Genomic DNA, 57,671 nt, shown 5'->3' with positions numbered 1-57,671 from the left:
TGGCCGCGATTGTAGATGTGGCCGTTGATCGAGGAGGAGCCACCGAGCGTCTTGCCGCGCGGCGCATAGATGCTGCGCCCGCCGGTGTAAGGACCGGGCTCCTGCTGGTAGGCCCAGTTGATGCTCTTCATGTGGAAGGTCTTGATGAACCCCGCCGGCAAGTGAATGTACGGATGCCAGTCGGAAGGGCCTGCCTCGAGCACGCAAATGCTGGTGTTGGGATCTTCGCTGAGCCGGCTGGCCAGGATGCAACCGGCCGAGCCCGCGCCGATGATCACATAGTCAAATCTATCCATGGTGCCTCGGCCGCCCCTAACGCGGCTTTTCGTTGAGTTGATAGTTCAGATGCGTTTTCACCGTCGGCCATTCGGCGGCGGTGATGCTGTAGACCACGGTGTCGCGCAGCGTGCCGTTCGGCGCAACCTGATGGCTGCGCAGGATGCCGTCCTGCTTGGCGCCCAGGCGCTCGATGGCGCGGCGGCTCTGGTGGTTGAAGAAATGGGTGCGGAACTCGACCGCGATGCAATTCAGCGTCTCGAAGGCATGGGTGAGCAGCAGCAGCTTGCACTGCGTGTTGAGCGGGCCGCGCTGCGCGCTCTTGCCATACCAGGTCGAGCCGATCTCGACGCGGCGGTTGGCGGCATCGATGTTCATGTAGGTGGTCTGGCCGACAATCTTGCCGGCGGCGTCGAACACGGTGAAGGGCAGCATCGAGCCCGCGGCCTGAAGGCCGAGGCGGCGGTCGATCTCCTTGGCGACGTTCTCCGGCGTCGGGATCGCGGTGTACCAGATCGTGTAGAGCTCGCCGTCCTTCACGGCCTCCATCAGCCCCTCGCGGTGCTCTTTCGACAGCGGCTCCAGACGAGCGTGCTGTCCGCGCAGGGTGATGGGATCAGGCCAGGGCATTTTATTGGTCCTCATGATTGTCATTCCGGGATGGTCCGAAGGACCAGACCCGGATCTCGAGATCCCGGGTTCGGCTCTCCGAGCCGCCCCGGGATGACGATGGCGTACTACGTCATCGTCACTTATTCAAAAAGTTCAACGGCAAACCGCCGCGCGGCCAGTCCATGGCGACCAGCTCGCCCTTGCCCGACAGCGTGATGTAGGCGGTCTTCAACTCGGGGCCGCCGAAGGCGATGTTGGTGGTGACGCGATCGCCGGTCGGGACCTGCTCGACCAGGGTGCCATCGGGTGCGATCACCGAGATGCAGCCGGAGACGAGGGTGGCGACGCAGACGTTGCCGTTGGCCTCGACCGCGAGCGAGTCGAACATCTGATAGCCGCCGAGGCCGCAGATCGGCTTGCCCCGCTCGCCGCGATAGATCACGTCCCGCGGCTTGAGCGTGCCGGGCGCGGACAGCTCATAGGCCCAGAGCCGGCCGGTCGGCGTCTCCGCGATGTAGACGGTGTTCTCGTCCGGCGACAGCCCGATGCCGTTGGCCGGCAGCACGCCGTGCACGACCTCGACAATCTCCTTCATGCCGGGCTTGAGGTAATACATGCCGCCGACATCCATCTCGCGCGCACGGCGCTTGCCGAGATCGGAGAACCACAGGCCGCCCTGCTTGTCGAAGACGAGGTCGTTCGGCCCGCGCAGATCGTGCTCGCCGCATTTGGTGACGACGGTCTCGACCTTGCCGGATTGCAGGTCGACGCGCTGGATCGAGCCGCCGAGATAATCGTCGGGCTGCGGGCCCGGCATGATCATGTTGCGGGTCGGGATCCAGGAGAAGCCGCCATTGTTGCAGATGTAGATCTTGCCGTCGGGACCGAGCGCGGCGCCGTTCGGGCCGCCCGGCACCTTGGCGACGATCTCCTTGCGGCCGTCGGGGTAGACGCGGGTCAGGCGCTGGCCGCGGATTTCCACCAGCACCACCGAGCCGTCCGGCATCACGACCGGCCCTTCGGGAAATTCGAGGTCGGTGGCGAGAACGCGGACGTCAGACATGGGCTACCCTCCCGGCTTGCTTGTTATGGCTTGCACGGGATGTCCGGCCACGGCCCCTCATGCAAGGTTTGCCTGAGGTTATGGCAAAGTAGGTCCACCTTGCCAAGCAAGCCGAATGGTATGCCAGCGTTGCGCGTTACTCTCTTACTGGCAGCCAGATCTCGAAGCCGCCATTGCCGGTTGCGGGGTCGAATTTTTCGTCATAGCGCTCGAAGTTCGGCGCATCCGCCGCCTTGAAGCCAGAGGCCGGCAGCCACTGATTCCAGATCGTGTTGACCGTGCGCCTGATCGAGGCGACGTGGTCGGTGTGCGTGAACACCGCATAGCGCTGCTCGGGGATGCGGATGCGACCGAAGCGCCGCGGCAGGTCGGAGAAATCGGCGACCTCGACGCCGGCGATATAGTCGAAATTGCCGGCATCGTCGCCGTTGCTGCAGACGCCGTAAGCAACATCGCCAAGCCGCGCGGGGATGTCGGCGACCTCCTGGTGGAAGCGCTGCCACAGACCGGGGATCATGGCGCCGTTGTCGCAAGCGATGCGCTCGGCGGGACCGGCAACGAGGAAGGCCTTTGCGGTTTCGAAACGCGGCGGGGCGAGATTATCGAGCATGGTGGAGTCCATGAGGATCGGCTCCTGTAGCTTGAGGTGGCTGACACATGTCGCGGCCCGGACGGCTTCGGGCGTGACGCCGAACTGGTCGCGGAACGCGCGGGTGAATGCTTCGTGCGAGCCGTAATCCGCCTCCAGCGCGAGGCTGAGAATGTCCGGTGCGCCGTTCGCAAGACTGCGCGCCGCCTCACTCAGCCGGCGTGCGCGCACGTAACGCATCACCGGCAAGCCGGTGGCTGCGGCAAACGCGCGCACGATGTGGAACCGCGACACGCCCGAGATCGCGGCGATCTCGTCGAGCGTCATCGGCTCGGCGAGATGGCTCTCGATGTACCAGAGTGCGCGCTGGGCTGGGTTCATGGGTTACGGCTCTCATTCGAAGCGTGGCGATCATGCGCCAATGCCTCCCATCGCGCTTGATCGGCATTGCTGTCCCCGCATGAGGATAGTCCGGGAATAGCCACTGGCAACGCCCGCGTGTTCGCGGCTACACTCCTTGAAACCGCTCACCAGAAAGGGGAACCGCGTCATGGAAATCACCGATGTGCGGGCGCACCATATCCGCATCCCCTATGACGCCGGCGTCGCGAGCTTTCGCCAGGGCGCGTCCGCCATCTCCGCGCTCGACATGGTGCTGGTCGAGGTCACGACCGATTCCGGGTTGACCGGCTGGGGCGATGCCTTCGCCTATGTCTGTCCGCGCACCACACGCAGCGCCGTCGAGGAGATGATCGCACCGCAAGCCCGCGGGCTGAACGTGCCCGATGCCGCCGGCATTCCGGCGGCGATGGAGCAGATCCAGCGCAATCTGCATCTGTTCGGCCGCTACGGCATCACCATGTTCGCGATCTCAGGGCTCGACATCGCGTTGTGGGACCTCGCTGCGAAGATCAAGGGCGTGCCGCTGCACCGGCTGCTCGGCGAGACCAGGCGTTCGTCCATCCCCGCCTATGCGAGCCTGCTGCGGATCGGCTCGCCCGAGAACATCGCCGGCGAATGCAGGAAGGCACTCGCGCTCGGCTATGGCGCCATCAAGCTGCACGAGACCACGACGCCTGCGGTGTTTGCCGCGCGCGCGGCGATCGGCCCCAAGATTCCGCTGATGGTCGACATGAACTGTCCGCTCTCAGGCGAGCAGGCGATCGCGTTCGCGAGGGCATGCGCGGACGCGCAGCCGATGTTCCTGGAGGAACCGGTCTGGCCGCCGGAAGACTTCGCAACGCTCGCCGACGTCCGCAGCCAGGGCGGGCTCGGCGTCGCCGCCGGCGAGAACGCCTGCACCGAATATCAATTCCGCCAGATGATGGACGCGGGCGCGGTGAGCCACGCGCAGCCGTCGGTGACGAAGGTCGGCGGCATCACGGAATTCCTGAAGGTCGTCGCAGCCGCGGATCAGTTCGGCGTCAAGATCGTCCCGCACTCTCCCTACTTTGGTCCCGGCCTGCTGGCGACGCTGCATCTGCTGGCGACCCGCGACGATGGGCTCGTCGAGATGTTCTATCTCAAGCGCGAAGCCTGCCTCTGGGGCGGCCGCGCCGACGCCGATGCCACCGGTCATGTCGCGGTGCCGACTGGCCCTGGACTTGGGTACGAGCCCGATCGCGCGGTGATGGAACGCTATCGCGTGGCGTGATCACTGCTGCTATTTCGCCGCATCCTTCGGCGGCGGCGCGTCCTGCTTCTTCTTCACGTCCTCAGCGATCTTGGTCTGCGCAGACTGGAGATCGCCGAGCGTCTTCTGCAAGCCGGCGAGGCTCGTCTTCAACGCGTCGATCTGGCGATTTGCCGCATCGAGCTTCTGCTGATGATCGAGGTTGAGCTTGGTGATCGTCTTCTGAAGAAAGTCGACATTGCTCTGCAGGCAGCTGGTGCGCCGCTCCATGGTCTTCTCGACCGTGCAGATCTCGATGCCGGGCACGTCCTGCGCGCAGGCCGGCGCGTTAACCAGCGCGGCGAGCAGCAACATCGCGAAACAAACGCCGGCATTTCGAAGCAACATGAAAGGTTCCTATCTAATCGATCACGTCAATGTGCGCTGTTTGCGCGCAGCCGCCGGAGGCTACCACACTCGTACCGCATTCTCGCGTTGAGCTTGCGCTGTTCCCTCTGACGGGGAACGATGATCCGCGCGCGGGAGAAGTGGGCGCTCTTTCGCGGCTTTGTTTAGGGGAGATTTTTCGAATGGCAACGCGCGATAGACGTCTGGCGGAGTTCGACGGCGCCGGAGAACCGCCACCCGGCCTGCCGGTCGAAGTCTTGTGCGAGGACCACAGCGGAACGTATCAACTGCCTTTCGCCTGCCGCTACGTCGAGGGACGCTGGCAGAACCACGAGGCCGGCATCGCGGTGGAAGCCACCGTGATCGGCTGGCGCCTGCCACGCGTGAAGCACAGCGGCGTGGCCTGACGGGCCGCGCCTGTCTCAAAACGCGACGGGGCCGCGCTCCGTCTTAACCATCGGAACGCGGCCCGAACGAATCACGTCCGAATCAGCGGGAACACTCCGTACGCAGCTGTTCACGGCTAGATGTCGCAAGTAGCCCGAACGGGTACACAATATCTGCGCAGCACGTGGGCACGGCCGAGCCAATGGCGAGCGCTAAACGTTAACGGCTTCAACGACATGGCAGCTGGAGGGCGACGCCTAAAACCTCGCTCCCAAAACAGGCAGGGCGCCGCCCGGCCTGCCTAATATTCGACCTCGAGCTCCTCGATCTCGGCCGGCTCTTCCCGCGCCGCCGCGATCCATTCCTTCATCTCGGGCATGGCCATGATGGTATCGGCATAGGCCTTCAGCCGCGGCTCGAGCTTGACGTCATAGGTGACGAAGCGCGTCACCACGGGGGCGTACATCGCATCCGCCATGGTGCGCCGCTCGCCGAACAGGAACGGCCCGCCGGATTTCTCCAGGCAGTCGCGCCAGATGAACCAGACGCGGTCGATGTCGGCCTGCGCGCGCGACCAGATCTTGAAGCCGGGGAAGTGCCCTTTCAAATTGACCGGCAGCGAGGCGCGCAGCGTGGTGAAGCCGGAATGGATTTCGCCGCAGATCGAGCGGCAATGCGCGCGCTGGACGCGATCATCAGGCAGCAGGCCGGCTGACGGCATCACATCGTTGAGGTATTCGGCGATCGCCAGCGTGTCCCAGACGGTCGCGCCGTCGTGGCGCAGGCATGGCACCAGGATCGAGGACGACAGTAGCAGGATCTCCGCGCGCGCCGAGGGATCGTCGGGCGCGGTGACGATCTCCTCGAAATCGAGGCCGGAAAATTTTGCCAGCAGCCAGCCACGCAGCGACCAGGACGAATAGTTCTTGCTGCTGATGGTCAGTGTCGCCTTCGCCATAGAACCCTTCCCTCACGCCTGATCGTCGGCATCGCGCAGCCGCGCGGGCGTGCGCATTGCCTGTGCTTCCCGCGAAAAGAGCAGCAAGCGACGTGCCAATTCTGCGGGCGGCCACGTCCGGCTTGGCGTCGATATTGCATAGCAACACGGGGCAACCGGACTTTCAGTATGATGTCGATGTATTATCAGGCCTTTCAGAACCATATGGACCTGACGGCGCCGTGGCGGGCGGGGGCCTCGTCCGCACTCAAATTCCTCCATTTGGTACCGCAGGGCCTGTCGGATCAGGTGGTCGGCCGGCTGTCGGCCGCGCTGGAGCTGATCTCGCGCGCCACCCTCACCTATGACCGCCCGGCCTACGGCATCGACAGCGTCATGGTTGGCAACCGCGAGATCGGCATCACCGAGGAGATCGCCTATGCGACGCCGTTCGGGTCGCTGCTGCATTTCAAGAAGGATGGCGCGCCCGAGCAGCCGCGCATGCTGCTGGTGGCGCCGATGTCCGGCCATTTCGCCACGCTCCTGCGCGGCACGGTGAAGACGCTGCTGCAGGACCACGACGTCTACATCACCGATTGGCACAACCCGCGCGACATTCCGCGCAAGGAGGGGCGCTTCGGCCTCGACGACTACACCGAGCATCTCATCGACTTCCTCGGACAGCTCGGCCCGCGCCCGCACATGGTGGCGATCTGCCAGCCGTCGGTGTCCGCGCTCGCGGCCGCCGCGATCATGTGCGAGGACAACCATCCCTCGCGCCCGGCGACGCTGACGCTGATGGCGGGCCCGATCGACACGCGGATCCAGCCGACCCGGGTCAACGAGTTCGCCAAGAGCCGGCCGATCGACTGGTTCGAGCAGAACCTGATCAATTACGTGCCGGTGCAGTGCCGCGGCGCGCTGCGCAAGGTCTATCCCGGCTTCGTGCAGCTCACCGCCTTCGTCTCGATGAATCTCGAGCGCCACATCAAGCAGCACATGGATCTCGCCAACCACATCGCCAAGGGCGAGAAGGAGAAGGCCGCGAGCATCAAGACCTTCTACGATGAGTATTTTGCCGTGATGGACCTGCCCGCGGAGTTCTACATCGAGACCGTGCGCGACGTGTTCCAGGAGCACCTGTTGCCGCAGGGCAAGCTGATGCATCGGGGACGGCCAGTGAACACGAAAGCCGTCAGCCGCATGGGTCTGATGACGGTCGAGGGCGAGAAGGACGACATCTGCTCGATCGGCCAGACGCTGGCCGCGCAAGACCTCTGCACCGGCGTGCGCGCCTATCGCCGCGTCCACCACATGCAGGCCGGAGTCGGCCATTACGGCGTATTCTCCGGCAAGCGCTGGAACAACGAGATCTATCCGCTGCTGCGGGACTTCGTGCACGTCAATTCGTGAGCAGGTCCTCCCACCGTCCTGTCACGCCCCGCGGCCAGCGGCGCGCTTGCCCATGTAGAAGACGATGATCGCAAGCGGCACGGCGAGCGCAAGCCAGGACGCCTGATCCCAGATCCCGTCGCCAAGCAGCGCCGAGATCAGGCCAAAAGCGACGACGCAGGCGATCACGACGGGCGCCAGGAATATCCGGACCAAAGGGCGCCTCGTGCCCGTCATCGCGACGCCTCCGCACCCACTGCCAATTGCCGCGCGGCCGCCGCAGCCTGTCGCGCCGGCACCTTGCGCAGCCGCGCCGCCCAGAGATAGAGGCCGCTGCCGAGCACCACGAGGGTGACGAGATCGAGCAGAGCCCAGATGATCTTCAGCGGCATGCCGCCATAGTCGCCGAAATGCAGCGGACGCGACACGAACAGCGCCTTGACGTAAAGCGGCATATCCCGCGTTTCGCCAAAGGAGCCGTCATCGGCATTGATCAACACCGGCTTGAGCAGGCGTGAGGTGAGCGGCTCGTTGCCGCGCAGATAGACGCCGTAATGATGACCGCCGGCAAATGGCGATCCCGGCATTGCGACGGACTGCACCTTCATGCCTGGAGCGTTCGCGAGCGCGGTATCGATCGCGGCCTGCGCGGACGCAAGCTTCGGCGGCACCGGCGCGTTTCGCCACGGGCCGAGCATCGCCACGAGCTCGGTTCGCTGCCAATGCTGCGCAATCTGCTGGGACAGTGTGTTGATGACGCCGGTCACGCCGACGACGAGCGTCCAGGCCAAAATGACGATGCCGAACAGATTATGCACATCGAGCCAATACAACCTGCGTCGCGACCTCATGGTGCCGAAATCCAGGCGGCGCATGAACGGACCGTAGACGACGACGCCGGAAACCGTCGCCGTCAGAAACAGCAGCCCCATCGCACCCAGGAACAGCATGCCCGGCTGTTCCAGAAACAGGTCGGTGTGAAGATCGAGCAGAAACTTGGTGACGGCTCCGCGGACGGTCGCGCCGACATGGAGCACGCGCCCGGTGTGAGCATCGACGCTGACGATAACATCCGTCTTCGGCGAAGTGATCGTCGATGCCATGTAGACGTGCCAGATCGGGTCCTCATCGTCCGCGCCCACGATCGTGATCACCTCGTTCGGCTGTGCCGCCCGGGCAATCTCGAGGACGCGGTCGAAGCTGAGCATCGGCGTGCCCGCGGCCACCGCGTCCGCTTCGACAGTCGCCCCCAGCGCCGCGTCGATCTCGTCGTGGAAGATCAGCGGCAGCCCCGTCAGGCACAGCATGAACAGGAACAGCGTGCAGACGAGGCTCGTCCACTTGTGCGTTTCCTTCCAGATGCGGATCGAACGGGGCGTCATGACGAAACGGCTCTCCTTCGTCACCAGCTATAGCGGACGCTGCCAATCACGGTGCGCCCGGCTCCGATGAAGCAGGAGCTCAGCGTCGTGCACGAGGCGACGTAGTATTTGTCGAACAGGTTGGTGGCATTGAGCGCAAGCTGCACGCCGCGCAGCCTGCGATCGAGATTCGACAGGTCGTAGTGGATCGCAGCGTCGAACAGCGTGTAGCTCGGGATCGAGATCGTGTTGGCGAGATCGCCATAGGAATCGCCGATATAGCGCACGCCGCCGCCGAAGCCGAAGCCGTTGAGCTGGCCTTGCTGGAACGTGTAGTCCACCCACAGCGCCGCCTGGTTCATCGGCTGGATCGTGAGGTGCTTGTTGAGCTGGCTCGGCGTGTTGGTCCTGGTCGTCAGTGTGTCGGTGTAGGCATAGGATGCCTTCAGCTTCAGTCCCTCGGTCAGGCTGGCCGTCGCCTCGAATTCGCCACCCCGGGACCGCGCCTCGCCGGTCTGCACGCTCTTGCCCGACACGTTCAGATCCGGCGTGACGACATTCTCCTGCGTCATGTCGAACAGCGCTGCGGTCAGGAGCAGGTTGGTCCCGACCGGCTGATACTTGACACCGATCTCGGCTTGCTTGGCCGTGGTCGGGACCAATGCCGCACCGCTGGCGGTCGTCCCCAGGGTCGGCTGGAACGAGGTGGCGTAGGCAATGTACGGCGCCACACCGGAGTCGAACACGTAGTTCAGCCCGGCGCGCCCTGTGAATGCCTGGTCGTCCTGGCCCTGCTTCGTCTTTGCAATGAAATTCAACGTGTCGGTGGAGACCCAGTCACTGCGGCCGCTCAGCGTCAGCCGCCATCCGCCGAGCGCAATCTGGTCCTGCGCATATAGTCCGGTCTGGTCCTGGCGCTGGCCCGTGTTGGTGCCGGTCGCCGGCATCGCGATCGACGCACCATAGACCGTGTTGTTGAGATTGATCGACGGTGCCGCGCCGATGCCCATATTCAGCTCGCTGGTGATGTGACGGTAGTCGAGCCCCGTCAGCACCGTATGGGCAAGCGCGCCGGTCGAAAAGCGGGCCTCTGCCTGATTGTCCATGGTGAACGCGTCGGCGTTTTCAGGAAACTTGAAAGCAGCGCGCGCGAGGGTGGCGAAATCGCCCGTGGCGGAATTGGGATAGGGGTTCAAGCCTGCCGCGCCGCCGCCAGCGACCGCATAGGTGTTGGTCTGGAGGTTGAAGTAACGGACGTTCTGCCGCACCGTCCAGATCTCGTTGAAAGAATGCTCGAACTGGTAGCCGACCCATGCCTGCTGGCGGTCGAAATGATCGAAGCCGGGCTCGCCGAGGAACTTCGTCATCGGAATGCGTCCGTTAGGGCTCGGCAGCAGCGTGCCGACGGCCGGATAGAACTGCAGCGCCAGGCCGGTGATGTCGCGCTGGTAGCCACTCAGGAACGTGAAGGTCGTGTCGAGATCGGGCCTCCAAGTGAAGGACGGCGCGATGGCGCCGCGGAAATCGTTGACGAAATCGACCTGCGTGCCGCCGCCATGCAGCGTGCCGGCGATGCGCCAGTACAAATCGCCCTTCTGACTGACGCCGCCGACGTCGAAATTGGTCTGGGCCCTGCCCCAGCTATCGCCGAGAACCTCGACCGAGTTGACCGGCGTCGCCGTCGGCAGACGGCTGACGAGGTTGACCATCCCGCCCGGCGCGACCTGTCCGTAAAGTGACGATGACGGTCCTTTCAACACTTCCACCCGTTCGAGCAAAGCAAGATCGAGCTTCGGCTGGCCGAACTGGCTGGCGCCGTAGGGGAGCTGCATGCCGTCGAGATAGAGCACCGGCTGAAAGCCGCGGATGCGGAGCGATTCAAAGCGCGTGTCGTTCGGGCTGTTCGTGACAATACCCGGCGTGTAGCCCACGGCCTGCACCACGGACCGGGCACCCTGGTCGCGGATCTGATCGCTGCCGATCACCGAGACCGACTGCGGCACTTCGAGGATCGGCGTGTTGGTCTTGGTACCGGCCAATGTTCGATGCGCGACATATCCCTCGATCGGGCCATTCCCCTGCCGGAACGTGCCCCGGCTTGCCGCCGTCTCGACGCGTGCCGCTTCGGTACCCTGGCCCGGTGCAACCCTTGGTCGGGCGGCGCGCGCACCGCGCGACGTCCGGGTCGCCTGGCCGCGTGATGGCGCACGCGGCTTCGGTGCATCGACCGTAACGGGAGGCAGCGTCGCCGCGGATCCCTCTCTCGTCGCCGGTGTTTGCGCGACACCCGCGGTCGCATACCCCGCCAACGCCACCCCTAGCAAAGCAACAAACGGAGCCTTCGCTCCACCGCCCGAAATTCCCACCAGCACGCCCCATTCCACTTCCGCAACAGCGGTAAACTGATGGCTTCGCAGTGGGAAGAACGCGGGCGGAATGGCTTGCTAGAATCTATCTTAGAACGCGTCGAATATTTCTGAGCGGAAACATCTGTCGCGAACACGATCGATCGCGAACTCCCGGCGAGGCGTGCTACGCGGAATACGCCGCCCGAGGGACATATCGAGACGGCTCTGGTTGATCCTAACCCGGCTGGGCGAAACGGCACGCGCCTAGTGCTCTTGCGTGAGCAGCTCTCTCGCTTCCACCAATTCAGGAAGAGTACGCTCCGCCTCGAAATCAGCGAGCACGGGCGCGAGCACTTCGGATACCGCACCTGCCCGGCCATTTGTCTTGTGCAGGCGGGCAAGTCCAAGCGCGCTGCGCAGCTCGAACGTCTTGGTCTGCTGGTGTCGCGCGATGTCCAGCGCTCGCTTGAGGTCGTCTTCGGCACTGAATTCGTCTGAACAATCGTGGCGCGACAAAAGCTTTCCGCGGACGCGATACAGCTCGGCATCAAGCCAATGCTGGCCGGACTGTGCGGTCCGGGCGATCAGCTCGTTCAGGATTTCCAGCCCGGTTTCGACCTCGCCCAGCTCTGCATTCGCGGCGGCGACATGCATCCCCCAAAACGGCTCGCAAAGGTAGCAATCGTTCTCGTGCAGCAAGGTCCAGCCGTGACGCATGTCCGCAAGACCAGCCATGCGGTCGCCGGCACGCCACTTGGCGAGGCCATTCAGGTAGGTGCCCGCGGCCACATACAGCGGCATCGTGTGGTCGCGGGCGAGGCCGAGCGCCAGGATCGTCTCCGTTTGCTGCAACATGCCCCCGCATACGCCGTCGAACACGGCGCGATGAACCAGCGCATTGGCCCGGGAAAGCGCCCGTTTTTCTCCGGAAGCAACCACCGCTTCGGCGGCGAGCTTGCGCGCGCGAGCGGTGATACCGAGCGGCCAGAGCACCAGGGCAAGGAATCTCATGATCACGAACGGCAGATCCAGTGCCGAAGCCCGGAATGTCGCGGGATCCGGCTCGGCATCGTAGATGGCCAGCGCCTGCTCGAGATGCGTTCTCGCGTTCACGTAATCGCCCGCGAACCAGCAGGTGACGCCGCCTGTCCAATGGGCAACGATGGCGGCCACCGGCGAGTCCGGTCGCCGGTCGGCGGCGCTCCTGATGGCATCCGCCAGCTCCCGCATCGGAGCGAGTTCGCCGTGTGTCAGGCAGGCATTGAACAGTCCCGAATGAACGGGCGCAAGTTCGACGGGATCATCGATGCCGGCTGCGAACTGGCGCGCACGCGTCCAGGCCGCGATCGTTTCTGGGGCGCTGTGCCCGAGGCTGCCCCTCAATGCACGGCCATATGAGATTTGAAGATGCAGCCTGCTCATCATCAGGCAGGGCTCGTCAGGCAGGTCGTCAACGGTCGCAACGGCCTTGCCGAGATGCGCGACCGCTTCGGAATAGGCAGAGCGTTTCAGCGCCTGCTGGCCCGCCTTGCGCCACCATTCGAGGGCGACCTCGCTCAGTCCCGCTTCCGTGAAGTGATGCGCCAGCACTTCCGGCTCGGTCTCGGCGACGACCGGAAACTTCTCACGCAGGACCTCGCCAATTCTCGTGTGAAGCAGCTGCCGTTTGCTCTTGAGCAGACTCTCGTAGGCCGCTTCCTGAACAAGAGCGTGCTTGAAACTATAGCTTGCTTCGGGCGGAGCCCCACGGCGAAGCAGCAGTTCGGCCTCTTCAAGCTGTCCCAGCGCAGCGCTCAGCGTCAGATCATCGCGTCCCGCCACGTACTTCAGCAGCGCGTACGAGAAGTCGCGGCCGATGGCAGCGCCGATCTGCGCCACCTCCTTGACCGGAGCGAGCCGGTCGAGCCGCGCCATCAGCGAATCCTGCAGCGTGGCGGGAATGGCAAGCGGCGGGAGCGGACTATTCAGGCGATAGCGCCCGGCATCTTCGACGAGCAGGCCGGACTCCAGCACCATCTTGGTCAACTCCTCGACGAATAGCGGAACGCCATCCGTCTTGTCGATGATCTGCTTCATCATCTCGCGTGGCAGCTGGCGACCGACAACCACCTGCTCGACCAGCGCGCGCGTGTCCTGCCGATCGAGCCGGTCGAGCCGCACCAGGCCGACATTGGCAAGGCCCGACCAGGACGGTTCGAACTCCGGGCGGGATGTCATGAGCACGAGGATCGGCAATGCCCTGATCCGATCGACCGCGAGATCGAACAGCTCGAGCGTGGTAGCATCGGCCCAATGCAAATCCTCGCAGACGATCAGCAGAGGCTGATCTCGCGCCAGCCCCTCGAGCTGATCGAGCAGGACGGCAAAAGTCTGTCGCCGCTGCTGCGCCGGGCTCAAGCCAAGAGGCGGGCAATGGTTAGCGGTTGGAATCGAAAGCAGAGCCGCAATGAGCGGTGTTGCCCGGGCGACCTGCTGGGTTCCTAGCGCCAGCATTGCCTCGAGCTTGTCGAGCTTTTGTTCTGGCGTGTCGTGCGAGCGGATTCCGGCGGCGCGCTCGAGCTGCGCGACAAAGGGATGAAGCGCACTGTTGGTGTGGTAGGGCGAACACTGATATCGCACCCGACGGTGCGCCCCTAGCGAGGGACTTTCGGACAGCGTTGCGACGATGCGCGACTTTCCGATGCCCGCTTCGCCGGAAATCAAGACGATCTGGCCCTGACCCTGCCATGCCTCGCGCTGGCGCGAGAGAATGAATTCGATCTCATCCTTGCGGCCGACAAAGCCGATCGAGCGCGCGGCGCGGACCGCCTCGAAGCGGCTCTCGGATGCGATCGCTCCTTCCACCGCCCACACCGCGATGGGTTCGTCGATCCCCCTGACTTCGCGCCGGCCGAGATTGCGAAAAGTGAAGAGATCTCCCAGCAGCCGGCGCGTCGATGACGCGACGACGACCACTCCCGGTTCGGCCAGGCTCTGAAGCCGGGCAGCGAGGTTTGGCGTATCGCCGATGGTCGCGTGCTCCTCTGACGCATCTCCACTGATGAGGTCGCCGACCACCACAAGCCCGGTCGCAACTGCGATCCGCAGCTCGACCCGCTCGCCGGCGCCTGTCTTGAGCTGGCGAATGGCGCAGATGATATCGAGGCCCGCGCGTACTGCGCGCTCCGCATCATCTTCGTGAGCGCGCGGATAGCCGAAATAGACGAGTATTCCGTCGCCGACGAACCTGGCTATGCTGCCGTCATAGGCGGCAATGACGCGCGCACATGCGGCGCGGTAGACCCGGATCACTTCCCACATATCCTCGGGATCGAGACGTGCCGAGAGCGCGGTCGAGCCGACCAGATCGCAAAACATGACGGTGAGGTGGCGCCGCTCGGCGTCATGAGGGGGAGCCGGCGATGCGATCAATGTGGCCGGATCGAGGTCGGCAATGGCACGCAACATCTTGCGGCGATGACCGAGCAGGACTCCGAGCTTGTCAAAGTCCTCATCCATCAGCTCGGGAAGGACGCTTACGTCGATCCCATTCTGGGCAAAGCGCTCCGCGTATTGCCCAAGCCCTAGCTTCTCGAGCCACTCCGCAATCTGCATGGCTCACCCATCTCATGGCTGGCGATTAGCAGACTCTTGGACCACGGCCGCGCCGAGACAATATGCCAACGGCACTATGATGGCACGCCTTGTCTTGTTTTGCGAAAATTAGGTTACTCGGTACCGATGACGCTTCGATCGGGACACGGCTCGATGCGAACGGCTGCGCGACCAAACATCGCTGGTGCGCAGCGTGGACGGCAGGGTTGCGATATGTCGTCACGACTCACTTCGACCAGCACTGCGGCTTGCGCTCGCATGGGATGCCCAGCGGGAGGTATTTCCGTGAGCGCAATTCCTTCATTGCTCGTTCATCGGCGCTTCCTGGTTGCGCGCCATCGTGCCCGCCGCGACCTGAAGCGAAGAACCGACCGCCCAGAAGCCCGCAACAAAGCTTATCAGGCCGTTTGATAGGCTTTGGTCAAGGACAAGAATGCTGACGGACAGAGTTGCGGCGATCGCCGCGCCGAACGTTCCGGCCGCACTCATGATTTCAGCCGACTCCGAGCCGTTCCATTCTTCCGAGATGCTCGATTTCGGCCGCTTTGCGACGTTGCCGGACAAGTCAATTCCGACATAATAGCTGAGCGCTCCATAGAGCATTGTGATCAGCACGATCCAGCCGCTTTCAAACAGTCCGCCTTTCTGACGCAACAGGGTCGCACCCACATAGAGGCCGCAAGAGGCTCCGACGGCTGCCAGGCCAATCCTTTCAAGGGTGTGTGCCGACTTGATCAGACTGGAACGGGCAATCCCCAGGCTGCCGACGTACCGCGTGAGGGAAAATGAGCTGAAAATTGCGCTGCTTATCTTCATGGGGGATTCCTTCTGAGTACTTGGCAGCCTACTGGCCGACCCCAGATCGAATCTGCCGGGACGCGTTTCTCGATGCCCTTGATCCCAATATCTGAAAGTTCTGTGCTGAGTGATGGGGCTGGCTTACTCGCGAAGGCGAGGAGCCAATCCACAGCTGCGGAGCACGCGGCTGCGCAGGTATTGCAACTCACCCGTGTTGTCGAACAGGTCCGGGTGCGGCAATTTCTTGCGAGAGTGATAGTTCAAAACGAGAGGGATGGACTATGAAGCGGTTCACAGACCGCTGTTCGCCCTCGCTCCATCCGGTCACAATTTCCGGAGGACGTGTGAACCACACTCCTCAGGCCGACCGCTCCTCGCCCCAGACCTGCACGACGTGCCCCGGTGAGACCTCGCGATATTGCCGCACCGGCGGCTGGTAATCCGGTGCGCGCACCGGGCTTCTGATCTCGTCGTTCGACGCCTCGCGCTTCGTGCCGCGGCGCGATGGGTCGGGCACCGGCACGGCGGCCATCAGCTTCTTGGTGTAGGGATGCTGGGGATTGCCGAACACATCCGCGCGCGGGCCGATCTCGACGATCTCGCCGAGATACATCACCGCGACGCGATGGCTCATGCGCTCGACCACCGCGATGTCGTGGGAAATGAACAGGTACGCGAGGCCCATGCTGGCCTGAAGGTCGAGCATCAGATTGACGACCTGCGCCTTGACCGAGACGTCGAGCGCGGAGACCGCCTCGTCCGCGACGATCAGCTTTGGCCCGAGCGCGAGCGCGCGCGCGATGCAGATGCGCTGGCGCTGGCCGCCGGAGAATTCGTGCGGGAAGCGCGCAGCCATGTCGGCGGTGAGACCGACCCGCACCAGCAGGTCGGCGACCTTGTCGCGGGCCTGCGCCGCCGTGGCGAGCCCGTTGGCGAGCAAGGGCGCTGCGGTCGCCGTGCCCACCGACATGCGCGGATTGAGGCTCGCGAACGGATCCTGGAACACGATCTGCATGTGCTTGCGGAAGTCGCGCAAGGTGCGGCCCTTCATGGCGAGCACGTCCTGCCCGTCGATCAGGACGGTGCCGGCGTCCGGCTCCGTCAGTTTGAGGATGGAACGGCCCGTGGTGGACTTGCCGCAACCGGACTCGCCGACCAGCGCCAGCGTCTCGCCGGCGCGCAAGGTGAAGGAGACATTCTCCACCGCGTGGACGCGGCCCGAAACCTTGCCGAACAGGCCCGAGCGGATCGGAAAGCGCGTGGTGAGGCCGGAGACTTCGAGCAGCGGACGCGCGGCCGTCGAGACCGTATCGGGCGTCTCGGCCGGCTCGTCCGAGGTGCCCGTCACCTTGTCGACGATCGGAAAGCGCATCGGCCGCGCGCGCCCGTCCATCGAACCGAGGCGCGGCACAGCGGCGAGCAGCGCGCGCGTGTAGGGATGCGCGGGTGCTGCGAAGATGCGCGAGGTGGCGTTGGTCTCAACGGCCTGCCCGCCATACATCACCACGGTACGGTCCGCGATCTCGGCGACCACGCCCATGTCGTGGGTGATGAACAGGATCGACATCCCCTCCTCCTGCTGGAGCTCCTTCAAGAGCTCCAGGATCTGCGCCTGGATGGTGACGTCGAGCGCCGTGGTCGGCTCATCCGCGATCAGAAGCTTCGGCTTGCAGGCCAGCGCCATCGCGATCATCACGCGCTGGCGCATGCCGCCGGAGAAGCGATGGGGATGCTCATGGAAGCGCGATTTCGCCGCGGGAATGCGGACGCGATCGAGCAAGCGAACAGTCTCGGCCTCCGCCGCCGCACGTGACAGGCCGCGATGCTGGATCAGCGCTTCCGCGATCTGGAAGCCGATGGTGAGCACCGGATTGAGGCTCGTCATCGGCTCCTGGAAGATCATGGCGACGTCGTTGCCGCGGATGTCCTTCATATCAGCTTCGGGCATCGTCAGCAGATCGCGGCCGGCGAGCGTAACGCGGCCCTCGATCCGGCCACTCTCTTTCGGCACGAGCCGCATGATCGAGAGCGCGGTGACGCTCTTGCCCGAGCCGGACTCACCGACGATGGCCACGGTCTCGCGCGGCGCGATGTCGAAGGAGATGTTGCGGACGACGGGGATCCATTCACGTTCGCGCATGAAGGACGTGGTGAGGCCGGCGACCGACAGTACCGGCGTGTGCGCTTCGGCGGCAACTTGATCTGGTCTCGTTGCACCGGTGCTCATGCAATGCCCCCAGCGCTTGCCGCGAAGAAGGTCCGCCCCCTCCCCCGCTTGCGGGGGAGGGTTGGGGAGAGGGTGCCTCCACAATCAAGAACCCCCAAGAGGAGAAAGCCCTCACCCGGCGCTACGCGCCGACCTCTCCCGCAAGCGGGAGAGGTGAGAGGAGCCCGTGGCTGCACCGATGTCATCATCACCATCGCGCCTTCAGTAACCGCGATCACGGTCGATACGCCCCGGCAAGGCCTCGCCCCGGCGGTGGCGCGCGATGGTGTCGAGCACGTAGTCGACCGCCGTCTCCGGCTTCGTCGTACTGGCAATGTGCGGCGTCAGCAGAATGCGCGGATGGCTCCAGAACGGATGGCCCGCCGGCAGCGGCTCGGGCTCGGCGACGTCGAGCACGGCGGCAGACAGCATCCCACTGTCGAGCGCCACGATGAGATCGGCCTCAACCAGATGCCCGCCTCGCCCGACATTGAGCAGCCGCGCGCCGCGCGGCAGATGCGCGAACAGATTCGCGTTGAGGATGCCGCGTGTCTCCGAGGTCAGCGGCAGCAGGCAGACGAGAATGTCGGACTGCCCCAGGAAATCCGGCAAGGCCTCCGCGCCCGCATAACAGGTGACGCCGTCGATTTCGCGCGGCGAACGGTTCCAGCCGAGCAGCGAGAAACCAAATGATTTGAGTCGTTCGAGCACAGCCTGGCCGAGCAGGCCAAGTCCCATCACGCCGACACGCCGCTCACCGGCGTAGGTCGCGGGGAGCTCACGCCAGACCTGCTCGCGCTGCTGGGAGATGAACTGCACGAGATCGCGATGCAGCGCCAGCACGGACATGCAGGCATATTCGACCATGCGATCGGTAATGCCGGGCTCCATCATGCGGACCAGCGGAACATGCGGCGGAAGTTTTGTGATGTCGAACTGATCGACGCCGGCGCCGACCGAGAACACCAGTTCGAGATTTGGGAACGTCGCCGCGATATTGTCCGGCGGCTGCCAGGCGACTAGGTAGCGTACCGCCTTGGGATCACCGATGTCGGGCCAGAGCCGGAACGGCACATCAGGCGCGCGCTCCGCGAAGAAGCGTGCCCACTCGGCCCCGCGAACCAGATTGGCCTTGTAGAGGACCGTCATGCCGCCCCTCAGAACGGGCTGACCGGCGCGAGGCGCCGGCCGTCGATCATGCGCTTGTGGCTGTAGGCGGCGGGATCGACCAGCGGCGTCGAGCCGGTGACGATGTCGGCGGCGAGCTTGCCCGCCGCGGGACCAATGCCGAAACCGTGGCCGGAGAAGCCGGTGGCAAGGAAGAAGCCCGGCAGCGCATCGACCGGCGAGATCACCGGAATGGTGTCGGGCGTGCAGTCGATCGTGCCGCCCCAGGCTTCCGCGATCTTGATCTCCTTCAATTCCGGATTGGACTTGATCAGCGAGGCCAGTGCCGCGTTGACCAGCGACATGTCGGGCGCGGGATCGCGCACGCGCTCGGCCTCGAACGGCGAGGGCTTGTCGAAACTCCAGCCGGTGCCGCGCATGATCTGGTCGAAGAACGGCTTGCCGAACGACAGCTTGAGCCCGTTCTTGCGATGCTGATAGGTCGGCCAGAAGGTCCAGGCGTAGCGGAACAGGTCGGGCGACAGCTCGACCGTGCCGCGGTTGCGCAGCGCCAGCGTAAAGCCGCCGTCGAGGCGGCGGCGGATGCAGTAGAGATCCGTGCCGAGCGCGCCCGAAGTGATCTCCGGTCCCGGCGTGGTCCGGCATGCGGTGGCGTTGACGAGGCCGATCGGCAGCTCGATGCCGTGGCGGCGGCAGAACAGCGACGACCATGCGCCGCCCGACAGCAGCACGGCTTGCGTGCGGATGGTGCCCTTCTCAGTGACAACGGCGCTGACCTTCCCGCCTGTCGTCTCCAGTCCGCGCGCGGCGCAGCCCTGATGGATGGTGACGCCGTGCTTTCGCGCGGCGGTGGCAAGTGCCGGCACGGCCATCGACGGCTCGGCGCGGCCGTCGCTCGGCGTGTGCAGGCCGCCGACCCATTGGTCCGCATTGCTGGGCATGCGCTCGGCGACCTCTGCCGGCGTCAGCACGGTCGAGTGCACCTGCTGCTCGCGCGCGATCGCGGCCCAGCGCTCCCAGCCGGCGAGCTCGTCCTTGCTCTTGGTCAGGAACAAGACGCCGGTGCGGCGGAAGCCGGCATCGACGCCGGCGTCGTTCTGCATGTCCTCCCACAGCCGCAGCGCCTCACGCGCCAGCGGGATCTCCTCGCGCGCGCGGCCCTGCTGGCGGCACCAGCCCCAATTGCGGCTCGACTGCTCGCCGCCGACATGGCCCTTCTCGACCAGAGCGACCGAAAGGCCCTTCTTGGCAAGATGATAGGCCGCGGAGACGCCGATGACGCCGCCGCCGATGACGACGACATCCGCCTGCGCCGGCAGGCGTTCATCGCTGTTGATACGGTTGAGCGGCGGGGACATGGGGCACTCCTGGAGGTCAGTTCGATCGAGATCTTGTCATGGGATGTTGAGACGCGGGTCGAGCGCGTCGCGCAGCCCGTCGCCGAGGAAGTTGAAGCTGGTCACCGCCAGCGTAATGGCGACGCCCGGCGCTATCGCAAGCCACGGCGCGCTGGTCAGATAGATCTGCGCGTTGTTGAGCATGTTGCCCCAGCTCGCGGCCGGCGGCTGGATGCCGTAGCCGAGATAGCTGACATAGGATTCCAGCAGGATCGCCTTGGCGACGTTCAGCGTCGCCGCCACCACGATCGGCGCGATCGCGTTGGGCACGAGCTCGCGGAACATGATGCGCAGGTTCGACGAGCCGAAGGCGAGTGCGGCCACGGCAAACTCGCGCTCGCGCAGCGAGCGCACCTGGGCCTCGACGACGCGCGCGACCGCCATCCAGGCGGTCGCCGCGATCAGCACGGTGGTGGTGACGAGCCCCGGCTCTGTGAGAGCTGCGAGCGCGAGCAGCAGGAAGATCGTCGGAAAGCACAGCACGGCGTCGACGAGCCGCATCAGCACCGCGCCGAGGGCGCCGCCATAGAAGCCGGCAAAGGCACCGACGACGATTCCGACCGCCATCGCGATCACCATCGCGACGATGCCGATCGAGAGCGAGATGCGCCCGCCCATCATCAGCCGCGCCAGCACGTCGCGGCCGAGCTCGTCGGTGCCGAGGATATGCGCGCCGGACAGCGGCGGCGCGAACCGCTTCATGATGTCGATATAGGTGTCGTCGAACGGCAGCAGATAAGGCCCGATCGCGGAGCCGAGCACGAGCACGAGAATGATCACAGCGCCCGCAAGCGCGAGCCGATGACGCCGAAAACGCCGCCAGGCGGCCTGGCCGGGCGCGAGCTGAACGGTGGTGAGCGTTGCGGTCGCCATCGCTTCAGCCCACCCGGATGCGCGGATCGACGACGGCGTAGAGGATGTCGGCGAGCAGCGAGCCGATCAGAACCATCGTCGCCGAGAACATCAGGATGCCCATCACGACGGGATAGTCGCGATAGCCGATGGAATCGAGGAACAGACGCCCCATGCCGGGCCAGGTGAACACGGTCTCCGCCACCAGCGCGCCGCCGAGCAGCGTCGGAAACTGCAGGCCGGCCACCGTGATCATCGGCAACAGCGCATTGCGAAGCGCGTGCACGATGAGGATGCGCCATTCCGGCATGCCCTTGGCGCGCGCGGTGCGGATGTAGTCCTGGTTGATCACCTCGAGCATGGAGGAGCGCATGAAGCGGCCCCACATCGCGGTCTCGACCAGCGCCAGCACCATCGCCGGCGCGATCAGATGATGCAGGAGATCGAGGAAGGAGCCGTCGCCGATGGTCTGGCGGTTACCCGCCGGCAGCCAGCCTAGCTTGACGGAGAACACGTAGATGGTGACGAGGCCGAACCAGAAGGTCGGGATCGACAGCGCGATCATGGCGCCAACCGTGGCAAGCGAATCGAACAGCGAGTAACGGCGCAGCGCGCCAAGGATGCCGATCCAGCAGCCGAGCAGCACCGCGATGATCGTCGCCGTCGCCATCAGCTCCAGCGTCGCGCCGAGATGCGAGGAAATCACCGACAGCACCGCCTCGCCGTCGCGATAGGACTTGCCCCAGTCGCCTTTCAGCATGCGGCCAAACCAGTCGAGATACTGGATCGGCAGCGGGCGATCGAGGCCGAGCTGCCTTGTGACGCGGTCGAGATCCTCCTGCGTCATCTGCCCGGAGACGGCGAACTGCGAGAGCGGACCGCCGGGCGCCAGATGCAGGAGGGCGAAGCCGATTGCCGAGACGATCACCAGCAGCATGATCGCCTGCGCCAGGCGGTTGACGACGTAGCGGGCCATGTCAGGCGGTCCAGCGAGCCAGACGCATCAGGCCCAATACCATTCGCGGATGTTCCAGCAGTTGATGGAGGTGTTGATGTTGGGACGGAAGCCTTGCAGCCCCTCCTTCACACCCTCGGCGATGAAGCCCTGGAACATCGGCAGGATCGCAAGATCGTTGCGGATCAGCTTCTGCAGATCGCCATAGGTCGCCTTGCGTTGCGCCAGATCGAACTGCTTTGCGCCCTCGGCGAGGAGACGGTCGGCCTCGGGATTTTTGTATTGATAGGTGTTGTAGCCGCGGCCGCCCTTGGCGGGAATGGCGCCCGAGCCGAAGCGCGGCGTCACGTCGGGGTCGCTGCCGAGCATGAAGTTCACGGACACCAGCACCGAATTGAACTTCGACTGCTGCCAGAAATCGCCCCAGATCACCGCGGCCGGCATGTTGTTGACACGCATCGCAGCACCGATCGCGCGCCAGTCCTGGATCAGGAGCTGCTGGGTCTGCTCGCGCACGGCATTGCCTGAGGTCGTCGAGTTGGTGAATTCGAGCTTGACGCCGCCCTTCTCGCGCACGCCGCCCGAGCCGCGCACCCAGCCGGCCGCATCGAGCAGAGCATTGGCCTTGGCGGGATCGTATTTGTGCTGCGGCAGCCCCTGCTGGAACGACCAGGCCTGCTGCGGCACGAAGCTCTCGGTCTGCGTCGGCAGGCCGTAGTAGAGCGCGTCGATGATCGCCTGCTTGTTGATGGCAAGATACAGCGCCTCGCGCACCGCGCGGTCGGCGAAGGGACCGAATTCCAGGTTGGGCGCGATGTGCTCCACCGAAGACGTCGCGGAGACGAAGATCTTTCGGCCCTTCAGCGTCTTCGCCTCCTGCACGAAGTTCGGCAAAATGCCTTGCAGGCCGGTGTAGTCGACCTGGCCGGTGCGGAACTGGGTGTAGAGCACGGTGAGGTCGGGGATGTATTTGAACACCACGCGTTCGACGTAAGGTCCTTTGCCGTGATAGCCGGTATGGGCATTGAGCAGGATGTGGTCGCCGGGCACGCGCTCACCCCAGCGGAACGGCCCGGTGCCGACGGGCGCATTGTGGAACGGCGAGGCGTTCGGATCGGTCACCTTCTCCAGGATGTGCTTCGGCACGATGAAGGTCAGCGATCCCAGGATGGACATGTAGGGCGAATACGGCGCTTCCATGCGCCAGTGGATCTCGTCCACTGCTACGACCTTGATGTCCTTGACGAGACTGTGGCCGACGCGGCTGCGTGCGCGGAAATTGGGATCGTTGATCAGCTCGAGCGAGAACTTGACGTCGTCGGCCGTGAACGGCGTGCCGTCATGCCACTTCACGTCGTTGCGCAGCTTGATCTTCCAGGTCAGACCGTCGGCCGACAGGCCGCCATTTTCGATGGTCGGCACTTCGCGCGCGAGGTCCGGAACGAAATTGCCCTCGGGATCGATGTACCAGAGCAGCGAGAACACCTGCCACCAGACGCCCTGATCGACCTCGATGCCGGGCATCAGCGGATGAAACACCGTCGGCTCCTGCGACAGCGCCGCGATCACCTGACCGCGCGGCTTGTCCGGCGGATTGGTCGGGCGTTCGGTCTGGGCGATGGCGCTGCCTGCGAGGCTCCATCCCGCTGCGGCGCCCGCGCCGAGCTGGAAGAACTGACGGCGGTTCGGACTGCCGAGACGCACTGCCTCAATGCCGAACTTGCCCATGTCATCTGCCATGACCAGTCTCCGTTCCCGCACGCGGCACCGTCTCCCGCGCCCCCGAGACCCCGGCAAAGGGACAGGAAGTGGGCTTTAGTGCTTCTAAATTTTTCGATCAAAAGTTCATCATGACTAAATACAGCTGTCAATCGCATTGCTAGTATGCGCGACCTTTTCACTGTGACTGAACCTCGGATCGACGCGGTCCCGGGGTGATACGATGCATGGGAGAGCGACATGGATGGTCGCGGCGATACCAACGGCACCAAGGACGCACCGGCGATCGAGGCCGACGATGCGGTCGACCAGCGCCTCGGCGAGACCGTGCGGCTGCTGCGTCAGCGCGCCGGACTCTCGATCCAGGACGTCGCCAACAAGACCGGCCTCTCCAACGGCATGATCAGCCAGCTCGAACGCGCACGCGCGATGCCGTCGATCCGCACGCTGCGCCTGCTCAGCATCGCGCTCGACGTTCCCATCTCCTACTTCTTCGAGACCAGCGATCCCACCGATGTGCAGCGCTACATCGTGCGCAAGAACAACCGGCGCCTGCTGCGACTCACCGCCAGCGGCGTCGTCAAGGAAGCGCTCACCCCTGACGGCAATGGCCAGCTCGAACTCTACGAGCTCACGCTCAACCCCGGCGCCTCCTCGGGCACGGACTTCCTGCAGCACACCGGCGAGAAGGCAGGCTACATCCTCTCCGGCAGCCTGCGGCTGTGGCTCGACAACCAGGCCCATGTGCTGGAAGCCGGCGACAGTTTTCGTTTTCCGAGCATCGTGCCGCACATGTTCGACAACCCGACCCAGCAGGTGGCGCGCGCGATCTGGGTCACGACGCTGCGCCAGACCGATTCGCCGGCAGGTTGAGCCACGCCAAATTCCCGGCGGCCCCCGGGCGCCGCAAATTGACCATCGACGGAGACGCGGGCAGTCTGTAGCTCACGTGATGCCGGCCTCGTCGACAAGGCGGCGGGACGGTGCGCTTCTGGCGTCTTTGGTATGAGAGCATGAAACTCAGGGGGCTTCTGACACTCGCGATCGCCACGCAGGCCGTCGTGACCAGTGCCGCTCTCCTTATCTCTTATGCCGTGACCGACGCCACCGGCGGCTTCGGCATCGCCCAGGTCATCGCCCTGCTCGCAAGCGTCGTCGTTGCGGTGCTGCTTGCGCGGCTGTGCACGGGCTCGATCGAGACGGCGCAGATGAAGCATACGGCCGCAGCGTTGGCCGAGCAGGCGCAGGCCGGCGCGCAAGCAACGCAAGCCGTCATCAAGACCGCGCTCGATGCCTTCATCCAGACCGACGCGAACGGCGTCGTGCTGGAGTGGAGCTTTCAGGCCGAAGCCCTGACCGGATGGTCGCGCAAGGAGGCGCTGGGCACCGATGTCGTCGACCTCCTCATCGCCGAACCACTCCGCGCCGGCTTCCGGCAGCGGATGATGCGGCTGTTGCCGGAGCTGTCGCATACGCCGATCGGCATCCGGTTCGAGGCAACCCTGCTGCATCGAAATGGCGACGAGATCCTGATCGAGGGCTCCAGCACGGCGCTCCACGTCGGGACGCGCCACCTCATCAACATTTTCGTCAAGGACGTCACCCAGAAGCGCGCCGCCGAGGAACAGCTGATCCAGGCGCAGAAAATGGAGGCGGTCGGGCAGCTCACCGGCGGCATCGCGCACGAATTCAACAACATGCTCACGGTGATCACCGGCACGATCGAGATCCTCGCCGACGCCGTGAAGGACAACCCGCCGCTCGCGACCATCACCAAGCTGATCAGCGAGGCGGCGGACCGCGGCGCCGTGCTGACGTCGAGCCTGTTGTCCTTTGCGCGCAAGCAGGCACTCCAGCCGGCCGAGATCGACGTCAACGAGCTGCTCGAGGAGCTGGCAAAGCTGCTGCTGGCGACCTTCGAGAAGAAGATCGAGATCGTGACCAGGCTCGACGGCAATGTCTGGCTCGCCTTCGCCGACCGCGGCCAATTGAGCTCAGCGCTGCTCAACCTTGCGATCAATGCCCGCGACGCGATGCTGGACGGCGGCAGGCTGACGCTGACGACGCGCAACGTCGTGTTCGGCGTGCGCGAGGCAGTGGCGGTCGGCGCCGGCTATGCCGGCGACTATGTCGAGATCGAGATCGCCGACACCGGCACCGGCATTCCGCAAGCCATCCTCGAACGCATCTTCGATCCCTTCTTCTCCACCAAGGATGTCGGCAAGGGCACCGGGCTCGGCCTCAGCATGGTGTTCGGCTTCGTCAAGCAGTCCGGCGGCGGCATCAAGGTCTCCTCCACCGAAGGCCGCGGTACGATCTTCACGATCTACCTGCCGAAGGCGGAGGCGAGCACGCTTCGCCCGACCGGTTATGACGAGCGCAAGATCGTCGGCGGAACGGAGACCGTCCTGTGCGTCGAGGACGACCACGATGTCCGCCAATACGTCACGGTGCAACTCGAAAGCCTCGGCTACAAGGTCATCCCCGCCGTCAACGCGGCCGAGGCGCTCGCCATTTCGGCGCAAGGCACGCCGTTCGACCTGCTCTTCACCGACATCGTGATGCCCGGCGGCATCAATGGGCGCGAGCTCGCGGAGCGGATGGTTGCGGCACGTCCCTCGCTGCGGGTCCTGTTCACGTCGGGCTACGCCTACGACTCGCTGCATGCGCAGGGACGCGCCACCATGGGCGCGCCGCTTCTGACAAAACCCTACCGCAAGGCCGAGCTCGCGCGCATGCTGCGCCGCTCGCTCGACACCGCGGTCGATTCCGCAGGCGATCCGATCCCCACGCCCTATTCGGTGCAGGCCGATGTCGAGGGCTTCTTGCGCAGGCAGGCCGCCGAAGACCGCCGCACGACGTGGCCGCGAAAATAGCAGCGCCTAGCTCATCCTACGCCGCAGCGTCGCAGACGGCGTCTCGCCGAATTTTTCGCGGTAGGCGCCGGCCATGCGGCCGAGATGGGTGAAGCCGAGATCGAACGCGATCTCGGTGATCGAGGCATCGGGCGCGGCCTGCGAGAGGCGCCCATGCAGGCCGGCGAGGCGCATGTCGAGCAGCATCTCCGAAATCGACACGCCGAAGTGACGGCGGAAGCCGAGCTGGAGCGCGCGGATGCCGACGCCGGACGCGCAGGCGAGCTCTGCGAGATCGAGCGGCTCGCCGGCATTGTCGGCAAGATGGTCGCGCGCGGCGCGAAGCGCGCGCGGCAGACGCTCCGCGTGGCCCGAAAACGTCCGGATCGCATCCGATAGGCCATGGCGCTGGCCGTTGAGGAGACGATCGAGCAGCGCCTCGCGCCAATCGGCCATCGCGAGCGGCGACAGCCTGCCGGAGGGACCGAGACGCTCGGCGAGTTGCATCAGTTCATCGAGCTTCTTGCGGAGATCGTGCCCGGACGGCGCCTCCAGGTCGATCACAGGATCGAACTCGACCGGCCCCGCCGCCTTGCCCGACAGAGCCGCAGCGCGCTGCTCGACCATGCGGCGATCGAGCAGCAGGATGATTTGCGCACAATCCGTCCAGACCATCCGGGTCGGAATCGTCGGCGACAGCAGCGACGCCGTCCGGCCCGCTGCGGTCTCGATTTCGCAGGCTCCGGCACGAATGCGGGCGGCGCCGGTGAGCGGGATCTGCACCAGGAAGAAGCGGTCGAGGCAGCCGGGATCGATGCTCACCGATCCGCCATAGGCGACGTAGTTGATGGAAAAGCCTGCGAATGCCGCGCAATTGTGCCGGGCGGAGAAGCCGGTTGCGCGCGCTTGCGCCGGCTTGAGATCGTGCGGACAGAAGATGCGCCCGATCTGCTCGGCAGCCTCGTCGACATCATCGGTGGTGACGCGGGCGAAAGCCGCCAGCCGTTCAGCTGTGGCTACCCTTGCGCTCGTTTCCTGCACGGCTACGGACATCGTCGACCACGCTTCGCGTCGCGGAATTGCTTTAAGCCTATAATAGTTTCCCCGACGCGAGAAGGGCCGCGGCTGCAAAATCGTCGTGCTGCATGGCAACAGCCACGTCCGGATTCGTTTAGCGGATAGACAGGCGGCCCAAGGCTGACCGAAGCTCCGTCCCCGCCGGAATCCATGAGGAGCAAGCCATGACTGCACTCGAAAAGGGCATTACCGCCAATGGCACGGGCTATGGGGGCAAGAGTTGGAACATCCTGGGCCAGGTCTACTTCCCCAAGGCCGTCACCGATTCCACCTTCGCATTCGAGACCAACAGCGACCCCGGCCAGTTCGTGCCGGTGCACATCCATCCGACCCAGGACGAGTTCATCCTGGTGCAGGAAGGCACGCTCGACCTCAAGCTCGACGGCAAATGGGTCAAGGCCCATGCCGGTGACCTCGTGCGCATGCCGCGCGGCATCCCGCACGGCTATTTCAACAAATCCGACAAGCCGTGCCGCGCGCTGTTCTGGGTCTCGCCGATGCAGAAGCTGGAGGCGCTGTTCAACCAGCTGCACAATCTGACCGACCCGGCTGAAGTCGTGCGCATCTCGGCGCTGCACGAGGTCGACTTTCTGCCGCCCGAGGCCAACGACTAGGCGCAGCGCGCCGCCTCGCCCACCTCCATCTGCTTGCAGCTCCGCCGGCCGCGCCTTGCGGCCGAACGTGGCCGCTTGCGCGCGAAACACCTGATTGCGAGCCATCCCATGGTCAGTCCCAAGCATGTCTGCGTGATCGGCGCCGGCGTCTCCGGCCTTGCCGCTGCAAAAGCGTTCTCCAGCCGCGGCCACCGCGTCACCATCGTCGAGCGGAGCGCCGATCTCGGCGGCGTCTGGGAGCCGGCGCGCTCCTATCCGGAGGTGCAGACCCAGAGCCCGAAGGATCTCTACCGCTACACCGACCGCGCCATGCCGGACGCCTATCCGGAATGGCCAACCGGGCCGCAGGTCCACGCCTATCTCGCCGATTACGCCAGGAGTTTTGGCCTCGACCGCATGCTGCGCCTCAATACTGAAGTCGCCGGCATGGCGCGCCGCACTGACGGCAAGCCGGGCTGGACGCTTACCCTGACGAACAAGGGCGGGACGCCGTCGAACGAGGAGTTCGATTTCGTCGCGGTCTGCACCGGGCAGTTCAACGAACCGCGCGAGCTGCATTGCCGCGGCGAAGGCAGCTTCCTGGGCCAGGGCGGCCAGATCCTGCATTCGTCGAAATACGGCGATCCCGCGCTGGCGAAAGGCCGCCGCGTCGTCGTGCTCGGCGGCTCGAAATCGGCGACCGACATCGCCGTGAACGCGGTGAAATCAGGCGCGCGCGAGGTCACCATCGTGATGCGCGAGCCGGTCTGGCGCATCCCCTACTTCATCGGCGGGCTCGTGAACTTCAAGCACATCCTCTACATCCGCGCGCAGGAGGAGATGTTTCCAGGCTGGGGCGCCAGCGCGATGGCGCGGCTTGCCCACCGCATTGCCGCGCCACTGGTCTGGGCGAACTGGCGAGGGCTCGAAAGCCTGCTCAAGGCGCAGCTCAAGCTCGGCCGCTGCAAGATGGTGCCGAAGGAGCGGATCGAGGACGGCGTCAACTGCTCGGTGCCGATCGCAACGCCCGGCTTCTATCCGATGGTCGCCGACGGCCGCATCAAGGCCGTGTTCGGCACGTTCGATCATTATGAAGGCGACACCATCGTGATGAGCGGCGGCGAGCGCATTGGCGCCGACGTCGCGGTGCTCGCGATCGGCTACAAGCTCGGCGTGCCGTTCCTGCCGGCGGCATATCAAGAGAAGCTGGTCGACGCCGACGGGCAGTACCGGCTCTACCGGCTGATCGCCAACCCCGACCTGCCAGAGCTCGGCTTCGTCGGCTTCAATTCCTCGTTCTGCACCGTGCTCTGCGCTGATTTGGCCGCGAACTGGCTGGTGCGCTATGCCGACGGCCAGCTCGCCAAGCAGCCGACGGCGCAACAGATGCGCGACAACATCGAGATGATGCTGCACTTCAAGCGCGTCGAGCGGCCGGCCGCCGGCGTCTATGGCGGCCTGTGTGTCGCACCCTATCACTACCGCCATTTCGACGAGCTGATGGCCGACATCGGCGCGAAGGAGCAGAAGCGCGGCGGGCTCAAGGGGCGCTTCCAGCCGCCGGATGCGGATGCCTATGCGAAGTTCCTGGCGACGGCGCCGGACTACCGGGCGGCATGAGAGGAGAATTGCGGCTGCATGCCTCTGATGCTTACGATCTCCCTGGCCATCGAATCGACAGGAACCAGCCATGGGATCGAGACGACTTGCCGCCGCGGCCCTTGCGGCTGTTGCCCTCTTCGTCACGGCGCAAGCCGTTGCACAGACGGGCGCGCTGACGACGCGGCAATCCGAGGCACTCGCGACCTATGAGCGCGCGCTCGGCGAGTTCAAGGCCGTTCTCGCCGAGCGGCGCAAGCAGATCGACGCGAAGCAGCCGCTACCGAACCTGCCGGGCCAGGCGCTCTATCTCGCGCGCGTCGCGGTCATAAGTAGCTACAAGGATCTCACCGACGCCATGCCGTCGCGGATCGGACGGCCCAACAAGTTCGAGATCCCGCCGGCCTATTTCGATGCCGACATCGAACCGCTGATCGACGAATACGGAAAGCTGTTCGACATCATGGAGGCGCCGCCGGCCGGCGCGCAGAACTCGCCGACGCCGTTCAAGGACGTGGTCGATCTCGCGGTCGCGATTGCGCGCGCCAAGGGGCTGGCACCGGTTCACGCCGAAGCTGCGGGCCGCATCAGCCTCGGGCTGTTCTTTGCGGAGACCAACGGCAAGCAGAATGTCCGTAACGGTCGCTCCAACACCTATATGGGCAGCTTCCAGACCGGCCCGTCCGAAGACCGCAACGGCCGCAGGAAATGGGACGCGATCAAGGGCGAGATCGCAGGTCTCGATCCCGAGCTGAGCGCGCGCGACGACAAGGAAGAGGCGCGCGCCCGCGGCACCGACTACCGCTTCAATCACTGGACCAATGTGCGCGACGGCCTGATGAACGCACATGCGGATCTGTTCCGGGAGATCCCGGGAATCGTGAAGACGCTGCCCGACCCGGTCGACCAGATGAAGCTGTTCGAGCTGATCCAGATTGTCCCCACCCCCACGAGGTCCGCGCTCAAATCCGGCGATCTCCTGAGCTATCGGGTGTCCAGCCCTGCGATCATGAAGCACCTGCGCAACAACAGCATCTTCGCGTTCGGGCAGGCCGACCGGGCTCGAACGTCCGCCAGCTTCCGGGAAATCCTCGCCGCGATGTGGCTGTTCAACCGGAAGTTCGAGCGCGCGATGGCGAAGTACGCGGAGATCAAGCCGCGCTGACGCATCGTAACGACGACGTGCAGGCGATGACACCGGACACCCAGCGCCGGCACAATTCAAGATAGAGTGTGAGCCAGTTCATATCTGCGGCCTTGCGCCGAGAGTAACTTCGCAAGAAGCAGGAAGATGTCTCGCCTCCCGACGCCAAGGCGTTGCGGGTTTCCGGACGTCACGTCGAGCGAACATCTGTCAATCCATAGGAGGACAGGTCATGAAGTTCGCAGCACTGTTTTTTGTCTTCGCTCTCGCCGCACTCACGACGACTGTGCCTGCAGGCTCGGCCAACGCGTGCGCGCGCCCTTGTGGGCACTATTGTTGCGGATAATCGGCGGAGAACTCCAATGCGCCCATTCCTGAAATGGGGGGCATTAGTGGCGATCGTGAGCATCGCACCCTTGGCATCCGTGGCTGCGATACATCTCCACAAGCCCCCGAACAAGCTCAACGAAGCCATCACCGCGATCGGCTTTCACCCGATAACGCCACCAGTGCTCTTGCGCGCTCCAGGCTCGATCTACCATGTCTCGTCGAACGGCCAGGACTACGACATGCTGTGCGAGGTCTCGCCGGACCGACTGATCGGCGTGACCCGCACCTCGTCTTCAGCGACCCAGGTCACCTCCGAATTGCGAAAGACGCAATATTCGCTCGACTCGAAAGTCGTGCATTCGATCCAGTCACATACCGATGCAAAATTGGCGGAAACCCTGAAGCTCGAGCTCGATGACGTTCAGGTCCTGGAAATATCGCTTGAAGATCTATCGATCATTGCAGACGAGCTGTTCCAGCGCGAGTCCTGCGATCGCGAAGTGAGACGGTATCTGGAAAACGGCGAATACGTTTGCCAAGGACAGCGGGTTCTCAAGGCGTCGACGAAATACGTCGCGGCCTATGACAACGCAGCATCAGGCTCCGTGGAGCAAACGACAGACTTGATCAAGAACAATTTTGACCCGACCGTCAGCATACAGGGCGGCCAGAGCGTCTCTGGAGCGAACCTCTATTATGGGATGAGGCTGGCACCGCGGTGTCTGTCGCTCAAGGACGCAAAAAGGCAGCCACGGCCGCCGCTCTCGATCTGGGACAGGCTGGTCAATCACTTTCCTTCGCTTGAGTTCTTTTGAATAGCGCTCTGCGATTCAACACGCCCGGCCGCGGTCGGAGCGTTCGTGCAAGCGATGACTGACGTCACCGGCACAGCCACCACGGCTTCAGCCACGCCCCGCATGCGCGCGCCGCCGCAATCTATGGAGCTCGCTTGTCCTTGGCCGCGATGAACTCCGCAATTCTGTCGACTGCCTGTTGTTCGACGCCGTAAAAGCCATGCGCCGCATAGGCCTCGCATGGATCGGACCTTGGCCGGTCGCCGCCGCTGATCAGGACGATTGCGACCCGACCAGCCTGCGTCAGGCGCTTTGCGAGGGCCGGCGCATCGGTCGCGGGGGTAAACTCGCAGGCATCTTCGCTGTGCGACACGATGAGCGTGGGCACTCTGATCTCGGGTAGCGCCATGTCGATGACGCCCTGGGGGTAGTCCCTGGCAATTTCCGGAAAGGCCTTGGCCAGCGAGGACCCCGGCGCAATACGTGTAACCGTCGAAGTCAGCACGAGACCATCAACCGCGCTGGCCGCGATGGCGCCGTGTGCCGCCGACCAACTGCCCGCGCTGGTACCGACGAGCCACACCGGCACATCGGCCTGGCGCTTCAGGTGGTCGACGACGGCGCCGATGTCGATCGCATGCTCGTTGCTGAGGCGGAAAGACCCACTCATGCCCCTCGGCTGGTCAGATGGAGCGTCGATCACAGCCACCATGAAATCGTGCTCGGCGAATCTCTCGCGACTGCGCACGAGGAAATTTCCAGCCACGAAAGCATATGGCCCTACCTGCGGAGGCGGCGTCCTGTTCAGCCGCAGAAGACCGCTACCCCCGGCAAACAGAATGACGGATGCAACGGGATGCTCAGGCTTTATCAGGATGAAGGCTTGTTGAACGCCGCGCGGCGTCGTCATCGAGACAATCGATGCGTGCTCCCCGAAGGCTTCGTTCCATGTCATGAACGAGAGAATTCCGAGCGAAGCAATCAGGTGAAGCACACGATCCATGGCGGGGCTCCAGCAATTTGCCATCCCTTTCGATCCGGATGCGGCAAGACTTACAGAGCCTAGCATAGCCGCTCGCCTTGCGGCACGCTGCGCCTCGCCAACCGGCTTCATCCCGCCCGCAGCAATCAGGCACGAACCGGGCGTTCGCGAGCCCGCGTGTCAGTTCTCCACCTTGTAGCCGTCCGTCAGCGTATTCAGGAACGCGATGATGTCGGCTTCGTCCTGCTCCGTCATCGCCGGCTTGTCGCCGGGGTGGCGATCGAACGGCGGATCGGTGACGTCGACATTGGCGTGATATTTTTGCGGCAGGTCGTCGTATTTCAGCACCGTGCCGTCAGCTGAGCGCGGAAACACTTTCTCCGGATTGGTGTCGCGGAAATTGTAGAAATCCATCACCTGCTGAAGGGTGCTGAAGACGCCATTGTGGAAGAAGGCTTGCCGCGCCGCACTGTTGCGCAGCGTCGGCGTCAGGAACATGCCGCAATATTGCGTCTGCTCGGGAATGTCGGTGCGATGCGGGCCGCAGACGCCGAGGTCGAAATAATTGGGGTCGCGATTGTTGGCGAGCGCGGCGTTGCGCGGCGCGCCGAGTGCCTCGTACTGATGATCCGTGAACAGTGGCGGCAGGCCGTCGCGGGTCGGCGCCGAGGCGTGGCATCCAGCGCAATTGGCCTTATCGGGATCGTTGAACAATTGCAGGCCGCGTAGCTCGCTCTCGGAGAGCCGCGCCTTGCCTTCGAGCCAGTAATCGTACTTGCTGGTGTAGGGATGGAAGCTCGGCTCCTCCACCTGATAGCGCGCGACCGCGAACATCGCCTCCGCAATCAGCAGCCGCTGATTCCTCATCACACCGGCGCCGAACAACTCGACGAAGCGGCCAGCGTAAGGCGCGTTGCGCAGCTTGCCCGCGACGATCTCGGCGCTGCCGCCGTCCATCTCGTTGGAATCGAGCAGCGGGAACATCGCCTGGTCTTGCAACGTGTCGGCGCGGCCGTCCCAGAACAGGCCGCCCTGCGGCACGATGTTCGCCGACGCGCCGGTGCCGCCCGCGGTCTTGGTCGTGCGCGCCGCCTGCTGGCCGATGGCCGCCATCTGCGCGAGGTCGATGATGTTGTCGTCGTCGCCCTTGTCAGGGCCGATGCTGAAATTCGGGTGGCGGTCGAGATAGGTCAGCGACGGCACCGCGCGTGCGCCCTGCCGTGACAGATTGGCGCCGCCGAGCATGACCGGGCCATCGTTGGGCGGGCCGTAGGCGTGATCCGGGCTATGGCAGGACGCGCAGGAGAGCGTGCCTGATGACGACAGCGAGGCGTCGTAGAAGATTTCCTTGCCGAGCAGCGCCATCGCGGACAACGGCGCGACGGGCGGACGCATGAGACGAACCGGATTCGGGTTCACACCAACCTGGTTCGACTCCGCCAATCCTTGCGTCCCGGCAGCAAAGACGGCGCCGGCCAGACAAAGCAGGCCGGCGCCGAGGAGCCACAGAGTGCGGCTGTTCATTCCGTAGCGTCCCGTTGGACTAGTGGTGGTGGTGCTCGTCCGGCGGGCTGGTGATCACAGTGCCGGCGGTCGGGTCGAGGAACAGCGCGTCAGCCCGCAAGTCGTGGCTGTGATCATGGTCGAAGTCGAACAGGTCCATGATCGAGCCGGAGGTGGCGTCGAACGAGCCGCCACCCAGGCGCTTGCCATGCAGCCAGTTGTCCTCGATGAAGCGGACCACCGAAGCCTGCGTGGTGTAGTTGTGGCTGACGTAGTTCGTCTTGGCGTAGGGCGAGACCACGATCAGGGGAACGCGGGTGCCCGGACCGCAGCGGCCGTTCACCGGCTTGCCGCCGAGACCGTTCGGCGCCGGCTGCTTGTTAGGACCGAGACCGCACAGGCCGGGGCCGTTGACCTGATCGGCGGTCGCATCATACGAGGCATTTTTCGGCGCGACGTATTGGTGGTCGTACCAGCCGTCGGAGTCGTCATAGGTGATGATGACGGCGGTCTCGCGCCACTCCGGCTGCTTCTGGAGGAAGTTGATCAGAGCGACATTGCCGGCCTGCTCGTCGAGCGGATCGGAGTTGCCGGCGTGACCGTCCTGGAAGGCGGGCATCTTGACGTAGGAGACGGCCGGAAAGTTGCCGGCCTTGATCGCGGCATAGAGGTCTTCGAGGTCGTAATTGTGATTGGCCGGATCGACCTTGCCGTTGAGGTCATGGGTATGGCCGATCGCATGAACCGAGCTCGGCCGGGCATGGGACGGGTTCGCCGTGGAGGCGTGATACTGGAAGAAGGCGTGGTGGGGAATGTAGTCGACGATGGTGCCGTTGACGTTGCTGGAGAACGTGCTGCGGGCGCAGCCGGTGGTGCCGTTGGCGTTCTTGAGCGTCAGGTCGAAGCCGCCCATGAAGCTGCCCCAGCTGATATGCTCAGCGGTGAGCAGGTCGCCGATATTCTTGCCGCCCATCAGCATCGTGCTGGTCGTGCTCGAACAGGCATCGTTACCCGGATCGGTATCGCCGGTCAGCGTCAGGCCGCCCTGGCCGTCGGCGATCGACGACGTGGTGCCGACCACCGGCTGCACGCCGTTGGTCTGGCCGGCAACCACTTCGAGCATGCCGGGCGTCGACGGGCCGAACGTGTCGGTCCAGTTGTTGTCGCTCATGGCGAAGTGCTGGGCATAGTTCCACAGCGCGGTGACGGTGTTGCCGTCGAAATAGCCCATGACCTGACCGTTGGTGGCGAAGGCGCCGGCGCCGCCGGCGGTGCCGCGGCCAGTGAATTTCGGGAACAGGTCTTCCTTGCCGTTGTCCACGGCCTGCTGCTCGGGCGTGTAGGAGTGGTTCTGCGAGCGCGTGTTGGCCTGGGTGCGGTCGAGGCGGAACGGGTCGGTCGCGCCGGTGCCGTTGGCCGGATTGTTGTTGGGGTTGTTCAACAGCAGATTGGCGTTGGCGAGGTTGTTGACCTTTGGCGTATGCGGCTTCGGAACGAAGGGGATCGAGCCGGTCGGGTTGGTCGCGTTCGGATAGGTCGCAAAGTAATGGTCGAACGAGCGGTTCTCGTTGAAGATCACCACGAGATGCTTGATAGGCGTCTCGGTGTGGATGTCGTGCGCATGACGATGATGATCGTCATGTCCGTGATCGCGATCGCGACCGAAATCGTCGGCGAGGACGGGAAGAGTGCACGCGAGCGCGCTCGCGGCCGCGAAAATCGCAGCCGTCGTCAGAAGTCTCGATTTCATTTTTTTTGACGCCCCGGAAATGAGGATGTTTACGATCAGAAATGTTCTAAACACCGCGAATGACAGAGCTGTGTCAGTTTGACGCACGAGACACTTTGCGCAGTGGCGGAGCGAAGATTTTTTAGGCAGGCGCCTGCTCCGCCGCGCCGGGCCACGTCATGTCGCTTTATTCCCCGCACGACGGCAAAAATGATCGCGTCCAGATTGTTGCGTGACGCGCCCGGTTGCATTTAGCTTTGCCGGACAAGAACAAGCTCTCAGGGGGAAACATGAAAGCCGCTCTTCGCAGGCGCACGCGCCATGCCGCGTCAGCCCTTGTCGCAACGTCGCTGGCTGGCCTCGCCAGTTTCGCCGCCCATGCCGAGATCGTCGTCACCGCCAATGACGGCAAGATGGTTCTGGAGAACGGCAATGCCGTGGTGCGCAAGCAGCCGCTGCCGGACACGGTCAGCGTGATCGACCTCACCGATGGCGTGCTGAAACTGCTGGGCGAGGTTCCTGCACCCGCCAGCGTCGTCGGCCCGCCACCGAGCGTGGCGATCGCGCCGGATGGTTCGTTTGCGCTGGTGACAGGCGCGATGAAGGTCGATCCGGCGGATGCGACCAAGACTATTCCCGACGACAAGCTCTCGGTGATCGATATCAAATCAACACCGCCAAAGGTGCTCGCGACATTGCAGGCCGGTGCAGGCGCGGCCGGAGTGTCAATCAACCGCGCAGGCACGCTGGCGCTGGTTGCGAACCGCAGCGAAGGCACGGTTTCGGTCTTCACCATTAGCGGCAACGCGCTGACGGCAAGCGGCAAGATCCAGCTCGGTGACGCCAAGTCGGGCCCGAGCCACGCCGTGTTCTCGCGCGATGGCGCGACCGCGCTGGTCACCCGCGACGGCGACAGCAAGATCTCGCTTCTCACCGTGGACGGCAGCAAGGTCGAGTACGCCAAGCGCGATCTCTCCGCGGGTGTGCGTCCTTACGACATCGATCTCACCGGCGCGGCCGCGGCCGTCGTCGGCAATGTCGGCGCCGGCGGCGGCGACAATGATACGATCAGCCTGATCGACATGACCGCAAAGCCAATCCGGGTCGTCACGACGGTCACCGTCGGACAGACGCCTGAGGCCGTCAAAATGTCCCCGGACAGCAACTACGTTTCCGTCACCGTCATGAACGGCTCGAACAAGCCGTCGGCCTCGCCTTTCTTCAACGATTTCGGCCTGCTCAAGGTCTACCGGATCTCAGGCACCGACCTCACGCCGGTTGCGGAAGCCAAGATCGGCCATTGGTGCCAGGGCATGGTGTGGTCCAAGGACTCCAAACATGTCGTGGCGCAGTGCATGGTCGAGAACGAGCTGCTCGCCTTCTCGTTCGACGGCAAGGCGCTGACCAAGACGTCGACGCTCAAGCTGCAGGTGAGCCCTGCGGGCATTCGCACCGCGGAGCCGTAAGGTCAGCGGACGGCGCAGGCCCCCTGCGCCGCCGCCTGCCCTACTCGGTGCGGATCGGCGCGTCCTTCAGGCCGTTGTTGTCATAGGCCCTGCGGAGCGCGCCGTTCGTGGTCGCATCCGTCATGAACTTGGTCACGAACGCCAAGGCCTGGCTATGGCCGAGCGGGACGGCGACAGCGGTCACCGTCTTCTTGAAGGTCTCGTCGAGCACGCGCGTGCCCGGAATCTTCTGCGCCATCTTGTAGAGCTGGTCGCGCGACAGCGCGAAGGCGTCGATCTCGCCATTCTTCAAAAGCGCGAATATTTCATCGTAGGTCTGGTAGCCCGTGACTTTCGCATTCTTCAGGTGCGCGACGGCGCCGCGCATGGTGGTCGTGGCGTTGACCGCCGCGACCTTGATGCCCACCTGGTCGAGCGTGGCGAAGTTGGTGATGGTCGAGCCGGGCTTGACGATGTAGGTGGCATCGGCGACCTCGTAGATCGGGCCGAACATCATTTTCGTCTCGCGCTCGGGATCCTTCGGAAGCCAGGTGACGTCCCAGGTGCCCTTGCCCGCAGCGTCGGTGATCTGCCCGGAATTCTGGTGCACGACATATTCGACCGCCACGCCGAGCTGCGCGGCCAACTCCTTGCCGAGATCGACGGGAACGCCGGCATAGCCGGATTCGGTCTTGGTCGACCAGAACGCACCGCCCGCGGGGCTGATCGCGATCGCGACCCGCAGCTTGCCGGTCGGCGCGATCTCGTCCTTCAAACCATCGGCTAGCGCGGGCATGGCAAACGCCGCGGCAAGAGCAAGGCCAGCGAGGGCCGATTGGAGGAAGGTCGGCATGTCATGGTCTCCTCACCTTTTCTTCTTTTCGAATTTGCACCGTCCGACCGCTTCCCACGGTCCTTGCCACAATTCTGGTCGATCGTGCGCTCGGTGAAAAGCGGTTTGTCATGGCAAATCTGTCAAAGGCCACAGCGCCGTTTGCAGTGCAAGGCCTCTGACCGCCATGGCTATGGTGTTCCACGGAAGGGCATTTGTTGCTAGCCTGCCGCACCGACAGACAATCATCGGGGGCCACCGAATGACCTCAGCCAATCCGGCTTCTTCCGCACGGCGCAACGAAGCGTGGAGACAATTCGGGCAGGCATTGGCCGCCACCGCGGCCGTGGTCGCGCTGGCCGGCTGCGAGGACAAGAACACGTTCGTCGCGCCGCCGCCGCCCAAGGTGGACGTGGCAACGCCAGTGCAGCGGCCGGTGACGCGCTATGTCGAAGCCACCGGCAACACCGCGCCGATCAAGAGCGTCGATCTCGTCGCGCGCGTGCAAGGCTTCCTGCAATCGATCGACTACCAGGACGGCACCTTCGTCAAGCAGGGCACCCAGCTGTTCACGATCGAGCCCGAGACCTACAAGCTCAAGGTCGAGCAGGCGAAGGCCGCCGAGGTCGGCGCGCAGGCCACGGTCAAGCAGGCCGAAGCCGATTACAAGCGGCAGGCCGAGCTGGTGCAGCGCCAGGCGGTCTCGCAGTCCACGCTCGACACCTCGACATCCACCCGCGACAACGCTCAGGCCAGTCTGCAGCAGGCCCAGGTCAACACCAGGCTTGCCGAGGTCAATTACGGCTACACCAGGGTGGCGGCGCCGTTCGACGGCATCGTCAGCGCGCATCTGGTCTCGGTCGGCGAGCTCGTCGGCTTCTCATCCCCGACCCAGCTCGCGACCATCGTCGCGCTGGACCCGATCTGGGTGAACTTCACCGTCAACGAGCAGGATGTGCTGCGCATTCGCGCCGAAGCGACCCGCCGCGGGCTGACCGTGGCCGAGCTCAGACAGTTGCCGGTCCAGGTGGGCCTCCAGACCGAGACCGGCTATCCGCATGAAGGTCACCTCGACTACGTCTCGCCGACCCTCAATACGTCGACGGGCACGCTCGCCGTGCGCGGCGTCATACCCAACGAGAAGCGGGTGCTGCTGCCCGGTTATTTCGTCCGCGTCCGCGTGCCCTTCACGCAGCAGCAGGACGCCCTGCTCGTCCCCGACACCGCGCTTGGCAGCGACCAGGGCGGCCGCTATCTCCTCGTGGTCAACGGCGACAACGTGGTCGAGCAGCGCAAGGTGCAGATCGGCCCGACCGACAACGGCCTGCGCGTGATCGAGAGCGGGCTGAAGCCGGACGACCGGGTGGTGATCGCAGGACTCTTGCGCGTGATCCCGGGCCAGAAGATCGATCCGCAGGTGACCAAGATCGACCAGCCGCAGGCGTCGGCCAAGTAAGGGGTCGCCAGCCATGATCTCAAAGTTCTTCATCGAGCGGCCGGTCCTCTCGAACGTCATCGCGCTTCTGATGATCCTGATCGGCGGCGTCGCGCTGTTCAACCTCGCGATCGCGCAATATCCTGATGTGGTGCCGCCGACGGTGCAGGTGACGACGCGCTATCCCGGCGCCAGCGCCAAGACCGTGATCGACACGGTTGCCTTGCCGATAGAACAGCAAGTCAACGGCGTCGAGGACATGCTCTACATGCAGTCCTACAGCGGCTCCGACGGCACCTATACGCTGACCGTGACCTTCAAGATCGGCACCGACCTCAACTTCGCGCAGGTGCTGGTGCAGAACCGCGTCTCCAGCGCGCTGTCGCAACTGCCGCAGGCGGTGCAGAACCAGGGAGTCACCGTCCAGAAGAAATCGACTTCGATCCTCCTGTTCGTGACACTGACCTCGCCGGACAAGACCTTCGACAGCCTCTATTTGAGCAACTACGCCACCATCAACATCCGCGACGAGCTCTCGCGCCTGCCCGGCGTCGGCAACGTCACGGTGTTCGGCGCCGGCCAGTATTCGATGCGGGTCTGGCTCGATCCGAACAAGCTGCAGGTGCGCGGTCTGGTGCCGCAGGACGTCATCAACGCGATCCAGCAGCAGAGCCAACAGGTCTCCGCCGGACAGGTCGGCGCGCCGCCGACGCCGCCGGGGCAGGCGTTCCAGTACACGCTCAACGTCAACGGCCGGCTCGACGACGCCACGCAGTTCGAGAACATCATCGTCAAGACGGGCACCAGCGGCGACGTCACGCGCGTGCGCGACGTCGGCTGGGTCGAATTGGGCGCACAGACCTACAGCCAGATCTTCTCGCTGAACAAGCAGCCTGCCACCGGCATCGGCGTGTTCCAGTCGCCTGGCGCCAATGCGCTCGAGGTCGAGCAGGCCGTCGAGAAGAAGATGGCGGAGCTCGCAAAAGCCTTCCCGCAAGGCATGAAGTACGACACGCCGTTCGACACCACGAAATTCGTGCAGGCTTCGGTGCACGAGGTCTACATGACCCTGATCGAGGCCGGCCTCCTGGTGCTGGTCGTGATCCTGGTGTTCCTGCAGGACTGGCGCGCGATGCTGGTGCCGGCGACGACGGTGCCCGTCACCATCATCGGCGCCTTCGCGGCGATGGCGGCGCTCGGCTTCACCATCAACATGTCGACGCTGTTCGCGATCGTGCTCGCGATCGGCATCGTGGTCGACGACGCCATCGTCGTGGTGGAAGGCGCGGCGCACAACATCGAGCAGGGAATGAACGGCCACGACGCCGCGATCAGGGCGATGGACCAGCTGTTCGCGCCGATCGTCGGCATCACGCTGGTGCTGATCTCGGTGTTCCTGCCGGCCTCGTTCCTCGCCGGCCTGACCGGGCGCATCTATTCGCAATTCGCGCTGGTGATCGCGGCGACCGCGCTGCTCTCCGCCATCAACGCGGCGACACTGAAGCCGACGCAATGCGCGCTGTGGCTGCGGCCGGCGGTGCCGCCGGAGCAGCGCAACTTCTTCTATCGCGGCTTCAACAACGTCTATAACCGCGTCGAACGCGGCTACACGCGGCTGATCACATTCCTGGTCAGGCACGCCACCCTCTCGGTCGCGTTCGCGCTGATTGTGATCGGGCTCAGCGGCTACGGCCTGTCGCGCGTGCCGACCGGCTTCCTGCCGATCGAGGACCAGGGCTATCTGATCGGCGCCGTGCAGCTGCCCGACGGCGCATCGCTGGAGCGGACCCAGAAGGTGCTCGACAAGGCCGCCGACATCGTCAGGGACACGCCCGGCGTCCAGCAGGTCATCACCATCGCCGGCATCTCCGCGCTCGACAACAGCGCCAGCCTTGCCAATGCCGGCGTTGCCTACATCATCCTGAAGGATTGGGATGCGCGCAAAGGACCCGGCGAGGACCTGCGTTCGCTGGTGTACGGGCTGAACGACAAGCTCGCGACCATCATGGAGGCGCGCACGCTGGTGCTGCCGCCACCGCCGATCCAGGGCATCGGCAATGCCGCAGGCTTCTCGATGCAGGTCGAGCTGCGCGACGGCAACAGCGACTTCGCCAAGCTTCAGGCGATCACCGGCGCGATGGTCAGCAACGGCCAGAGCCAGAGCGCGCTGCAGCGCGTGCAGTCCTCGTTCCGCTCGTCGGTGCCGCAGTTCAACGTCGAGATCGACCGCATCAAGACCCAGACGCTGCACGTCACCACCGACCAGGTGTTCGCGGCGCTGTCGACCTATCTCGGCTCGTCCTATGTCAATCAGTTCAACAAGTTCGGCCGCGTGTTCCAGGTCTATACGCAGGCCGATCCGGCGTTCCGCGTCACCGAGCGCGACATCGCCAACATGCAGGTGCGCAACTCCAACGGCGACATGATCCCGATCGGGACCGTCGCCAAGATCACGCCGGCCACCGGCCCGTCGCTGATCAGCCTCTACAATCTGTATCCCTCCTCCACTGTCATCGGCCTGCCGGCGCAGGGCTATTCGTCCGGCCAGTCGCTGAAGCTGATGGAGGAGATCGCAGAGAAGACGCTGCCGCCGGGCACCGGCTATGAATGGACCGCGATGTCCTATCAGGAGAAGGCGGTCTCCAACCAGATCTACTGGGTGTTCGGGCTCGCCATGCTGCTGGTCTATCTCGTGCTCGCTGGCCAGTATGAGAGCTGGTACGCGCCGATCTCGGTGATCCTCGCGGTGCCGCTGTCGCTGCTCGGGCCGATGCTGATCCTCTCGGGCCTCAAGATCGACAACAACCTCTATTGCCAGATCGGCCTGATCCTGCTCATCGCGCTGTCGGCCAAGAACGCCATCCTGATCGTCGAGGTCGGGCTCGAGCTGCACAACCGCGACGGCAAGCCGATCCTGGAGTCGGCGATCGAAGCGGCGCGCGCCCGCTTCCGCCCGATCCTGATGACGTCGTTCGCCTTCATCCTCGGCGTCGTGCCGCTGGTGATCGCGACCGGCGCCGGCGCCAGTGCGCGCAAGTCGATCGGCATCACGGTGTTCTCGGGCATGCTCGCCTCGACCTGCCTTGCGGTGCTGTTCGTGCCCGCCTTCTTCGTGGTGGTGCAGCGCTTCGAGAACTGGCACGCGTCGAAGAAGGCGCCGAAGCCGCAGGCGGCGGCGGAGGTGAAGCCTTAAGCCTTCTCCGCCGGAGCCTGCCGCGCCTCGCCGCTCGAAACCAGGAGCACGGAAACTTTCGACTGCCTGAGCACGGCGGCGGCGACGCCGCCGAAGGAGAGATGGTCGGCCTGGATGCGGTCGACGCCCATGACGACGAGATCGACGTCGGTGGTGTCGATCTCGCGCAGGATCGCAGCCTCCGGCGCCCGGTTCACCCGCAGCGTCGTGGTGATGTCGACATCGTAGCGGGCGGCGAGATCGCTGGTGTCCTTGAGGATGCCGGTTTCCTGGTTGAGCCCGCGGGAGGTGCCGCGCTGCGCGCCCTTGTCGCGCGTCGTCGCGACATAGATCACGCGGAGCGAGCCTGATCCGGCCTGCGTCAGCGCCACCGCAACCTCAGCGCCGCGTTTGGCGACGCCGCTGCCCGAGACCGGAACCAGGATCTTGAGTCCTTCCGGCATCGGTTGCTTCAGATGCTTGCCCTTGGCCGCGACGATCGCGAGCGGCCCCTCGAACTTGGCGGCAATGTCCTCGATCCTGCGGTCGAAGCGATCCTTGGTGGCGGCGACCTTGTCGACGCCGACGACGAGGAGATCAAAGCCCTTGCGCGCCTCATCCGCGATGGTCTCGCCGAGCTCGGCGCGCCTGGCACGGGTGGCGACATCGACGCTGCCGGCATCGCCATCAACATTGGCGGAGACGGTTTCGGCAGCCTTCTTCACCACGGCCTCGTGGCTCGCCTCCTGGTCGCGGATCTTCTCCTGCTCGCCTGCCCGCTTGCCGATATGCAGCACGGTGATGGGCAGGCCGCGCATCCCGGCGATCAGGCCCGCAATGTGCGCGGCGAAGGTGGCGTTGACGCTCTCGTCCACGGCGAGCAAGGGACGTTCGAGATTGGCGACGAAGCCGCGCTTCTCGAATTCCTCCCGCTCGAGGCGTTCCTTCTCCTCCCTGTTCATCGGCAGCCTCGCCAGCGCGGCGCGCAGCATCGGCGGCATCGCCATGGTCGTCACGATCGCCATGGTGACGATCATCGTGAACAGGTTCTGGCTGAGCACGCCGATGGACAGGCCAATGGTTGCGATGATCACCTCGGTCGAGCCGCGCGCGTTCATCCCGCTCGCCAGCGCCAGCGACTCCCGCGTGCTCAGCCCGCCGACGGTGCCGCCGACAAAGGCGCCGCCGAACTTGCCGACACTGGCGATCACGACGAGGAGACCGGTGAGCAGGAGGAGATGGGGATCGCGCAACACCGAGAGATCGGCGGCAAGGCCGGCAAGGCCGAAGAACACCGGCATGAAGAAGCTCGAGATCAACCCGCGCAGACGCTCGTCGATCTGCCGCGTCAGGATCGGGGACTCGCCGACCAGGATGCCGGCAACGAAGGCCCCCAGCACCGTGTGCACACCGATCAGATGCGTGATCAGTGCCATCGTGCCCATCAGCAGCAGGATGACGGTGATGACCGGCGCGGTGCTGACGAGATTGTCGTTGGCCCAGCGGATCAGCTGGAACACTAGCCGGCGCCCGATAGTGAAGCTGACCGCGAGGAAGGCCAGCGTGCCCAGCACCGCCTTTGCCACCGAGGCGATGTCGAGCGTGCCGTGCGACGCCAGGCTGAAGATCACCGCGATGATGATCCAGCCGATGGTGTCGTCGATGACAGCAGTGGCGACGATGATCTGCCCGACATTGCGGCGCATGAAGTTCATCTCGCGCACGACCACGGCGACGATCTTCACGGAAGAAATCGACAGCGCCGTGCCCATGAACAGTGAGGCGACCAGGCGCTGCTCAGGATTCGGCAGCAGCGCATCAGGCAGGAATTCGCCGAGCGCAAAGCCGCAGGCGAAGGGCACGAGGATGCCGGCGATCGAGATCGCGATCGCGGCCTTGCCGACCTTCCTGACCAGCTTCAGGTCGGTCTCCATGCCCGTGAGCAACAGCAGCAGCAGGATCCCGAGCTGGGCGATGCCATCGATCATCGCCTTCTGCTCGGGTGTCTTGGGGAAGATCGCGGCTTGCGCCTCCGGCCAGATCCAGCCGAACAGTGAGGGCCCCAAAATGATGCCGGCGAGCAATTCGCCGATCACCGAGGGCTGGCCGATCCGCTGCATGAGCTCGCCGAGGCCGCGCCCCACCGCGATCAGCAGCACGATCTGCGCCACCAGCAGGAATTCGGACGGGCCGGCCGGTTTGCCGCCCGCGGCACCGGCCGCAATGGTGGTGAGGACGAGCGCCGCGGGGACAAGGCCGACCGGTCGGAGCAGGCTCCACTGCATGCAGGTGTCTTTCCCCCTTCATTTGCCGGCAGCGTGCCGGGACCACGGAGATAGAACCCGCGGGAGGTGGAGCGGGTTCCCCTTCTCGTGCGTCGTTTCCAGGGGCGAAAACAAACGTGCGAAAACAACCCCATGCACAGTAGAGATAGTGTTGAAAAGGCTGGAGGAATTTCGGCGTTACCGAAAATCGCTTGCGCCGTCGGGCAAAACACCGGCATAATGGCATGATGGATGATATGCGCGACGCGCCAGTCCATCGAAGCAATTGAGAGGAAGACCCTCACCCCTGAGGAGCGCGCTCCTGGCGCGTGTCTCGAAGGGCGAGGCCACCGGCCGGGCCATTCATCCTTCGAGATGCGCGCATCTCGTCATTCCGGGGCGTCGCGCAGCGACGAGCCCGGAATCCGTTTGTCCGCAATCTCCGCCGCCCGATGGATTCCGGGCTCGCGCATACGCGCGCCCCGGAATGACGGAGGCCTCACGCCGCCTGCGGCGTCCGGATCTCGCGCGGCAGGATGATCGCGGCGGCGATCGCGAGCAGGCAGAGGCCGGCAAACGCGTGCAGCATGGTGACGAAGCCGCCCTGCTCGTAGAGCCAGGCGACGAGGCCGACGGAGGCGCCGGCCGCCGTGAAGCCGACGAAGTAGCGCACCGCGTAGGCGCGCGAGCGCCACTCTTCGGTGGTGTATTTGCCGACCATGGCGTCGTTCACCGTGACCTGCCCGAACGCGCCCATGACGATGCCGATCGAGACCACGATCAGCGGCAGATTGTTCAGGCTCGCGGCCAGATACAGGAACGGCGCCAGCATGAAGGAGAGCGGCAGCGCCACCGTCTTCAGCGAGTAGCGATCGAGCAGCCGGCCGATCGTGTACTGCGTCATCGCGCCGAACACGTAGACGCAGGCGGCAATCACCCCTAACAGCGCCGGGCTCTTGGTGAGGTCGGCGAGCCGCTCCGCGAACAGCTTTGGCAGCGCCACGGTGACGGCGTTGAACGTGGTCGAGATCGCGATCACCACGATCAAAAGCGACAGCACCACGCGCCACATGTCCTGTTTTGCCACCCGCGCCTGCGCCGCCGCCTGCTTGCTGCCCTTGCGGTCCTCATGCACCACCATCATCGCAAAGGCGACGCCAATCAGGATGGTGACGATACCGGGAATGATGAAGGCAAGGCGCCAGCCGAGATATTGGCCGATCACGCCGGTGACCAGCGCCGAGGAGGCAACGCCGAGATTGCCCCAGACGCCGTTGATGCCCATCTCGCGGCCGAGCCGGTCGGCGTAGGACACGATCATCGCGGTGCCGACGGGATGGTAGATCGAGGCGAAAATGCCGATCGCGAGCAGCGCGGTGCCGAGCTGCGCCGGGGTCTGCACGAAGCCGACCGAGATCATGGAGGCGCCGATGCCGACGAAGAAGATCAGCATCATGTGGCGGCGGCTCCAGCGGTCCCCAAGCCAGCCGGTGAGCAGCGAGCCGGCGCCGAAAGCGACGAAGCCGGGCGTCGCGTACGGCAAAAGTTCCGAATAGGCCATGCCCAGCGCCGGCCCCATGATGATCACCGCGGCGGCGAAGATCAGCATCGAATAATGATCGATGAAATGGCCTGCGTTGACGAAACTGATGACCCGGCTGGGGCTGTTCATTTCCCGAATCCTCTCCTGCTCCGAAATGAGTTATATGTCGGGCGAATGACGGGATGCTGCCAATGACTGTCTTGGAAACGCCAATCTTGGAAACGCCAATCCTCCGGGAGGTCCAGGGCAACCACCGCTCGACCGCGGGCGTGCACCTGGTCGCGCGCGACTACCCCAAGGGCATGCGCATCGATCCGCACCTGCACCGCGAGGCGCAGCTGATCTATGCGGCACGCGGCACCATGCAGGTGACGACGCCAGGGGGGCGCTGGCTGGTGCCGCCGGACCGCGCGGTGTGGGTGCCGGCGGGGCTCGAGCACGCCATCGACCTGCTCGCCGACATCGAGATGCGCACGCTGTATTTCGACCTTGCCTGGCTGAAGCGCGAAAAGCGCTATGCGGGACTGACCAGGGAATTCGTGGTGCGGGTCTCGCCGCTGCTCAACCAGGCGATCCTCGCGCTGTTCGACGCGCGCAACACCGAGGAGCGCACCGGGCTGCTCGTCCGCCTCGTCATGCTGGAATTGCACCAGGCCGAGGATTCCGCGACCTTCGTGCCGCTGCCGCACGAGCCGCGCTGCCGCCGCGCCGCGATGATCGTGCTCGACGACCCCACCGGCCTGCACGACATCGACACGCTGGCGCGCGAGGTCGGAACCTCCGCACGGACGCTGTCGCGGCTGTTTTCGAGCGAGACGCAGCTGAGCTTCAAGAGCTGGTGCCAGCGCGCCAGGATTGCGGCCGCGATCCAGCGGATATCGATGGATGCAAGCGTATCGGTGAAGCAGCTCGCGACCCAGCTCGGCTATGCCAGCGTGCCGGCATTCTCGGCGGCGTTCCGCCAGGTGACCGGGCGGACGCCGACGGAGTTTGCGGGGAAGTAGGGCAGCGCCACCCCCGTCATTGCGCGCAGAACTCGTAGGGTGGGCAAAGCGAAGCGTGCCCACCGACTCTCGCGGCCATCGAAAGGTGGTGGGCACGGCGCAAGTGCGCCTTTGCCCACCCTAGGGGAGCGGTTGAGCCGATAGACCGCGGCATACTGTATGCCCCGCCCCCACCCGGCATGCCACCATTCTCCAAACGCACGGCCCGACTAAAGATGCCGCACTCCCCTGCTTGATTGTGATCGGCTTCCGACTAAATCCCGTGTAAGCTTCCGCATCGCACAAACCTGACACGAAAGCCCAGATGGCCAACGCCTTCTTCTCCGATCTGCTCGCCACCATCTCCGAGCGTGGCCGTACGCTGCTGCTGCGCGGGGATTCCGCCGATACGAAACGGGATGCCGACGGGCTCATCGAGCTCTGCGGCGCGCTGCTGTCGGGCCGGGGCGAGGCCTCGGGCACCGCCATGGCGCGCGAGGTGCTCGACATCTATGGCGAGCTGGATGCGGCAGAGCGCCGCTCCTTCTTCGAAGGGCTGGTACGCGATTTCGGCCCGGACCGGGAACGTCTGGCAAAAGCGATCGAGAAATGGCGCGCCAAGCCGACCGACGAGGACGCAAGCAGCCTGCATTTCGCCTCCGAGCCGCGGCGGCAGGAGCTGATCCGCCGCCTCAACCGCGCGCCTGGTGGTACCGGCGATCTCGTCGCCATGCGGGCCGATCTGCTCGGCATGATGAACGGCCACACCGATCTCGCCGCGCTCGATCGCGACGTCTCGCATCTTCTCTCTTCGTGGTTCAACAGGGGGTTTCTCGTGCTGCGCAGGATTGACTGGTCGACCCCGGCCAACATCCTCGAAAAGATCATCCGTTACGAAGCCGTGCACGAGATCTCCGACTGGGACGATCTGCGCCGCCGCATCGATCCGGTCGACCGCCGCTGCTACGCCTTCTTCCATCCCGCAATGGTCGACGAGCCCTTGATCTTCGTCGAGGTGGCGCTGACCGAGACGATCCCGGGCGCGATTCAACCGCTGCTCGCGGTCGACCGCCAGTATTTGCCGATCGACCGCGCGCGCACCGCCGTGTTCTACTCGATCTCCAACACCCAGCGCGGCCTTGGCGGCATCTCGTTCGGCAGCTTCCTGATCAAGCAGGTGGTCGAGGAGCTGCGCCGCGAGACACCGAAGCTCGACACCTTCGTGACGCTGTCGCCGGTGCCGGGCTTCATGCAGTGGATCAAGCAGGACAGGGACCTGCCGCTGTCGGACGAGGACCGCGAGCTCATAAAGCGCCTCGACGATCCCAAATGGTTCGAGAACCCCGAGACGACAGCGCAGCTCCGCGCCTTGATCGAGCCGCTCGCCGCGCATTATTTCCTGAAGGCGCGTACGCCGAAGGGCAAGCTGATCGACTCCGTCGCCCGCTTCCATCTCGGCAACGGCGCCCGGCTCGAACGCATCAACTGGCTCGGCGACCTCTCGCCCAAGGGCGTGCGTGAATCCGCTGGCGTGATGGTCAACTATCTCTACCGCCTCGACGACATCGAGAAGAACCACGAAGCCTACGCCAATGACGGCGAGGTCGTGGCCTCGAGCGCCGTGAAGAAGCTGCTGAAGGGTGAGGGGCGCAGGTTGCTGGATATGCGGCTATCGTAAAGGTACGCCGTAACTACGACCTCGATGTCATCGCCCGCCTTGAGCGCAATTGCGCACGAGGCGGGGCATGACAGCGGAGGGTGTGGCGCAGCCCAAGGACAGCTACTGGACATACGGCGGTCTTAGGCGCTATCCGTTTCATCGGATTCCTGCACCAAAGACGGGACACCATGAAACGACGCGACTTTCTGAGGCTCACGGCGGCAGCCACCACCGGCCTCGCCCTCACCCCTGCACGCAGCTTCGCGGAGGGCCCGGCTTCAGGGCCGGAGATGACCGCGCTGTGCGACTACATGAGCGCCGCCAAGACCCGCGCGCTTCCGCCCGACGTCACCGAGCACGCAAAGCACCACATCCTCGACACGCTGGCGTCGATGATATCGGGATCGGAGCTGCCGCCCGGCCAGGCCGCGCAGCGTTACGTCAGCGCCAATGCCGCGCAGGGGGCCTCGACGGTTGCCGGCACGGCGCTCACGGCATCGCCGGTCGAGGCCGCGCTCGCCAACGGCGTCATGGCGCATGCCGACGAGACCGACGATTCCCACAGCCCCTCGCGCTCGCACCCCGGCAGCTCGGTCATTCCCGCGGCGCTTGCGCTCGGCGAAGGTCTCGGCATTGATGGTGCGCATTTCCTGCGCGCAGTGACGCTCGGCTATGACGTCGGCACACGCGTGGTGATGGCGATGGGCGGCGCCGATTTCAGCTATGAAAGCGTGCTGAGCACGCACAGCATTTCCGGCACGTTCTGCGCCTCCGCGTCAGCCGCCTGTGTTGCCGGCTTCGACGCGCGCCGGATGCGCTGGGTGCTCGACTATGCCGCGCAGCAATCCTCCGGCTTCATCGTGTGGCGGCGCGACGTCGATCACATCGAGAAGGGTTTTGTGTTCGCCGGCATGCCGGCCCGCAACGGCGTCACCGCGGCGCTTCTCGTCCGGTCGGACTGGAACGGCGTCGACGACGTGTTCTCGGGCCCGGACAATTACTTCCTCGCCTATGCGCCAAAGGCCGCGACCGCGAAGCTCGTTGAAAAACTCGGCGAGCGCTACGAGATCGCTGGCACCGACATCAAGAAATGGACCGTGGGATCGCCGATCCAGGGGCCGCTCGATGCGATCTTTGCGATCCGCAGCAAGCAGGCGTTCGAAGCCGATCAGGTCAAGCGCGTGACGGTGCGGCTTGCGCCCTCGGTTGCCGAGGTCGTGGACAACCGCGACATCCCCGACATCTGCCTCCAGCACATGGTCGCCGTGATGCTGCTCGACAAGACCGCCTCGTTCCACGCCGCGCACGACAAGCCGCGCATGCAGGATGCCGCGGTGCTGAAAGAGCGCGCCAAGGTGACCCTGGTGCGCGACGAGGAGCTGGCAAAGCTGCTGCCGGTGCGCGTCGCCATCGTCGAGATCGAGCTCACTGATGGCAGCCGCCTCTCCGAGCGCGTCACCGCCGTGCGCGGCACCCCGCGCAACCCGATGACGCGCGAAGAGGTCATCGACAAGGCGCGCGACCTCATCGCGCCGGTGGTGGGGGCGGAGAAGGCGAAGCGGCTGATCAAGTCAGTGTATGAGATCGAGGCGGTGACGGACATAAGGAGCTTGCGGCCGTTGCTGCAGCGGGGGTGAGCTAGAATCTCGGTCGCCCGGCTTGACCGGGCGATCCAGTATCCCGGAGGCCGGCAATTGGCGAGATTTTTGATCCCAGCGCGCTGGCCACACACTCTGTCCTCGTCCCGGACAAGCCTGGCGAAGCGAATATCCGGAACCCATAGCCACAGGAAGATGGGGACTCGGAGCCACCGTCCGATGGATCGGCGCGGCGCGCCGATCCACAAGCTTTCACCCCGACGCTATGCAAAGATGAAGTTCTGAGCGATGAGCGTGATCTGGCTATGGACGACGACTTCGTTGTCCGGGCTGAACGTGATCGTGCTTTCGTGAGTCGTGGGATCGAAAGCCGAGATGCTGAGTTCACTGAAGTCCTGGATGCCCAGCGCCGTAACGTCGATTCGATCAATCCCCCAGTTTGATCCGGCGACGCCTTGAATGCCCTGGCCGAAATCCTCGATCATGTCGTGACCGTTACTCGCGGCAAAGACAAACGTGTCGTTGCCGCCTCTGGCATTGTCGAGCATGGACTGTGCATCGCCCCACATGGCATCGTTGCCAGTGCCGCTGACGAGCGTATCGTTCCCGCCGCGACTATTGCCTGACATGCGGGCGGCGTCGCCGACGAGAATGGTTTCGAATATGCCTGCAGGGGGCGGGCCGGGATCATCGCCCGCGGTCAAGATGTCGTTTCCACCACGGACGTTATCCGTCATGGCAGCTGCATCGCCAACGGCCTGCGCCTGGGTGTTTCCGCGGGGATCATAGAACACCTGGCCGCCAACGTAAGTATCGTCGCCGCCAACGGCGTGGCCGCTCATGGTGCCTCCGGCGTCACCGTAGAAGAGATATGAGTTGTTGGCTCCGGGCGAAATTGTGAAGGTATCGTTGCCACCATGTGCGTGGTCGGACATGTTTCCGCCGGCGTCGCCATAGAACGTGCCCGCCGCAAGGCCAAAGACGCTAGCAGTACTGAAGTCGTTGAAGGTGTCGTCGCCGCCCCTGGCAAAGCCGGACATGCTTCCGCCGGCGTCGCCGTAGAAAGTGTTGATCGGACCGATGCCGGTCGAGATGAAGGTATCGTTGCCACCGGAGGCGTGGCCGGACATGTCGACGCCGGCGTCGCCATAGAAGAAATTGGGGCTCGAAAAATCGGTGAGTGTGGACGCGGTGAAGGTGTCATTGCCACCAGCTGCATGGCCGAACATGCTGCCGCCCGCGTCGCCGTAGAAATAATTGGGCTCGTTGAAATCGGCGCCTGTGCTTGCGGCGAAGCTATCGTTGCCGCCTGAGGCATGGCCTGACATGTCGCCGCCGGCGTCGCCATAGAAATAGTTGGAGCTCTCGAAATTGTTGGCGGCGAAGTTGTCGTTGCCGCCATGGGCATGACCGGACATGCTTCCGCCAGCGTCGCCATAGACGCGCATGACGAAGTACCATCCGTCGGCGGTCAATGTATCATTGCCGCCAACCGTATGACCGGACATATCGCCGCCGGCGTCCCCATAGGCACTGACAACAGCGACCGTGGCCTGGCCGCCAGTATACGGGGCGGTGACCTGGACGTTGAAAGTGTCGTCCCCGCCGGTCGCGTGATCCGAGCTATTTGCGCCGGCATCGCCGAACATGGCGACGGTCACGGGGCTGGCAGGCAGAACATCGAACGTCAGCTGTGCCGTAAGCGTGTCGTTGCCGCCCCTGGCGTGGTCTGCGATGTCGCCGCCGGCATCCCCGTACAAGCTGCCGGCTCCAAATAGCGTCAACGTATCGATTCCGCCCATGGCATGGTCGAGCAGGTTCATGCGGGCGTCGCCGTACAGCAAATCAGTGGAGTTCGTCCCGCCAGTGAGCGTGTCGTTTCCGCCGGTGGAATGGTCGAGAAGGCTTCCGCCGGCATCGCCATAAAGAATATTGGTCGTATTCGAGGCGCCGGTTAAAATATCATCGGTGCCGATTTGGTGGTTGATCAGATCGCCGGCAGTAATGGGAACCCGTTTGGCCATAATCGCCTCCCTCTGAATGCAGAGACGAACATCGGCAGAACCGACCTCCTCTGCGAGTTGCGCTTGATTGTCCCCGCTTCAAGCGAATTTCACATGACACCGCTGTTACAACAGCGATATCATTCACAACTTCAAATTGTTCAGAGGATTCGGCCAAAAGTTGGATCGATCAGAATCGATCCATCAAAATCAGACGCGCCATCGCGAAACGGAATCCGCTTCGCCGAAGAGAGCTACTCCGCCAGCGCCTTCATTTCCTTGTACAGATCGGACTTGCCTTCGAAGCCGATGCCGGGAAGATCCGGCATGGTGATGTGGCCGTTCTCGACGCGGACGCCGTCGGGGAAGCCGCCATAGGGCTGGAACAGGTCGGGATAGCTCTCGTTGCCGCCGAGACCCAAGCCTGCTGCGATGTTGAGCGACATCTGGTGGCCGCCGTGCGGGATGCAGCGGCTCGGTGACCAGCCGTAGGTTTTTAGCACCTCCAGCGTGCGCTGGTATTCGCACAGGCCATAGGACAGCGCGCAGTCGAATTGCAGCCAGTCGCGGTCGGGGCGCATGCCGCCGTAGCGGATCAGATTGCGGGCGTCCTGGTGGCTGAAGAGATTCTCGCCTGTCGCCATCGGGCCGGGATAGAATTCGGCGAGTGCGGCCTGCAGCGCGTAGTCGAGGGGATCGCCGACCTCTTCGTACCAGAACAACGGGTAATCGCGCAGCATCTTGGCATAGGCGATGCCGGTCTCGAGATTGAAGCGGCCGTTGGCATCGACCGCGAGCTGCGCGTCCTTGCCGATCTCCTTCAGCACCGCCTCGATGCGGGTGCGGTCTTCCTCGATCGGCGTGCCGCCGATCTTCATCTTCACGACGTTGTAGCCGCGGTCGAGATAGCCGCGCATCTCGCCGCGCAGCATCGAGAGATCCTTCCCCGGATAGTAATAGCCGCCGGCGGCGTAGACGAAGACGCGTGGATTGGCCGTGACGCCGTGACGCTCGGCGAGCAAACGAAACAGCGGCTTGCCCGCGATCTTCGCCACCGCATCCCACACCGCCATGTCGATGGTGCCGACCGCGACCGAGCGCTCGCCATGACCGCCCGGCTTCTCGTTGGTCATCATCGCACCCCAGACCTTGTCGGGGTCGAGATTGTCGCCGGCCGCGTTCAGCAGCGACTTCGGATCGGCCTCCAGGATGCGCGATGCAAAACGCTCGCGGATCAGACCGCCCTGCCCGTAGCGGCCGTTGGAGTTGAAGCCGTAGCCGACGACGCGCTTGCCGTCACGCACCACGTCCGTGACGACGGCGACGAGGCTCGTCGTCATCTTGGTGAAGTCGATATAGGCGTTGCGGATCGGGGAGGAGATCGGTTTGGTGATCTCGCGGACGTCGACGATGCGGACAGACATGGGTGTGGCTTTCGATTTATTGTCGCGTCATTCCGGGGCGATGCGCAGCATCGAACCCGGAATCTCGAGATTCCGGGTTCTCGCTTCGCGAGCCCCGGAATGACGGCTTCGCCGTCATTTCTTATCCCTGAAATACGGCTCCACGGGCCCATGCACCTTGATGGTCAGCGGGTTGCCGTAGCGGTCCTTGGCGTTGCCGGCGGTGACGCGGACCCAGCCTTCGCTGATGCAGTACTCCTCGACATTGGTCTTCTCGATGCCCTTGAAGCGGATGCCGACGTCGCGCGCCAGAATGTCCGCGTTGTAATAGGGGCTGTTCGGATCGACCGACAGGCGGTCGGGAAATTCGTCGCTCATGATTGTCTCGCTCACAACAGTGTTTCGATTTGATTGCGCAGCCCTTCAGGCCGCGCGGTCGGCGCATAGCGCGCGATCACCTTGCCGGCACGGTCCACCAGGAATTTGGTGAAATTCCATTTGATGGAGGCCCCTAACAGGCCGGATTGCTGGCGTTTCAGGTACTCGTACAGCGGATGCGCCTTCGGCCCGTTGACGTCGATCTTCTCGAACAGCGGAAAGGTGACGTCGTAGTTGGTCGAGCAGAACGCCTGGATCTCGCTCGCCTGCCCCGGCTCCTGCGCGCCGAACTGGTTGCAGGGAAAGCCGAGCACGGAGAAGCCGCGCGGGGAGAGATCGCGGTAGAGATCCTCAAGCCCGCGATATTGCGGCGTGAAACCGCATTTGCTCGCGGTGTTGACGATCAGCAGCACCTGGCCCTCGAAGCGGCGCAGGGCGACCTCCTCGCCGGCGAGCGAATTGGCCTTGAAGTCGTAGATCACTGACATCGCTAACCCACGGGGTCGATCGGCGACGGCGGTACGCCGCCCGCCTCGATCGCTTCGCCCGCGAGAAGACAAAGATCCTCGCGATAGCGGCCGGAGACGATGTGCACGCCGACCGGCGCCTTGCCGACGAGGCCGGTGGAAACCACGAGCCCCGGCAATCCCATGAACGGAATCGCGATCTGCGGCAGCTGCGCTTCCCAGACCCGCTTGAAGGAGGCGTCGTCCTTGCGGTCGAGATGATCGGGGAATGGCAGCTCGCCCGAGACCGGCGTCAGCAGCACGGCGTACTTTTCGAAGAACAGCATCCAGTCGCGCGTCAGCGTGGCTCTCCGGGTCAGCGCCTTGGCGTAATTGGCCTGGTCCATCGGCGTGACCCTGGCGCGGTTGCCGTTGAGGCACGCCAGCGCGCCGGGATCGCCCTCACGCTCGGCCATCTCCAGCTGCGCCTCATAGCCGTCGCCGAGCCAGAGTTTGATTTGCCACTCGACCGCCTCACGCATCGGCGGGGGGTCCTCGATCACGTCCACGGTCCAGCCGGCACGCTCCAGCCGCTTGCCGGCATCGCTCACCGCCGCCTTCACCTCCGGCGTGGTCGCAAGGCCGTTCGGGTTGAGGCAGAGCGCGGCGCGCTTGGCCTTTGCGGGGCCTTCCAGCGGCACTGGCACGAACCAGGGATCGCGGATGTCGCGGGCCGACATCGCTGCGAGCGAGATGCGCAAATCGTTGACGGTGCGCGCCAGTGGGCCCGACACTGCCATGATCTGCGGCCCGATCGGGCGCTCCGGCAGTGCCGGGTTGAAGGCGGGGATGCGGCCCAAGGTCGGGCGCAGGCCGTGCACGCCGCAGGCATAGGCGGGATAGCGGATCGAGCCGGCGATGTCGGTGCCGTGGGCGATATGGCCGATGCCGGCCGCGACCGCCGAGCCGGCGCCGCCGGAGGAGCCGCCCGGCGTCAGCGAGGCATCGCGGGGGTTCTTGGTGTCGCCATGGACGAGGTTGGTGGTGAACCAGCGGTAGGAGAACGCCGGGCAGTTGGTCCGGCCGAGCAGGATGGCGCCGGATTTGCGGAAATTGGCGACCACCGGATTGTCCTCGCGCGCAATCAGGTCGCGCTGGAGTTTGAGGCCGTTGGTGGTGGCAAAGCCTTCCTGGTCGACATTGGCCTTGATGGTCACAGGCACTCCGGCGAGCACGCCGGGGTCCTCGCCACGGGCGATGGCGGCATCGACGGCATCAGCCTGCTTGAGCACGTCCTCGGGCCGGTGGTCGATCACGGCGTTGAGCCGGGGATTGACCGCGTCCAGCCGGTCGAGACCGGCCTTGGCCGCCTCCTTGGCGGATACCTTCTTGGACCTGACGAGGGCGGCGAGGTCGGCGGCCGACAGGCGCCAGAGATCTTGCATGGTTTGCTCCGTGTAACCGGCGTCTTTTAGCGCCGGGAACGCGGCAAAGCCATGCGGATTTCGCAGGGAGGAAGAGCGGGTTAGTGCCGCGTCGCCGACTGGTCCGGCATGTCCAGCAGGGCCTCGGTGAAGGGAAACTCCAGCACGATCTCGCCGTCGTCGTCGGTGACCTCGATGACGGCCTCGAGCAGCGCCGGCTGGGCGCCCTCGGACTTCACCACCTCCAGGATCATCTGGCGGGCGACTTCCCAGGCGCGATCGGGGTTGCGCAGGTCCTCTCCGTCAGGATCCACGATCAGTTCGTCGCCGATGCGGGTGTTGAAGAAGTATTTGGGCATCACGAGGTCCACTTGGGTCGCCTGTACCGGATTGAAAGCTGCAGTGCGCTCACAACTGCTTTATCAGGACAGGGTTCACGACCGAATGCGCCAAGCGCAAGGCAGCGCCGCCGGAAGTGATGTTCCATTACCATTTTTCGCGGCGCAACATGCACGTGCTCGGGAAAATTTCACTGGCGAACTTTTGCGCCCGCATTACTTTAACCCACGGGCGGACACGTCCGAATTCGCGAAATGGAGAGCCAAAATGGCCTGGAAAGCCCCGAAGATCGTCGAAGTGCCCTGCGGCATGGAAATCAACATGTATGTGAGCGCCACCCGCAAGTAAGCGGTTGGTGCATTTGCGTTCCGCGCAGGTGGATCTTTCGGTCACGATCGGTTTCCGAATGACGGAAACCGTGTCGGCCTGAGATCCACTTCGCGAATTTGTCCCAGGAGACGGATCATGCTTCGCGTCGTCGTCCTGGGCGCCGGGGCCGGCGGCGG

At 64.5% G+C, this 57,671-nt stretch carries 47 protein-coding genes (2 of these 47 running past the window's edge); 17 read left to right on the top strand and 30 right to left on the bottom strand.

Translation table 11 applies throughout. The annotated features are described in order from the left end of the window. The 4 genes from BRAGE_RS0101885 to BRAGE_RS0101870 form a co-directional block, all read right to left on the bottom strand. A protein-coding gene (locus BRAGE_RS0101885; RefSeq protein ID WP_027560730.1) for a GMC family oxidoreductase crosses the window boundary here: on the bottom strand, positions 1-296 show its start. Its footprint begins 1,351 nt before the window's first position; the window shows 296 of its 1,647 coding nt (coding positions 1-296); it begins with the start codon at positions 294-296; the stop codon falls past the left edge of the window. 16 nt (positions 297-312) lie between these two features. Further along, positions 313-906, bottom strand: coding sequence for a GNAT family N-acetyltransferase (locus tag BRAGE_RS0101880; RefSeq protein ID WP_027560731.1), 594 nt, complete (start codon positions 904-906; stop codon positions 313-315). Positions 907-1,024: 118 nt separating this feature from the next. Continuing rightward, positions 1,025-1,951, bottom strand: a complete 927-nt coding sequence (locus BRAGE_RS0101875) for an SMP-30/gluconolactonase/LRE family protein (RefSeq protein ID WP_027560732.1) — start codon at positions 1,949-1,951, stop codon at positions 1,025-1,027. Positions 1,952-2,087: 136 nt separating this feature from the next. Beyond that, positions 2,088-2,921, bottom strand: a complete 834-nt coding sequence (locus BRAGE_RS0101870; RefSeq protein ID WP_027560733.1) for an AraC family transcriptional regulator — start codon at positions 2,919-2,921, stop codon at positions 2,088-2,090. A gap of 169 nt (positions 2,922-3,090) precedes the next feature. Here BRAGE_RS0101870 and BRAGE_RS0101865 point away from each other — a divergent pair, with 169 nt between their 5' ends. Then, positions 3,091-4,194, top strand: a complete 1,104-nt coding sequence (locus BRAGE_RS0101865) for a mandelate racemase/muconate lactonizing enzyme family protein (protein WP_027560734.1) — start codon at positions 3,091-3,093, stop codon at positions 4,192-4,194. Positions 4,195-4,203: 9 nt separating this feature from the next. Here BRAGE_RS0101865 and BRAGE_RS0101860 read toward each other — a convergent pair whose 3' ends face one another. Beyond that, complete coding sequence (locus BRAGE_RS0101860; RefSeq protein WP_027560735.1) at positions 4,204-4,560, bottom strand: hypothetical protein; 357 nt, start codon at positions 4,558-4,560, stop codon at positions 4,204-4,206. Positions 4,561-4,742: 182 nt separating this feature from the next. Here BRAGE_RS0101860 and BRAGE_RS0101855 point away from each other — a divergent pair, with 182 nt between their 5' ends. Continuing rightward, the gene (locus tag BRAGE_RS0101855) at positions 4,743-4,967 is read left to right on the top strand and encodes a hypothetical protein (RefSeq protein WP_011089440.1); all 225 of its coding nucleotides are present in this window, start codon (positions 4,743-4,745) and stop codon (positions 4,965-4,967) included. A gap of 281 nt (positions 4,968-5,248) precedes the next feature. Here the strand turns inward: BRAGE_RS0101855 and BRAGE_RS0101850 are convergent, their stop codons facing one another. Beyond that, positions 5,249-5,905, bottom strand: a complete 657-nt coding sequence (locus BRAGE_RS0101850) for a glutathione S-transferase family protein (protein WP_027560736.1) — start codon at positions 5,903-5,905, stop codon at positions 5,249-5,251. Between the two features lie 168 nt (positions 5,906-6,073). Between BRAGE_RS0101850 and BRAGE_RS0101845 the strand changes: the two genes are divergently transcribed. Then, positions 6,074-7,297, top strand: a complete 1,224-nt coding sequence (locus tag BRAGE_RS0101845; RefSeq protein WP_027560737.1) for a polyhydroxyalkanoate depolymerase — start codon at positions 6,074-6,076, stop codon at positions 7,295-7,297. Positions 7,298-7,318: 21 nt separating this feature from the next. Here BRAGE_RS0101845 and BRAGE_RS0101840 read toward each other — a convergent pair whose 3' ends face one another. The 11 genes from BRAGE_RS0101840 to BRAGE_RS0101790 form a co-directional block, all read right to left on the bottom strand. Then, positions 7,319-7,513 carry a hypothetical protein gene (locus BRAGE_RS0101840; protein WP_027560738.1) on the bottom strand — a complete coding sequence of 65 codons (195 nt, stop codon included), beginning with the start codon at positions 7,511-7,513 and terminating at the stop codon, positions 7,319-7,321. Next, positions 7,510-8,658, bottom strand: coding sequence for a PepSY-associated TM helix domain-containing protein (locus tag BRAGE_RS0101835; RefSeq protein WP_027560739.1), 1,149 nt, complete (start codon positions 8,656-8,658; stop codon positions 7,510-7,512). The genes BRAGE_RS0101840 and BRAGE_RS0101835 overlap by 4 nt, the downstream gene beginning before the upstream one ends. A 20-nt stretch (positions 8,659-8,678) precedes the next feature. Continuing rightward, positions 8,679-10,946, bottom strand: coding sequence for a TonB-dependent siderophore receptor (locus BRAGE_RS47610; RefSeq protein WP_159073937.1), 2,268 nt, complete (start codon positions 10,944-10,946; stop codon positions 8,679-8,681). 303 nt (positions 10,947-11,249) lie between these two features. Next, a complete protein-coding gene (locus BRAGE_RS0101825; protein WP_027560740.1) occupies positions 11,250-14,579 on the bottom strand; it encodes an adenylate/guanylate cyclase domain-containing protein in 3,330 nt (1,109 codons plus the stop codon). Positions 14,580-14,879: 300 nt separating this feature from the next. Further along, entirely contained in the window at positions 14,880-15,395 is a 516-nt protein-coding gene (locus tag BRAGE_RS0101820) for a hypothetical protein (protein ID WP_027560741.1), read from the bottom strand. Positions 15,396-15,735: 340 nt separating this feature from the next. Beyond that, positions 15,736-17,604, bottom strand: coding sequence for an ABC transporter ATP-binding protein (locus tag BRAGE_RS0101815; RefSeq protein WP_027560742.1), 1,869 nt, complete (start codon positions 17,602-17,604; stop codon positions 15,736-15,738). 201 nt (positions 17,605-17,805) lie between these two features. Beyond that, positions 17,806-18,732 (bottom strand): 2-hydroxyacid dehydrogenase, encoded by a 927-nt coding sequence (locus BRAGE_RS0101810; protein ID WP_027560743.1) that lies wholly within the window; start codon positions 18,730-18,732, stop codon positions 17,806-17,808. Between the two features lie 8 nt (positions 18,733-18,740). Beyond that, positions 18,741-20,069: an NAD(P)/FAD-dependent oxidoreductase gene (locus BRAGE_RS0101805; protein WP_027560744.1), complete on the bottom strand. Its 1,329-nt coding sequence runs from the start codon at positions 20,067-20,069 to the stop codon at positions 18,741-18,743. A gap of 36 nt (positions 20,070-20,105) precedes the next feature. Next, positions 20,106-20,981, bottom strand: a complete 876-nt coding sequence (locus tag BRAGE_RS0101800) for an ABC transporter permease (RefSeq protein ID WP_027560745.1) — start codon at positions 20,979-20,981, stop codon at positions 20,106-20,108. A gap of 4 nt (positions 20,982-20,985) precedes the next feature. Further along, the gene (locus BRAGE_RS0101795; RefSeq protein WP_027560746.1) at positions 20,986-21,936 is read right to left on the bottom strand and encodes an ABC transporter permease; all 951 of its coding nucleotides are present in this window, start codon (positions 21,934-21,936) and stop codon (positions 20,986-20,988) included. A gap of 27 nt (positions 21,937-21,963) precedes the next feature. Further along, positions 21,964-23,655, bottom strand: coding sequence for a peptide ABC transporter substrate-binding protein (locus tag BRAGE_RS0101790; RefSeq protein WP_027560747.1), 1,692 nt, complete (start codon positions 23,653-23,655; stop codon positions 21,964-21,966). 219 nt (positions 23,656-23,874) lie between these two features. Here BRAGE_RS0101790 and BRAGE_RS0101785 point away from each other — a divergent pair, with 219 nt between their 5' ends. Continuing rightward, positions 23,875-24,507 carry a cupin domain-containing protein gene (locus BRAGE_RS0101785; RefSeq protein ID WP_028146178.1) on the top strand — a complete coding sequence of 211 codons (633 nt, stop codon included), beginning with the start codon at positions 23,875-23,877 and terminating at the stop codon, positions 24,505-24,507. Between the two features lie 140 nt (positions 24,508-24,647). Continuing rightward, complete coding sequence (locus BRAGE_RS0101780; protein ID WP_027560749.1) at positions 24,648-26,510, top strand: ATP-binding protein; 1,863 nt, start codon at positions 24,648-24,650, stop codon at positions 26,508-26,510. A 6-nt stretch (positions 26,511-26,516) separates the two neighbouring features. Here BRAGE_RS0101780 and BRAGE_RS0101775 read toward each other — a convergent pair whose 3' ends face one another. Further along, on the bottom strand, positions 26,517-27,542 hold the full coding sequence (locus BRAGE_RS0101775) for an AraC family transcriptional regulator (protein WP_027560750.1): 1,026 nt from the start codon (positions 27,540-27,542) through the stop codon (positions 26,517-26,519). A 188-nt stretch (positions 27,543-27,730) separates the two neighbouring features. Here BRAGE_RS0101775 and BRAGE_RS0101770 point away from each other — a divergent pair, with 188 nt between their 5' ends. From BRAGE_RS0101770 to BRAGE_RS0101755, 4 genes are all read left to right on the top strand, one after another. Continuing rightward, positions 27,731-28,180, top strand: a complete 450-nt coding sequence (locus BRAGE_RS0101770) for a cupin domain-containing protein (RefSeq protein WP_027560751.1) — start codon at positions 27,731-27,733, stop codon at positions 28,178-28,180. 108 nt (positions 28,181-28,288) lie between these two features. Then, a complete protein-coding gene (locus BRAGE_RS0101765) occupies positions 28,289-29,779 on the top strand; it encodes a flavin-containing monooxygenase (RefSeq protein WP_027560752.1) in 1,491 nt (496 codons plus the stop codon). A 70-nt stretch (positions 29,780-29,849) separates the two neighbouring features. Then, positions 29,850-30,923, top strand: a complete 1,074-nt coding sequence (locus BRAGE_RS0101760; protein ID WP_027560753.1) for a hypothetical protein — start codon at positions 29,850-29,852, stop codon at positions 30,921-30,923. A gap of 341 nt (positions 30,924-31,264) precedes the next feature. After that, positions 31,265-32,047, top strand: coding sequence for a hypothetical protein (locus BRAGE_RS0101755; RefSeq protein WP_141263090.1), 783 nt, complete (start codon positions 31,265-31,267; stop codon positions 32,045-32,047). A gap of 121 nt (positions 32,048-32,168) precedes the next feature. On the opposite strand, the gene BRAGE_RS47605 is transcribed toward BRAGE_RS0101755, so the two are convergent. The 3 genes from BRAGE_RS47605 to BRAGE_RS0101740 all read right to left on the bottom strand — a co-directional run bounded on the left by BRAGE_RS47605 (position 32,169) and on the right by BRAGE_RS0101740 (position 36,261). Then, entirely contained in the window at positions 32,169-33,029 is an 861-nt protein-coding gene (locus BRAGE_RS47605) for an alpha/beta hydrolase (RefSeq protein ID WP_051377660.1), read from the bottom strand. A 159-nt stretch (positions 33,030-33,188) separates the two neighbouring features. Beyond that, on the bottom strand, positions 33,189-34,532 hold the full coding sequence (locus tag BRAGE_RS0101745; protein WP_027560755.1) for a cytochrome-c peroxidase: 1,344 nt from the start codon (positions 34,530-34,532) through the stop codon (positions 33,189-33,191). A gap of 19 nt (positions 34,533-34,551) precedes the next feature. After that, positions 34,552-36,261, bottom strand: coding sequence for a phospholipase C (locus BRAGE_RS0101740; RefSeq protein WP_027560756.1), 1,710 nt, complete (start codon positions 36,259-36,261; stop codon positions 34,552-34,554). Between the two features lie 269 nt (positions 36,262-36,530). Between BRAGE_RS0101740 and BRAGE_RS0101735 the strand changes: the two genes are divergently transcribed. Beyond that, on the top strand, positions 36,531-37,706 hold the full coding sequence (locus BRAGE_RS0101735; RefSeq protein ID WP_027560757.1) for a hypothetical protein: 1,176 nt from the start codon (positions 36,531-36,533) through the stop codon (positions 37,704-37,706). Between the two features lie 40 nt (positions 37,707-37,746). On the opposite strand, the gene BRAGE_RS0101730 is transcribed toward BRAGE_RS0101735, so the two are convergent. Next, the gene (locus BRAGE_RS0101730; RefSeq protein WP_027560758.1) at positions 37,747-38,538 is read right to left on the bottom strand and encodes an ABC transporter substrate-binding protein; all 792 of its coding nucleotides are present in this window, start codon (positions 38,536-38,538) and stop codon (positions 37,747-37,749) included. Positions 38,539-38,779: 241 nt separating this feature from the next. On the opposite strand from BRAGE_RS0101730, the gene BRAGE_RS0101725 reads away from it, so the two are divergent. Continuing rightward, positions 38,780-39,973 (top strand): efflux RND transporter periplasmic adaptor subunit, encoded by a 1,194-nt coding sequence (locus BRAGE_RS0101725; protein WP_027560759.1) that lies wholly within the window; start codon positions 38,780-38,782, stop codon positions 39,971-39,973. 13 nt (positions 39,974-39,986) lie between these two features. Beyond that, complete coding sequence (locus tag BRAGE_RS0101720; RefSeq protein ID WP_027560760.1) at positions 39,987-43,145, top strand: efflux RND transporter permease subunit; 3,159 nt, start codon at positions 39,987-39,989, stop codon at positions 43,143-43,145. On the opposite strand, the gene BRAGE_RS0101715 is transcribed toward BRAGE_RS0101720, so the two are convergent. Beyond that, positions 43,142-45,409, bottom strand: coding sequence for a cation:proton antiporter domain-containing protein (locus BRAGE_RS0101715; RefSeq protein WP_027560761.1), 2,268 nt, complete (start codon positions 45,407-45,409; stop codon positions 43,142-43,144). The genes BRAGE_RS0101720 and BRAGE_RS0101715 overlap by 4 nt on opposite strands. A 478-nt stretch (positions 45,410-45,887) precedes the next feature. Next, the gene (locus tag BRAGE_RS0101710) at positions 45,888-47,060 is read right to left on the bottom strand and encodes an MFS transporter (RefSeq protein ID WP_027560762.1); all 1,173 of its coding nucleotides are present in this window, start codon (positions 47,058-47,060) and stop codon (positions 45,888-45,890) included. 53 nt (positions 47,061-47,113) lie between these two features. On the opposite strand from BRAGE_RS0101710, the gene BRAGE_RS0101705 reads away from it, so the two are divergent. The 3 genes from BRAGE_RS0101705 (at position 47,114) to BRAGE_RS0101695 (ending at position 51,211) form a co-directional block, all read left to right on the top strand. Continuing rightward, entirely contained in the window at positions 47,114-47,935 is an 822-nt protein-coding gene (locus BRAGE_RS0101705; protein ID WP_027560763.1) for an AraC family transcriptional regulator, read from the top strand. Between the two features lie 304 nt (positions 47,936-48,239). Next, complete coding sequence (locus tag BRAGE_RS0101700) at positions 48,240-49,592, top strand: malonyl-CoA decarboxylase (protein ID WP_027560764.1); 1,353 nt, start codon at positions 48,240-48,242, stop codon at positions 49,590-49,592. 170 nt (positions 49,593-49,762) lie between these two features. After that, the gene (locus BRAGE_RS0101695) at positions 49,763-51,211 is read left to right on the top strand and encodes an MmgE/PrpD family protein (protein ID WP_027560765.1); all 1,449 of its coding nucleotides are present in this window, start codon (positions 49,763-49,765) and stop codon (positions 51,209-51,211) included. 224 nt (positions 51,212-51,435) lie between these two features. On the opposite strand, the gene BRAGE_RS0101690 is transcribed toward BRAGE_RS0101695, so the two are convergent. The 6 genes from BRAGE_RS0101690 to BRAGE_RS0101665 form a co-directional block, all read right to left on the bottom strand. Further along, a complete protein-coding gene (locus BRAGE_RS0101690; protein ID WP_035729286.1) occupies positions 51,436-53,196 on the bottom strand; it encodes a hypothetical protein in 1,761 nt (586 codons plus the stop codon). Positions 53,197-53,429: 233 nt separating this feature from the next. Continuing rightward, complete coding sequence (tarD, locus tag BRAGE_RS0101685) at positions 53,430-54,599, bottom strand: D(-)-tartrate dehydratase (protein ID WP_027560767.1); 1,170 nt, start codon at positions 54,597-54,599, stop codon at positions 53,430-53,432. 114 nt (positions 54,600-54,713) lie between these two features. Next, on the bottom strand, positions 54,714-54,956 hold the full coding sequence (locus tag BRAGE_RS0101680; RefSeq protein WP_035730878.1) for a DUF3297 family protein: 243 nt from the start codon (positions 54,954-54,956) through the stop codon (positions 54,714-54,716). 11 nt (positions 54,957-54,967) lie between these two features. After that, complete coding sequence (locus tag BRAGE_RS0101675) at positions 54,968-55,444, bottom strand: glutathione peroxidase (RefSeq protein ID WP_027560768.1); 477 nt, start codon at positions 55,442-55,444, stop codon at positions 54,968-54,970. Positions 55,445-55,446: 2 nt separating this feature from the next. Continuing rightward, positions 55,447-56,847 (bottom strand): amidase family protein, encoded by a 1,401-nt coding sequence (locus tag BRAGE_RS0101670; protein WP_028146177.1) that lies wholly within the window; start codon positions 56,845-56,847, stop codon positions 55,447-55,449. 80 nt (positions 56,848-56,927) lie between these two features. Next, positions 56,928-57,185, bottom strand: a complete 258-nt coding sequence (locus tag BRAGE_RS0101665; RefSeq protein ID WP_027560770.1) for a DUF6894 family protein — start codon at positions 57,183-57,185, stop codon at positions 56,928-56,930. A 247-nt stretch (positions 57,186-57,432) separates the two neighbouring features. Between BRAGE_RS0101665 and pqqA the strand changes: the two genes are divergently transcribed. Both pqqA and pqqB read left to right on the top strand, forming a co-directional pair. After that, positions 57,433-57,513, top strand: a complete 81-nt coding sequence (pqqA, locus tag BRAGE_RS47600; RefSeq protein ID WP_007595659.1) for a pyrroloquinoline quinone precursor peptide PqqA — start codon at positions 57,433-57,435, stop codon at positions 57,511-57,513. Positions 57,514-57,630: 117 nt separating this feature from the next. Further along, a protein-coding gene (gene pqqB, locus BRAGE_RS0101655; protein ID WP_027560771.1) for a pyrroloquinoline quinone biosynthesis protein PqqB crosses the window boundary here: on the top strand, positions 57,631-57,671 show its beginning. The gene runs 889 nt beyond the window's last position; the window shows 41 of its 930 coding nt (coding positions 1-41); it begins with the start codon at positions 57,631-57,633; its stop codon lies beyond the right edge, outside the window.

The sequence above is a fragment of the Bradyrhizobium genosp. SA-4 str. CB756 genome, assembly GCF_000473125.1.
GTDB lineage: Bacteria > Pseudomonadota > Alphaproteobacteria > Rhizobiales > Xanthobacteraceae > Bradyrhizobium > Bradyrhizobium arachidis.
Note: the sequence above shows the minus strand (reverse complement) of the source record. Positions and strands in the feature narration are given on the sequence as shown.

Excerpts from the sequence above, each read along its gene's own strand:
- BRAGE_RS0101870 (WP_027560733.1), bottom strand. The coding sequence starts at position 2,921 with ATGAACCCAGCCCAGCGCGCACTCTGGTACATCGAGAGCCATCTCGCC.
- BRAGE_RS0101730 (WP_027560758.1), bottom strand. The coding sequence starts at position 38,538 with ATGCCGACCTTCCTCCAATCGGCCCTCGCTGGCCTTGCTCTTGCCGCG.
- BRAGE_RS47605 (WP_051377660.1), bottom strand. The coding sequence starts at position 33,029 with ATGGATCGTGTGCTTCACCTGATTGCTTCGCTCGGAATTCTCTCGTTC.
- BRAGE_RS0101795 (WP_027560746.1), bottom strand. The coding sequence starts at position 21,936 with ATGGCCCGCTACGTCGTCAACCGCCTGGCGCAGGCGATCATGCTGCTG.
- tarD (WP_027560767.1), bottom strand. The coding sequence starts at position 54,599 with ATGTCTGTCCGCATCGTCGACGTCCGCGAGATCACCAAACCGATCTCC.
- BRAGE_RS0101695 (WP_027560765.1), top strand. The coding sequence starts at position 49,763 with ATGAAACGACGCGACTTTCTGAGGCTCACGGCGGCAGCCACCACCGGC.
- BRAGE_RS0101755 (WP_141263090.1), top strand. The coding sequence starts at position 31,265 with ATGCGCCCATTCCTGAAATGGGGGGCATTAGTGGCGATCGTGAGCATC.
- BRAGE_RS0101710 (WP_027560762.1), bottom strand. The coding sequence starts at position 47,060 with ATGAACAGCCCCAGCCGGGTCATCAGTTTCGTCAACGCAGGCCATTTC.
- BRAGE_RS0101725 (WP_027560759.1), top strand. The coding sequence starts at position 38,780 with ATGACCTCAGCCAATCCGGCTTCTTCCGCACGGCGCAACGAAGCGTGG.
- BRAGE_RS0101735 (WP_027560757.1), top strand. The coding sequence starts at position 36,531 with ATGAAAGCCGCTCTTCGCAGGCGCACGCGCCATGCCGCGTCAGCCCTT.
- BRAGE_RS0101700 (WP_027560764.1), top strand. The coding sequence starts at position 48,240 with ATGGCCAACGCCTTCTTCTCCGATCTGCTCGCCACCATCTCCGAGCGT.
- BRAGE_RS0101670 (WP_028146177.1), bottom strand. The coding sequence starts at position 56,847 with ATGCAAGATCTCTGGCGCCTGTCGGCCGCCGACCTCGCCGCCCTCGTC.
- BRAGE_RS0101715 (WP_027560761.1), bottom strand. The coding sequence starts at position 45,409 with ATGCAGTGGAGCCTGCTCCGACCGGTCGGCCTTGTCCCCGCGGCGCTC.
- BRAGE_RS0101850 (WP_027560736.1), bottom strand. The coding sequence starts at position 5,905 with ATGGCGAAGGCGACACTGACCATCAGCAGCAAGAACTATTCGTCCTGG.
- BRAGE_RS0101790 (WP_027560747.1), bottom strand. The coding sequence starts at position 23,655 with ATGGCAGATGACATGGGCAAGTTCGGCATTGAGGCAGTGCGTCTCGGC.
- BRAGE_RS0101825 (WP_027560740.1), bottom strand. The coding sequence starts at position 14,579 with ATGCAGATTGCGGAGTGGCTCGAGAAGCTAGGGCTTGGGCAATACGCG.
- BRAGE_RS0101760 (WP_027560753.1), top strand. The coding sequence starts at position 29,850 with ATGGGATCGAGACGACTTGCCGCCGCGGCCCTTGCGGCTGTTGCCCTC.
- BRAGE_RS0101720 (WP_027560760.1), top strand. The coding sequence starts at position 39,987 with ATGATCTCAAAGTTCTTCATCGAGCGGCCGGTCCTCTCGAACGTCATC.
- BRAGE_RS0101740 (WP_027560756.1), bottom strand. The coding sequence starts at position 36,261 with ATGAAATCGAGACTTCTGACGACGGCTGCGATTTTCGCGGCCGCGAGC.
- BRAGE_RS0101805 (WP_027560744.1), bottom strand. The coding sequence starts at position 20,069 with ATGTCCCCGCCGCTCAACCGTATCAACAGCGATGAACGCCTGCCGGCG.
- BRAGE_RS0101785 (WP_028146178.1), top strand. The coding sequence starts at position 23,875 with ATGGATGGTCGCGGCGATACCAACGGCACCAAGGACGCACCGGCGATC.
- BRAGE_RS0101765 (WP_027560752.1), top strand. The coding sequence starts at position 28,289 with ATGGTCAGTCCCAAGCATGTCTGCGTGATCGGCGCCGGCGTCTCCGGC.
- BRAGE_RS0101665 (WP_027560770.1), bottom strand. The coding sequence starts at position 57,185 with ATGCCCAAATACTTCTTCAACACCCGCATCGGCGACGAACTGATCGTG.
- BRAGE_RS0101780 (WP_027560749.1), top strand. The coding sequence starts at position 24,648 with ATGAAACTCAGGGGGCTTCTGACACTCGCGATCGCCACGCAGGCCGTC.
- BRAGE_RS0101770 (WP_027560751.1), top strand. The coding sequence starts at position 27,731 with ATGACTGCACTCGAAAAGGGCATTACCGCCAATGGCACGGGCTATGGG.
- BRAGE_RS0101855 (WP_011089440.1), top strand. The coding sequence starts at position 4,743 with ATGGCAACGCGCGATAGACGTCTGGCGGAGTTCGACGGCGCCGGAGAA.
- BRAGE_RS0101775 (WP_027560750.1), bottom strand. The coding sequence starts at position 27,542 with ATGTCCGTAGCCGTGCAGGAAACGAGCGCAAGGGTAGCCACAGCTGAA.
- BRAGE_RS0101810 (WP_027560743.1), bottom strand. The coding sequence starts at position 18,732 with ATGACGGTCCTCTACAAGGCCAATCTGGTTCGCGGGGCCGAGTGGGCA.
- BRAGE_RS0101745 (WP_027560755.1), bottom strand. The coding sequence starts at position 34,532 with ATGAACAGCCGCACTCTGTGGCTCCTCGGCGCCGGCCTGCTTTGTCTG.
- BRAGE_RS0101840 (WP_027560738.1), bottom strand. The coding sequence starts at position 7,513 with ATGACGGGCACGAGGCGCCCTTTGGTCCGGATATTCCTGGCGCCCGTC.
- BRAGE_RS0101880 (WP_027560731.1), bottom strand. The coding sequence starts at position 906 with ATGCCCTGGCCTGATCCCATCACCCTGCGCGGACAGCACGCTCGTCTG.
- BRAGE_RS0101680 (WP_035730878.1), bottom strand. The coding sequence starts at position 54,956 with ATGAGCGACGAATTTCCCGACCGCCTGTCGGTCGATCCGAACAGCCCC.
- BRAGE_RS0101820 (WP_027560741.1), bottom strand. The coding sequence starts at position 15,395 with ATGAAGATAAGCAGCGCAATTTTCAGCTCATTTTCCCTCACGCGGTAC.
- BRAGE_RS0101705 (WP_027560763.1), top strand. The coding sequence starts at position 47,114 with ATGCTGCCAATGACTGTCTTGGAAACGCCAATCTTGGAAACGCCAATC.
- BRAGE_RS0101675 (WP_027560768.1), bottom strand. The coding sequence starts at position 55,444 with ATGTCAGTGATCTACGACTTCAAGGCCAATTCGCTCGCCGGCGAGGAG.
- BRAGE_RS0101800 (WP_027560745.1), bottom strand. The coding sequence starts at position 20,981 with ATGGCGACCGCAACGCTCACCACCGTTCAGCTCGCGCCCGGCCAGGCC.
- BRAGE_RS0101860 (WP_027560735.1), bottom strand. The coding sequence starts at position 4,560 with ATGTTGCTTCGAAATGCCGGCGTTTGTTTCGCGATGTTGCTGCTCGCC.
- BRAGE_RS0101865 (WP_027560734.1), top strand. The coding sequence starts at position 3,091 with ATGGAAATCACCGATGTGCGGGCGCACCATATCCGCATCCCCTATGAC.
- BRAGE_RS0101875 (WP_027560732.1), bottom strand. The coding sequence starts at position 1,951 with ATGTCTGACGTCCGCGTTCTCGCCACCGACCTCGAATTTCCCGAAGGG.
- BRAGE_RS0101845 (WP_027560737.1), top strand. The coding sequence starts at position 6,074 with ATGATGTCGATGTATTATCAGGCCTTTCAGAACCATATGGACCTGACG.
- BRAGE_RS0101815 (WP_027560742.1), bottom strand. The coding sequence starts at position 17,604 with ATGAGCACCGGTGCAACGAGACCAGATCAAGTTGCCGCCGAAGCGCAC.
- BRAGE_RS0101835 (WP_027560739.1), bottom strand. The coding sequence starts at position 8,658 with ATGACGCCCCGTTCGATCCGCATCTGGAAGGAAACGCACAAGTGGACG.
- BRAGE_RS0101690 (WP_035729286.1), bottom strand. The coding sequence starts at position 53,196 with ATGGCCAAACGGGTTCCCATTACTGCCGGCGATCTGATCAACCACCAA.
- pqqA (WP_007595659.1), top strand. The coding sequence starts at position 57,433 with ATGGCCTGGAAAGCCCCGAAGATCGTCGAAGTGCCCTGCGGCATGGAA.